Genomic DNA, 42,439 nt, shown 5'->3' with positions numbered 1-42,439 from the left:
GTTCCAGGGCCAGGCCGACCCGCCACTGGACGAGGTGGGGCGGGCCCAGGCCTACGAGGTGGCCTCGCTCATCGCCGCCCTGCGCCCCGAACTGCTCGTCAGTTCCGACGCGGCGCGGGCGCTGCAGACCGCCGAGATCGTCGGTGACGTCGTCGCGCTGCCGGTCGTGAAGGAGCCACGGCTGCGCGAACGCAACCTCGGCCACTGGGAGGGGCTCACCCGCGAGGAGGTCGCCGACCGTTACCCCGACGAGTACGCCGACTGGATGGCCGGCCTCGACGTCAGCCGGCGCGGTGGCGAGACGCGCAACGAGGTCGCCGAGCGAGCGAGTGCGGCATGGGCCGAACTGCCGGTGACGGGCACCGCTGTGCTCGTCACGCACAGCGCCACTGCGATGGCGCTGACCAACTCCTTGCTCGGGATCGCCCAAGCCGTCCACCCGCTCGGTCCGCTGGCCAACTGCCACTGGTCCGAGCTCTATGCCGAGCCGGTGGCCGGCGGGGCCATGGCGTGGCGCCTGCGCGGGCACAATCTGGGCGTACCGGGCACCGTCGTTCCCCTTCCGGCCCGGTCGGACGCCGACGACGCCTCCGACGCCGACGCGTGATCGGCCGGAGTGATCGACGCCATAGGCGGTTGAGCGTTCACCCTTCACCAGGAACGCTCTACAGTTGCCGTTAGGTGCCCCCGCGTCCGGCGGCGACGGACGGCGGACGCGGGGCGTGCACCTTGATCCCTGGGAATGCCTCCGGTGCCGTATTCTCGTGCTGTGACCAGCGGTCGACTGCTTCTTACCGAGCCGCGCTGAGCCAGCATCCGCTGCCAGCGCGGCCGAGCCTCTGCCAGCGGCAGGGGCTCTTCGTTTGTCCGCGGACGACCACTTCGGTATAGGAGCCCACGATGACCACCGGCGCAGACTCAGCGTCCGACGTACCCCCGTTCCGCTACACCGCCGCGATGGCCCAGGGCATCGAGACCGGTTGGCAGCAGCGCTGGGCGGACGAGGGCACCTACAACGCGCCCAATCCGTCCGGCCCCTTGGACGAGGAATTCGCGCGGGTCGCCATCCGACCGCACGCCTACGTCATGGACATGTTCCCGTACCCGTCCGGGGCCGGGCTGCACGTCGGGCACCCGCTGGGCTACATCGGCACCGATGTGTACGCGCGGTACCGGCGGATGCGCGGTGACAACGTCCTGCACACGATGGGCTTCGACGCGTTCGGGCTGCCCGCGGAGCAGTACGCGATCGAGACCGGCCAGCACCCGCGCACCACGACCTACGGCAACATCGAGATCTTCCTGACGCAGCTGCGCCGGCTCGGCCTGGGACACGACGAGCGGCGACGGGTGGCGACCACCGATCCCGAGTTCTACCGCTGGACGCAATGGATCTTCCTGCAGATCTTCAACGCCTGGTACGACCCGATCGCCGACAAGGCCCGTCCTGTCGACGAACTGATCAGCGAGTTGGACGCCGGGACGAGGCAGCCGGCGCCGGGAAGCAACCCCTTCGACCGGGGCTGGGGCGAACTGTCCGACATCGAGCGTCGGCAGGTGGTCGACAACCACCGCCTGGCCTACCGCACCGAGTCGATGGTCAACTGGGCGCCCGGTCTGGGCACGGTCCTGTCGAATGAAGAGGTGACGCCGGACGGGCGCAGCGAGCGCGGCAACGTCCCGGTGTTCAAGCGGCCGCTGCCGCAGTGGAACATGCGGATCACCGCCTACGCCGACCGGCTGGTGCGCGATCTCGACCAGATCGACTGGCCGGAAAAGGTGCGCACGATGCAGCGCAACTGGATCGGCCGCTCCACCGGAGCGCACATCGCCTTCGCCACATCGGTCGGTGACATCGAGGTATTCACCACTCGACCGGACACCCTGTTCGGCGCCACCTATGTCGTCGTGGCCCCGGAGCACCCGATGGTCGATGCGCTGACGACCGAGACGTGGCCCGACGGTGCGAAGCCGTCGTGGACCGCCGACGCCGCCACTCCGCACGACGCGGTCGCCGCTTACCGGGCCGCCGCCGCGGGCCGCTCCGAGCTGGACCGGCAGGCGGGTGACCGCGCGAAGACCGGCGTCTTCACCGGAACCTTCGCGCAGAACCCGGTCACCGGTACTGCGCTGCCCGTGTTCGTCGCCGACTACGTCCTCATGGGCTACGGCACCGGCGCGATCATGGCCGTGCCGGGCCAGGACGAGCGCGACTGGGAGTTCGCCGAGGTCTTCGACCTGCCGATCATCCGGACGGTGGCGCCCCCCGATGGATGGGAGGGCAAGGCCTTCACCGGCGAGGGACCGGCCGTCAACTCGTCCATCGAGGGTCTCTCGCTCGACGGCCTGGACGTTCCGACGGCCAAGGTTCGGATCATCGAGTGGCTGGAAGCGGCCGGTCGGGGCCGGGGCGCGGTCACCTACCGGCTGCGGGACTGGCTGTTCAGCCGCCAGCGGTACTGGGGCGAACCGTTTCCCATCGTCTACGACGAGACCGGCCTGCCGATCGCCGTGCCGGACTCGATGCTGCCGGTGGAACTGCCGGAGACCGACGACTTCTCACCCAAGTCCTTCCCGCCCGACGACGCCGAGTCCACGCCCGAGCCGCCGCTGGGCCGGTTGAGCGACTGGGTCGAGGTCGAGTTGGACCTCGGCGACGGGCCGAAGAAGTACCGGCGCGAGACGAACACCATGCCGAACTGGGCCGGCTCCTGCTGGTACGAGCTGCGCTACCTCGACCCGACGAACACCGAGCGGTTCGTCGACCCGGCCGTCGAGCACTACTGGATGGGGCCCAACGCCGACCGGCCACTGGGGGGCGTCGAACTGTACGTCGGCGGGGTCGAGCACGCGGTGCTGCACCTGCTCTACGCGCGGTTCTGGCACAAGGTGCTGTTCGACCTGGGCCACCTGTCGTCGTCCGAGCCGTTCCATCGCCTGGTCAACCAGGGAATGCTGCAGCTGCCGGCCTACACGAACGCGGACGGGTTCTACGTCCCAGCCGCTGAAGTGGTCGAGCACGAAGGCCGGTTCTTCCACAACGGCACCGAGGTGCACCAGGAGTTCGGCAAGATCGGGAAGTCGCTGAAGAACGTCGTCAATCCCGACGACTTCATCCGCGAGTACGGCGCCGACACCTTCCGCCTGTTCGAGATGTTCGGCGGCCCGCTGGAGCAGTCCCGGCCGTGGGACTCCAAGGCCATCGTCGGCCCGTACCGGTTGCTGCAGCGCGTGTGGCGCGTCGTGGTCGACGAGCAGACCGGCGAGACGCATGTGTCCGACGAGCCGGTGCCCGACGAGCTGAACCGGCTGCTGCACAAGGCGATCCACGCAGTGCGCGACGGTTACGAGACGCTGCGGTTCAACACGTCGATCGCGCGGGTCACCGAGCTGAACAACGCGATTACGCAGGCCTACCCGGACGGCGGAGCGCCGCGTGCGGTCGCGGAGGCGCTGGTGCTGATGCTGGCGCCGCTGGCTCCGCACATCGCCGAGGAGCTGTGGTCGCGCTTGGGACACACGTCCTCGCTGGCGTGGGAGGGCTTCCCGGTGGTGGACGAGTCGCTGCTGGTCGACGACACCGTCGAGGTGCCGGTGCAGGTGAACGGCAAGCTGCGCGCGGTGCTCACGATGCCGGCCGGCGCGGACGCCGCCGCGATGGAGGCGGCGGCACGGGGCGACGAACGGATCGCCGCTGCGCTGGAGGGCCGGGAGACGCGTCGGGTCGTCGCGGTGCCCGGACGCCTCGTCAACTTCGTCGTGTGATGGGTCTCGGCTGATGGCGGTTTCCGTCGTGACCGACTCGACGGCGTGCCTGCCTTCGGAGACGCTCGAGAGGCTGGGTATCGCGGTCGTGCCGCTGCGGGTCACGATGGGCAACCGGACGGCGGTCGACGGCGTCAACGTCTCGTCGGCCGCCGTCGCCCGGGCCCTGCGGTCGAAGGTGGGGGTGTCGACGTCGCGTCCGGCGCCGGCCGAGTTCGCCGCCAAGTACCAGGAGCTGCTGGACGCGGGCGCGTCGAATGTTGTCTCGGTGCATCTGTCGGCCGCCCTGTCGGGCACTTGGGAGTCGGCCGTCCTCGCCGCGCAGGACTTCCCGCACGGCGTGGTGCGCGTGGTCGACTCGCGCTCGACGGCGATGGGGCTCGGCTTCGCGGTGATCGCGGCAGCCACCCGAGCGGCCGAGGGCGGCTCGGCCGCGGAGGTACAGGGCGCGGCCACCGCGACGGTCGACGGAACCAGCACGCTGTTCTACGTCGACACGCTGGAGTACCTGCGCCGGGGCGGCCGCATCGGCACCGCCGCTGCGCTGTTCGGTACGACGTTGTCCGTCAAGCCGCTGCTGCAGCTGATCGAGGGGCAGATCGTCGGTCTGGAGAAGGTGCGGACGTCGACGAAGGCGCTGGCCCGGCTTGTCGAACTGACCGTCCGCGCGGCCGGCGGGCGCCCCGTCGACCTCGCCGTCCATCATGTCGTCGCCCTGGAGCGGGCGACCGCCGTCGAGGCGCAGCTGCGCGACCAACTGCCGAGGCTGGGCGACTCGCGCGTCTCGGAACTGGGACCGGTGATCGGTGCCCACCTCGGCCCGGGGGTTGTCGGCACCGTGATCTCGCGGCGCTGATTTCGCGACGGTGATCCGCGCCAACGAGGGCGTTCGCCGCGACGCAGCGCGAGCGGGCGTGGGCGGTAGCACGCGGGGCTGACATCCGGGTCCGTCCCGTGCACAAGCTCGCTGGCCGTCCACAGGCCGGCCCAGCCGGCGTCGGCACCCTGCTCGACTGCCTAGCGTCGTGGCGGTGCGAGGTGAGTCGACGCGGGTAGCGGCGCGCGTCCGGGATCTGCTGAGCGAGCACGGCGACCGGACCGGGGCTGTCGTTGCGGACGACGACGACCCGCCACTTCGGCCAGCATCGCATCGGCCGGGTTGGCGGCAGCGGCTGCAGGCGCGGATCCCGGTACGGCTGGATCCGGGGCGGCGGGCGGTCGTGGCGGTCGGTGCTGCCGTCCTCGTCGCCGCGGTCTTGACCGGGCTGTGGGTCGTGGCCGAACGCCCCCGCGCGCTCGCGGTCGGGCCGACCGGTGTCGCAGGCGCCTCCAGCCCGGTCCCCACCGGCCCGCTGTCGGCGAGCGCCGGGTCGAGCGGTCGGGTGCCGGCCGGCGCGTCCTCGGCGGCTCCCGCGACTCCGACCGCGCCGGCGATTGTGGTGGTCGATGTGGCCGGCAAGGTGCGCCGGCCCGGGCTGTACCGGCTGCCGGTCGGGGCCCGCGTGGACGACGCGGTGCGCGCCGCCGGGGGCGCCCTGGCCGGAGTGAACCTCAGCAGCCTCAACCTTGCCGCGAAGGTTGTCGACGGGCAGCAGATTCCGGTCGGGATCGCCGGCTCAGCCCGCGGAGCAGCGGCCGGAGCGGCCGTAGTGGCCGGGAGCGACGGCAGCCCGGGCGGTGGGGGAGGCATGGCCGGCAACGGTGCTCCAGGTCCAGGTGCTGGGGAGCCGGTCGACCTCAACACGGCGACGATCGAGCAACTCGAGACCTTGCCCGGCGTCGGCCCGGTGCTGGCCCAGCACGTCCTCGACTGGCGAACTGCGCATGGCCACTTCGCGACGGTTGATCAGCTCAACGACGTGCCGGGCATCGGTGAGGTCAAGTTCGCGGCGTTGAAGTCCCTGGTCACGGTATGACGCCCCCCGGGCCTGCCGGTCGCCGCGAGCCCGTCGATCTGCGATTGGCAGTCGGCGCCGGTGCGGCCTGGCTGGCGGTGCTGTGGGCCGGTGCCAGGGCGCCGACCCCGATCCTGAGTTGTGCGGCGGCAGCTGCCGGCGTGGCCGTCGCCTTGCTCGTGGTCGGCCGGCGCTGGCCCGGAGCGCACGCTGGCGCCCTGATGCTGTTCTGCGTCGCCCTTGCTCTCGGCCCCCTCGCCGGGCGCGTCGCTCATGCGCGGGCTTCCCCGCTCGTCACGCTGGCCCGCGACCACGCACCCGTCACCGCGATCCTGACCGTCACCTCCGACCCGCGCCTGCTCGCGGCCAAGGGCGTGGCCGGGTCGCCGCGCGTCGCCGTCGAGACCGCGGCCGACGAGGTGCTGGTCCGCGGCCGCGCGACAGCGGTCGACGGCCCGGTTCTGGTCCTCGCCGACGCGGCGCCGTGGCGCGACCTGCTGCCCGGGCAACGGGTCCGGCTTGACGGCGCTCTGCAACCCGACCTCGCCGGAAGCGACCTTTCGGTCACGCTGCTCGCTCACACGTCGCCGCTCCGGCTGGGCGTCCCACCGTGGTGGCAACGTGCGGCCGGCCGGATCCGCTCGGCGTTGCGGACGGCCGCAGCGGGGCTGCCCGACCAGGAGCGTGGCCTGCTGCCGGGGTTGGTAGACGGCGACACCACGAACCTCGACCCGGTGCTGGCCGACCGGTTCCGTTCCGCCGGCCTCACGCATCTGGTCGCGGTGAGCGGGACGAACTGCTCGATCGTGGTCGGCGCGGTGCTGCTGGTGCTCCGGCGGGCCCGGGCCCGGCCCTGGGTGTCCTCGGTGCTCGGCGGCGCGGTGCTGCTGATGTTCGTGGTCGTGGCGCGTCCGTCACCGAGCGTGCTTCGCGCGGCGCTGATGGGCGCGATCGCCCTCGTCTCCCTCGGCACCGGGCGGCCGCGGGCGGCGCTGCCGGCGCTGTCCGCCGCCGTGCTGGCGCTGCTGGTCTGGGATCCGACGCTCGCCGGGAGCCCGTCGTTCGCGATGTCGGTGCTGGCGACGGTGGCGCTGCTGCTCGTCGCGCCGGGGTGGGCCCGCGCGCTGCGCGAGCGGGGAGTGCCTGTCGGCATTGCCGAGGCGTTGGCAGTGGCGGCCGCGGCCCATCTCGTCACCGCACCGATCATCGCGGCGATCTCCGGACGGGTCAGCCTCGTCGCCATCCCGGCCAACGTCCTCGCCGAACCGGTCGTCGCGGTCGTCACGGTGGTGGGGTTCGCCGCTGCCGTCGTGGCGCCCGTCTGGGCCGGGGGCGGTGCGGCCCTGGTCTGGGTGGCGGGCTGGCCGTGCCGGTGGCTGGTCGGCGTGGCCGATTACTTCGGTGGCCTGTCGGGAGCGATGGTGCCGTGGCCCGGCGGGCAGGCCGGCGGACTGGTGCTGCTGCTGACCGTGGCCGGGATTGCGATCGCCGGCCGGCAGTCGGGTGTGCGCCGGGCCCTGGTCGCGGCTGCTGTGACAGCAGCGGTGATCTTCATCCCGGTCCGCGCGGTCACATCGGGTTGGCCTCCGCCGGGTTGGCTCTTCGCCGCCTGCGACGTCGGCCAGGGCGACGCCCTCGTCGTGGCCGCCGGTCCGGGCGCCGCCGTCATGATCGACGCCGGCCCGGACCCGATCGCGGTCGACCGGTGCCTCCGCGGGCTGGGTGTGCGGCAGATCCCGCTGTTGGTGCTCACCCACTTCCACCTCGACCACGTCGCCGGGCTGCCCGGCGTGGTCCGCGGCCGGTCGATCGGGCGCATCCTCACCGGTCCGCTCGACGGCCCCGAGTCCGGATCGGTCATCGTGCACCGCGTGGCGACGGCGCTCGGGCGGGCGGTGCTGTCGCCGCCGGAAGGGACGTCCCTCGACGTCGGCGACGTGCACCTCGATGTCCTCGGCCCGGCCGCGCCGTTCCACGGCACCCGCTCCGATCCGAACAACTCCTCCCTGGTGCTGCGCGCGCAGGTCAGCGGCGTGCGCATCCTGTTGCCCGGCGATGCCGAGGTCGAGGCCCAGCGAGCGCTGGTCGCAGCCGGCACGGACCTGCGCGCGGCCATCCTCAAGGTGCCGCACCACGGCTCCGCATATTCGGAGCCGGCGTTCTTGGCTGCGGTCCACGCGTCGCTGGCGGTGATCAGCGTCGGCGCGCACAACGACTACGGCCATCCGTCGCCGGTCCTGCTCGCCGAACTCGCGCGGCTCGGAGTACCGACGCTGCGGACCGATCGGCAAGGCGACGTCGCGGTCGCCGGCTCGGCCGGGCATCTCATCGCCGTCGCGCACGGAACCGCGGCGACCACGCTCGGTCGGTGGCGCCCGGCGCCCGCCGCCGGTGGGTCGGTCCGGGCACCGCGCCCGGCACCGTCGGCGGCCGGTGCGAGGATGTCGGTATGCCGTCGCGTCCCGTCGACATCGACGACCTTCCCGATCCGCTGCCCGGCCTGTTCCTGCTCGTCGGGGACGAGGGCCTGCTCGTCGACCGGGCCATCGGCGCGATCTCCGCCGCCGCCCGCCGGGCCGACGCGTCGGTCGCCGAGACCCGGCTCTCCGGGAGCGAGCTGGAGGGCGCCGAACTGCACGAGATGCTCGGTCCCTCGCTGTTCGGCGAGGCCAGGGTGCTGATCATCGAAAGCGGCCAGGACGTCCGCGCCGCCGCGGCGGCCGTGCTCGGTCCGTATCTCGAATCCCCCGCCGACGGCACCGTCATCGTGCTGCACCACGTGGGCGGCGCCAAGGGCAAGGCGCTGCTCGAGACCGCCCGGAAGGCCAAGGCGCTGGAGATCGGCTGCGCCAAGCTGACCCGGCCCGACGAACGGGCCGACTTCGTCCGCGCCGAGGTGCGGCGCAACGGCGGGCGGATCGGCCCGGACGCCGTGAGCGCGCTGCTCGACGCGGTGGGCAGCGACCTGCGGGAACTGGCTGCGGTCGCCGGCCAGCTCGTCAGCGACTCGGGCGGTGACATCGGCCTGGACGTCGTGCGGGCCTACCACCGCGGCCGGGCCGAGGTCACCGGGTTCGCCGTTTCCGACCTCGCCGTCGTCGGCCGCAGCGGTCTCGCGCTCGAGGCGCTGCGGTTCGCGCTCGCCGTCGGGGTGCCACATGTGGTGATCGCCGACGCGCTGGCCGACGGCGTCCGCTCGGTCGCCCGGGTGGCGTCGGCCGGTCGCGGCGACCAGTTCGCGCTCGCCAAGAAGCTGGGAATGCCGCCGTGGAAGGTCAAGCGCGCATCGAGCCAGGCCCGCGGTTGGAACGCGGCCGGCCTGCGTCAGGCGCTCGGCGTGGTGGCCACGCTGAACGCCGACGTGAAGGGCGCCGCCGCCGACCCGGCCTTCGCGCTGGAACTGGCGGTCCGGCGCATCGGAGCGGCCCGGGCGCTCGGGAGTTCCTGAGCCGACCAGCGGGGGCCCGGGAACGCAGTCGAGCCGTGCAGCTGGACAGCTGCACGGCTCGGGAGTGCGAAGCGGCGGAGTTAGAGCGAGTTCGCCCGCGCGGCCATCGCCGACTTCTTGTTGGCCGCCTGGTTGGGATGGATGACACCCTTGCTGGCCGCCTTGTCGAGCTGGCGCGACGCGGTCTGCAGCGCGGTCAGCGCGGCCGCCCGGTCGCCGGAGTCGGCCGCGGTGCGGAACTGCCGGATCGCCGTCTTCAGCGACGACTTGACGCTTTTGTTGCGCAGGCGCGCGACCTCGTTGGTGCGGATCCGCTTGATCTGGGACTTGATGTTCGCCACGAAAAGCCTCGACGTTCCTGTTGCAGATGAGTTGCAGATGGACTGGAGATGAAGGTACGTGCGCCGGGCCTCCGGCGAGCAGGCAACCTCACCAGACTACCAGCGGCGCGCCGAGCCCCCCAAATCCGGCGGGTCAGGAGGGCCGGTCAGCCCTGGGCCGCGCGGGCCGAAACCAGCTCGAACTTCGTGTACAGATAGGTCCGGATCCCGTCCTCGGTACTGATGACCTCGCTCACAGCCTGGTCCTCGTCCGCCTCGTCGCCGTAGATCATCGCGGCGCCGTCCGCGTCGAAGAAGATCCCCCCGTCGACCGGGGCCACGTCGGTGAGCTGGACCACGACATACCGGCCGCCGAGGGATTGGAGCAGGGTGCGCAGCTCGTCGCTCTTGGCGTCGCCCGGCTGGCGGTAAACACCGACGACCTCCTGCCAGTCGTCCTCGCCGGGGGAGGTGTTGACGAGATCGCCGGGGCGGAGGTCGATCGCGGGCAGGCGGTACTCGACGGCGGTGCGCGGGTCGCTCATGGCGCTCATCCTGCCCGATGACCGTTCGTCGCCCCGGTACGGGCGTCCACCGCACGCTCGACGAAGAGCATGGCGACCACGAGGGTGGCCGTGGCCAGCAGCTGTTGGGCGGCGCCGAACCCGGTGCCCACAGGAATCAAGGCGAGCGCCGCGAGGCCGGTGACGAGGCGCGGTCCCGGGTTGCCGAAGCGCAGTGCCGCGCGGAACAGCCCGAGTGCGATGAGGTACACCGCGACGCCGCCGGCGAGCAGCGCGGCCGCCGCCCGCCCGGTCGGTTCGGTCAGCTCGGGCAACGACAGCCGCGTTCCGGCCGCGACCGAGACGACTCCCGCCAGCATGAGCACGTGCGGGGCGTCGTAGTGCAACAACGCATGCGAGCCGCGCGTCGACGCATCCCAGCGCGCCAGCGCCCGGGTGGCCCGTTCGTCCTCGCCCGCGAAGTAGCACCACCACATGGCGGCCGAGGCCGCCAGCCCGCACAGGGTGCCGAACACGAGCCGCGCGGTCACCGGCAACTGCTCGGCGGCCAGGGCCACGCTGACCAGTGACTCGCCGAGCACGATGATGACCATGAGCCCGTGCCGCTCGGCGAAGTGGCCGACATCGATGGCGAACGCCTGGGTCGACCCGCTGAGCACGGCCGCGCCCCACTGCACGATCACGGCGGCGGCCCACAGCCACCACTGCCAGGGAGTTCCGGCGTAACCGGCGACCAGGATCAGCCCGGAGGCGAGCAGGTTCTGCGGACCGATGCGGCGCATCGCCGCGGCGGCCCGGGCAACGCCGCCGATCAGGAAACCGGCCAGATGGATGACGGTGAGCACCAGATAGGCCCAGCCGAACGCGACGCCGTCGCGGTCGAAGGCGTGGGGGACCGTCAACGAGACGACGAAGAACGCCGCCATGCCCAGCAGCAGCACGGCCCGCAGCCGAGGCGACCCCGTGCCCAGGGTGTTGGTCAGCCAGGCATAACCGCCGTACATCCAGAAGATGACGACGAGTTCGAGCAGGGCCTGCGCGACGGCACTCCACGACGGGTGGCGCTCGACGATGAATGCGAGCTGCGTGATCGTGAAGACGAAGACGAGGTCGAAGAACAGTTCCAGTGTCGAGACCCGCGTCCCGCCCGTGTCGCTCGAGTCCGACATCAGTCGAGTCAGGCGCCGAACGGCAGCTGCGGCTGGGGTGGTCCGTGCGTCGGGTCCACGCCGTCGAACAGGCTGCTGATCGACTCACCGCCGTGGATGCGGCTGATCGCCTCGGCGAACAGCGGAGCGACCGAGCGGACCGTCAGCTTGGGCCAGTCCTCCGCCGGCTGCGGCACCGTGTCGGTGGTGACGATCTCGGACACCATCGGGTGCTCGTGCAGCCGCGGCAGCGCTTTGCCGGCGAACAAGCCGTGCGTACAGGCCACGGCCACCTCCGTGCAGTCCTGCTCGGCCAGCCGTTCCAGCAACTCGAGGATGGAACCGCCCGTCGCGATCTCGTCGTCGAGCACGATCGCCTTCTTGCCGCGGACGTCGCCGACGATGGCGTCGATGACGACGCGGTCGTCGGCGAGGCGCTGCTTGGAGCCGGCGGCGACAGGCAGCCCGAGCAGCCGCGAGAACTGGGTGGCGGTCTTGGCGTTGCCCAGGTCGGGGGACACGACCACGGTGCCGTCGAGGTCGTGGGTGCGGAAGTGGTCGGCCAGCTCGCCGATGGCGGTGAGGTGGTCGACGGGGACGGAGAAGAAGCCGTGCACCTGCGGTGCGTGCAGCGTCATGGTCAGGACCCGGTCGGCGCCGGCCGTCGTCAGCATGTCGGCCACGAGCCGGCCGGCGATCGAGATCCGCGAGGCGTCCTTCTTGTCCGACCGCGCGTACGCGTAGTGCGGGATCACGGCGGTCACCTGTGCGGCCGAGGCGCCCCGCGCGGCGTCGAGCATCAGCAGCAGCTCCATGAGGTGCTCCTGCGTCGGCGCCACCAGCGGCTGGATGACGTAGACGTCGCGCTGGCGGCAGTTCTCCTGCAGCTGGACGTAGAGGCAGTCGTTGCTGAAGCGGCGGATCTCGACGCCGGACAACGGGACGCCGAGATGTTCGCAGATGCGGTCGGCCAGAGGTCGGTGGGCGCTCCCGGAGAGCACCACGATCTCGCGCATGCGTGCAGCGTAACTGCGTCGGCGTGAAACAATGACCGCGTGACATCCGCCGGCCGGACGGATCCGGGCCGGATCCGCAACTTCTCGATCATTGCGCACATCGACCACGGCAAATCGACCCTCGCCGACCAGATGCTGCGCCTGACCGGCGTGCTCGACCCCCGTCTGGCCAAGGCCCAGTACCTCGACCGCATGGACATCGAGCGCGAACGTGGCATCACGATCAAGGCCCAGAACGTGCGTATGCCGTGGACGAGCCGCGAGACCGGCGTCGAGCACGTACTGCACATGATCGACACGCCCGGCCACGTCGACTTCACCTACGAGGTCAGCCGTAGCCTCGCCGCCTGCGAGGGCGCGGTTCTGCTCGTCGACGCCGCCCAGGGGATCGAGGCCCAGACCCTCGCCAACCTCTACCTGGCCCTCGAGAACGACCTGCAGATCATCCCGGTCCTCAACAAGATCGACCTGCCGGCCGCGCAGCCCGACGTGTACGCCGCCGAGATCGCGCACATCATCGGCTGCGACGCCGACGATGTGCTGCGGGTGAGCGCCAAGACCGGCGAGGGCGTCGAGGCCCTGCTGGACGTGATCTGCCGCGACGTGCCGGCGCCGGTCGGCGAGGCCGCCGCGCCGCCGCGGGCGATGATCTTCGACTCCGTCTACGACATCTACCGCGGCGTGATCACCTACATCCGCGTGGTGGACGGTCATTTCACCCCGCGCGAGCGGATCAGGATGATGTCGACGGGCGCCACGCACGAGTTGCTCGAGATCGGCGTGATCTCACCGGAGCCGGTGCCGACGAAGGGGCTCAGCGTCGGCGAGGTGGGCTATCTGATCACCGGCGTGAAGGACGTGCGCCAGTCACGTGTCGGCGACACCGTCACGGACGCGGCCAAGCCAGCGGCCGAATCGCTCGGCGCCTACCGCGATCCGCGCCCGATGGTGTACTCCGGGCTGTATCCGATCGACGGCTCGGACTACCCGATCCTGCGCGACGCCCTGGACCGGTTGCGGCTGAACGACGCTGCCCTCGTCTACGAGCCGGAGTCCAGCGCCGCGCTCGGGTTCGGGTTCCGCTGCGGTTTCCTCGGTCTACTGCACCTGGAGATCACCCGCGACCGGCTCGAGCGTGAGTTCGGCCTCGACCTGATCAGCACTGCGCCGAACGTGGTGAACCGGGTCCTGCTCGAGGACGGCACCGAGCACGTCGTCACCAACCCGTCCGACTGGCCGAGCGGGCAGAAGATCGCGGCGATCTACGAGCCGATCGTCAAGGCGATGATCATCGCGCCGAGCGAGTACATCGGCGCGATCATGGAGTTGTGCCAGGACCGGCGCGGCAACCTCGGCGGCATGGACTACCTGTCCGAGACCCGCGTCGAGCTGCGTTACACGCTGCCGCTCGGCGAGATCATCTTCGACTTCTTCGACCAGCTGAAGTCCCGTACCCGCGGCTACGCGTCGCTCGACTACGAGCAGGCCGGCGAGCAGCTGGCCGACCTGGTCAAGGTCGACGTGCTGCTGCAGGGCGAGACGGTCGACGCCTTCTCGGCCATCGTCCACAAGGACAAGGCGTACGCCTATGGGACGTCGATGACCGGCAAACTGCGCAAGCTGATCCCCCGGCAGCAGTTCGAGGTCCCGATCCAGGCCGCGATCGGCGCGCGGGTCATCGCGCGCGAGAACATCAGCGCGATCCGCAAGGACGTCCTCGCGAAGTGCTACGGCGGTGACATCACGCGCAAGCGCAAGCTGCTCGAGAAGCAGAAAGAGGGCAAGAAGCGGATGAAGATGGTCGGCCGGGTCGAAGTGCCACAGGAGGCGTTCATCGCCGCGCTGTCCACCGGCGACGTCGAGGTCAAGAAGTAGCTTCCTCGGGGCGGTGGCAGACCGCTTCGACGTTGTTGCCGTCAGGATCGCGCACGAACGCGCCGTAGTAGCTCGCGTGGTACTCCGGCCACACCCGCGGCTCGTGCAACACCTCGGCCCCGAGCCCGACGGCCACGTCGAAGAAAGCGTCGACGGCGGCCCGGTCCGCTGCCCGAAAGGCCAGATGGGACTCGCGAAAGCCTTCGCCGGTCGCCCGAGCGCCGATCCAGAACTCCGGGAATTCGGTCCCGTAACCGATGGCGAAGTCGTGCTCGAGGACGCGACGGGCACCGAGCGGGGCGAGGACGGCGTCGTAGAACGTCGAGCTCTGTGCGAGGTCGGCGCATTGGACGGAGACGTGGTCGATCATCGACCGATCATCGCGGTTCGGGGGGCGGCCCGGCCAGCGGGAATCGGGCCAGGTCGCCCGTGCCGCTGACGGCGATGACGGTCAGCGCGTCCGCGGTGGCCGGGAACGGGTCGAACGGGGCATCGCGCAGCGCGCGCAGAGATGGGCGCGGCAGGCGGGTGGCCAGCGTGCAGTGGGCCACCCAGTCGCCCGGTGCGCTCTGCGCGCCGAAGGCCGGCAGCCACTTCCGCGCGAGTGTGTCGTAGACATCGTGCTGCAGCTCCCGCAGGGGCGGCGACTCGTCCGTCGCCACGTACAGGACCCCGCTGGGGAAGCCGCCGAACCCGCGCATCGTCAGCGGAACCGGCGCGTGCCGGGCGGCCACCTCGGCGACCACTGCCGCGAGATCATCGGCGTCATCGGTGCGGGCCGCCGTCAAGGTGAGATGCGGACGGTGTGCGCGCCGGACGCCGTGCCCGGCGGCGGCGACGCGTTCCCGCAGCGTCTCGACGGCAGCATCGGTGGCCGCGTCGAACGCCGCGCAGACGACGAGTGTCCGGCTCAGAGCTCGAGCACGATCTTGCCGACGAGGTCGCCGGACGCCATGGCCGTAAGACCGTCCGCGACCTGCTCGAGGGGGAGCGTCCGGTCGATGTGCGGACGCAGCCCGGTCGCGTGCAGGAACGCGATGAGGTCGCCGAGCTCGTCTCGCGTGCCCATCGTGGAGCCGACCAGCTCGAGCTGCAGGAAGAAGAACCGGTTCAGCTCGGCCGGCGGGTTCGGTCCCGAGGTGGCGCCGGAGATGACGATCCGGCCGCCCGGCTTCAACGACTTGGCCGAGTGGGAGTACGTTGCCTCGCCCACGGTCTCCATGACCGCGTCGACCCGCTCTGGCAACCGCGCGCCAGACGGGAACGCCGCGTGCGCGCCCAGCTCGAGCGCCGTGGCCTGCTTCGCCTCGGACCGGGCGGTCGCGTAGACGGTGAAGCCCGCGGCCCGCGCCATCGAGATGCAGGCCGTAGCGACGCCGCCGGTCGCGCCCTGGACGAGTACCGACTGGCCGGGACGCAGGCCGGACTTGGTGAACAGCATGCGGTAGGCCGTGAGCCAGGCGGTCGACAGGCAGGCCGCCTCGCCGAAGGACAGCTCGGCCGGCTTGGGCACGACGTTGCGCTTGGGCACGATGACGTACTCGGCCAGCGATCCCTGGTGCTTCTCCGACAACAATGTCCGGCCCGGGTCGACGGTGTCGTCGCCCGTCCACCCCGGCGTGTTGATCACCGCGTGGACGACGACCTCGTCGCCGGTGGACTCGTCGATCCCGGCCGCGTCGCAGCCGAGGATCATCGGCAGCTGCTCGGCCTTGATCCCCACGCCGCGCAGCGTCCACAGATCGTGGTGGTTGAGGCTCGCGGCGTTGACTTTCACCCGCGTCCAGCCCTCGGGCGGCTGGGGGTCGGGTCGCTCGCCGACGACCAGGCCCTTCAGCGGATCGTCGGGGTTGATCGACTCGGCGTAGGCGGCGCGCATGGTCTCGACCCTAGTGAAGACGCTACGACGGTCCGCTGGCCAGGGCGGCCTGAATCGCCGCGACCAGCTCACGCGCCGACGCTGCCGTGAGTTCCACCCCGACCCGGGCGGACGGGCCGCGCTCGGGGGCGGCGAAGTCGATGTTGAGCGTGTGGTCGGCCATGGCGTGCACCGGGTGGTCGAAGTACACCGTCGCGTCGGTGACGTGGAACCACGACCCGTTCGGGCCCTTGGCGCTGCCGTCGATCGCGGCCTGCATCGTGGCGTAGGTGCACATCGTCAGCTCCCCAGGTGGGCCGCGTAGAAGGCGGCGATCCGCTCCCACCCGTCGTTGGCCGCGGCGACGCGGTACGACGGGCGGTTCACCGCGAAGAACGCGTGGCCGGCGTCGTCGTAGCGGTGGATCTCGTAGGTTTTTCCGTTGGCTTGCAGCAGCTGTTCGAGCTCGTCGACCTGCTCCGGCGAGGGGTAGGAGTCCTCGTTGCCGAACAGGCCGAGCAGCGCGCAGTGCAGGTTCGGCAGCTGGTCGACCAGGTTGGTGACCTTGAGGGGATAGTCCGGCGACGGCGTGCCGGTGACGAAGGCGCCGTAACAGTCGACGGCGGCGTCGAGCTCGAGGCGGCACGCGGCGAGGACGCTCTGCCGCCCGCCGGAGCAGTGACCGATCACGCCGACCTTGCCGTTGGAGGTGGGCAGCGAACGCAAGTAAGCGGCCGCGCCGCCTACGTCGCCGACCAGTCGCTCGTCGGAAACCCCGCCCCGCGCCCGGACGACCGCGGCGGCGTCGTCGGGCGACGCGCCCGGCGCCTCGCGGGAGTAGAGATTCGGGCAGATGGCGTCGTAGCCGAGCTCGGCGAAGCGGCGAACCATCTCCTTCGTCGCCCGGTCGTAGCCCGGCAGGTGATGGATCACGACCACGCCGCCGCGCCGGTGGTCGCCGTCCGGCCGGGCGAGATACGCCTCGATGTCGTCGCCGTCCACGCCGCTGATCCGGACGGTGGTCGCGCTCAGCGAATCGCTCATGCCCTGATCGAAGCACCGTCGCCCACGATTGCGATGAGCGGGCTCCGGCAGGCGGTGCGGACGGGCCCGGCCTAGAGTTGCCTCTCGTGCGCAGCGTCCGACGGGCTCGGCGGCCGCTGGTCGCGCTGGTGATCCTGCTCGTTGCGCTTGCGGTCGGGTACGGCGTCCGCGCAGTGAATTCCGACGACGGTTCGAAGCCCGGGCCGTCCACTTCGCTGACCGCACCTGTGCCCGCCCCGTCGAGCAGCTGAGCGACGGACCGGCCGCCCTCGCCGACCGGCGCCGGGAGTAGCGCACACTGGATGCCGTGCCATCCGCCCTTCCGCACGGTGACCCGCCACCATCCGACGGCCGCCTGCCCAGCGCCGTCCTCGACCGCGCGGCGGAACTCCCGTTCGGCGTGTACGCGCACATCCCGTTCTGCCAGACGCGCTGCGGTTACTGCGATTTCAACACCTACACCGCGACCGAGCTCGGTCTGGGCGTGAGCCGCCTCGGTTACGTCGACACGTTGCTGCGCGAGCTGCGCCTGGCCGTCGACGTCCTGAGCGACGGTGACGTCATCGGGGACCGGTTCTCGCCGGTGACCACGATCTTCTTCGGCGGCGGCACGCCGACCCTGTTGCCGGCCGAGCACCTGGGCCTGGTCATCCGCGAGATCGGCGACCGTTTCGGGTTGGCCGCCGACGTCGAGATCACGACCGAGGCCAATCCCGAGACGGTGACCCCGGGCTACCTGACCAAGCTCCTCGAATGCGGGTTCAACCGCATCTCGATCGGCATGCAGTCGGCGGTTCCCCGCGTCCTCGCCGTGCTCGACCGCCAGCACCGGCCGACGCGGCCGGAGCAGGTCGTCGCCGAGGCGCGCGCGGCCGGCTTCGAGCACATCAACCTCGATCTGATCTACGGAGCGCCCTACGAGACCGACGCCGACTGGCAGGCCTCGCTGGACGCCGCGATTGCGGCCGGCCCGGACCACATCAGCGCCTATGCGCTGGTCGTCGAGCAGGGCACGGCGCTGGCCCGGCAGGTCGCGTCGGGTGTGGTCCCCGCGCCCGACGAGGACGCGCAGGCCGATCGCTACGTGATGGCCGACGAGTCGCTGCGCGCGGCCGGCTACGACTGGTATGAGATCTCGAACTGGGCGCGCAATGACGCCGCCCGTTGCCGGCACAACGAGCTGTACTGGACCGACTCGAACTGGTGGGGCCTCGGCCCGGGCGCCCACAGCCACATCAGCGGGGTGCGCTGGTGGAACGTCAAGCACCCGTCGCGCTACTCGTCCCTCGTCGACGAGGGGCGCAGCCCCGCGGCCGGCCGCGAGACGCTCGACGACGAGGCGCGGCTCACCGAGCGGATCATGCTCGGGGTACGCCGCCGCGAAGGGCTGAGCGTGGCCGAGCTTCCGCAGGGGGCCCGCGGGGTGTTGCCGCAGCTGGTGAGCTGGGGCCTGATCGAGCAGCTGCAGCCCGACGGCGACCGGCTGGTCCTGACCCAGCGGGGGCGGCTGATGGCCGATGCCGTGGTGAAGGAACTGCTCACCGCCGGCTGATCGTCACCCGCGCACCCGCAGCGTCCCGGCCTCGAATCGTGCACGGATGAGTTCGGCGGTCCGTTGCGGATCGTCGGGCGGATCGGTCAGCACGTGGCGGGCGTCGATCGGCGCGCGGGCGAACTGGCCGAACATGTCGCGCGTCGCCGGAACGTCGGTGAAGCCGTGGCCCGTCCGTGACAACACGCGGTTGACGCAGGTGGCCTCATCGGGGAACAGGATCGCGTAGTGCAGCACCGGTACCGCAGCCGCACGGGCGAAGGACGGCAGCAGCCAGGGGCCGACCATCCCGTCGTAGATGACGGTGTAGTCGCCCCGCGCGTAGCGACCGGCCGCCGCAGCGGCGGCTTCGGTCACGATCTCGTTCTGCACGTGCGCCTCCGACAGCCACGGTTCGATGAACCCCTGGCCGAGGAAGCGAAAGAAGTCGTCACCGGGCACCAGCGCGCTGTGCGGGAAACCGGCCGACAGGATGGCCGCCACGGTCGACTTCCCGGCTCCCGGGGGCCCGGTCACGACGAGCAGGTCGCCCACGGTCAGCCGATGGGACGGAAGGCGTCGAGGTCGAGGATCCGCACGTGCAGCGTCGTCCTCCCCTGCAGCGCCGCCCGCAGCGCCCGGTGCAGGCCGTCCTCGAGGTAGATCTCGCCGTGCCAATGGACGGCGTGAGGGAACAGGTCGCCGTAGAAGGTGGAATCCTCGTCCAGCAGGTGGTCGAGTTCGAGACGCCGCTTGGTCGTCGTGAGCTCGTCCAGCCGGATCGTGCGCGGCGCCACGTTGGCCCAGTCGCGGGCGGACAGGCCGTGATCCGGGTACGGGCGCCCGTCCCGCACGGCTTTGAAGATCACAGTTTTCCGCTCCGCAGTGGCCCGGTCCGCTTTTGTCGGCACCCTATCGCTCCCGTCCCGGGATTACGGGAACCCAACTAAGCTGGAGCTAGGACTTCAGCACCGGAAGGAGTGGCGGACCCCGTGGGCGTCGAAGACCGCAAGCTCGAGGTGCTGCGCGCGATCGTCGAGGACTTCATCGCCACCAATGAACCGGTCGGCAGCAAATCGCTGGTCGACCGCCACAATCTCGGCGTCTCGTCGGCCACGATCCGCAACGACATGGCCGCCCTCGAGGAGGACGGCCTCATCGCCCAGCCGCACACCAGCGCCGGCCGGGTGCCGACCGACGCCGGCTATCGGATGTTCGTCGACCGGCTCACCGAGATCAAGCCGCTGTCCGGCGCCGAGAAGCGGGCCATCTCGGCCTTCCTCGACGGCGCCGTCGACCTGGACGACGTGCTGCACCGCGCCGTGCGCGCGCTCGCCCAGCTGACCCGCAACGTGGCAGTAGTGCAGTACCCGACGCTGTCCCGCAGCCGGATCCGCCACCTCGAACTCGTGATGATCTCCACCACCCGGCTGATGCTCGTGGTGATCACCGATACCGGCCGGGTCGAGCAACGGGTCGTCGACCTGCCGTCCCCGGTCGCCGAGGACGACGTGCACGAGCTGCGTTCCACGCTGAACGCCAAGCTGCGCGACCGGCTGCTGTCGGAGGCGCCCGAGATCGTGAGCGACCTGCCGTCGCAGGTCGACACGGGCCTCCGCGGGATGCTGGCCACGCTGACCTCGGTCCTGCTCGAGGTGCTCGTCGAGCCGACCAGCGACCGCGTCGTCCTGGGCGGGACGGCGAACCTGAGCCAGCAGACTCTCGACTTCCCGGCGATCCGCCCGGTGCTCGAGGCGCTCGAGGAGCAGGTCGTGCTGTTGCGTCTGCTCGACCAGTCCGTGTCGTCCAGCAAGGTCCTCGTCATGATCGGCAACGAGACCCACCACGAGGGCTTGGCCGGGGCCTCGGTCGTCTCGACCGGCTACGGACTGCACGGATCCGCCGTCGGTGCGGTCGGCGTTCTCGGTCCCCGCCGGATGGACTACGCACCGACCATGGCGCGGGTCGCCGCGGTGGCGCGGTACGTGGGCACCCTGCTCGAGGACCGCTGACCTACACTGGATCTGGCACTCACTGAACTTGAGTGCCAACTGCTTTCGTGAGGACGGACGGGTTCGTGGCTGACGCTGTGCGCGACTACTACCGGCTGCTCGGGGTGCGCAAGGATGCGACGCCCGAGGAGCTCAAGCGCGCCTACCGCAAGCTGGCCCGCGAGCTGCACCCCGACGTCAACCCCGATCCGGCCGCGCAGGACCGGTTCAAGGAGGTCACGACCGCCTACGAGGTGCTGTCCGATCCGGAGAAGCGCCGCATTGTCGACCTTGGCGGCGATCCGCTCTCGCAGGGCGGCGGCGGTGCCGGCAGCCCGTTCGGTGGCTTCGGTGGCTTCGGTGATGTGTTCGAGGCGTTCTTCGGCGGCGGCGGCCCGATGGGCGGCGGGCGGGGCCGGCGCTCGCGCGTGCGCCCTGGCGCCGATGCGCTGTTGCAGCTGTCGCTGACGCTGGAGGAGACCGCCTTCGGCGTGCGCCGCGAGATCACGGTCGAGACCGCGGTCGTCTGCGAGACCTGCCACGGCGACGGTTGCGCTCCTGGCACCAAGCCGCGCACCTGCGCGACGTGCGGTGGCGCGGGTGAGATCCAGTCGGTGCAGCGGTCGTTCCTCGGCCAGGTGATGACGACGCGGGCCTGCTCGGCCTGCGGCGGCACCGGCGAGCAGATCCCGTCCCCGTGCCCGACCTGTGGAACGGACGGACGCGTGCGGGCCCGGCGCACCAAGACCGTCGACGTCCCGGCCGGCATCGAGGACGGGATGCGGATCCGGCTGGCCGGACAGGGTGAGGTCGGTCCCGGCGGCGGCCCGGCCGGCGATCTCTACATCGAGATCGCCGAGCAGCCGCACGAGACGTTCACCCGCGAGGGCGCCGACCTGCACTGCACGATCGGCGTCCCCATGACGTCCGCCGCACTCGGCAGCGAGCTGGTCCTGACCACGCTCGACAGCGAGGAGAAGATCGAGATCCGCCCGGGCACGCAGAGCGGCGCCGTGCTGCACCTGCGCGCCAAGGGCGTACCGAAGCTGCGCAGCTCCACCCGCGGGGACCTGTACGTGCATGTCGAGGTGCGGACACCGACCCGGCTCGACGAGGAGCAGGAGCAGTTGCTGCGGCAGTTCGCGGAGCTGCGGGCCGAGGACGTGTCGGTCACCACGAAGCCGTCCGGGCTGTTCGGCAAGGTGCGCGACGCCTTTCGGCAGTAAGGCATGACGCCGCCGCTGTTCCTGGTGGACGTCGTCTCGGACGCGCCGGAGCTGCATCTCCGTGGTGACGAGGGACGGCACGCCGCCCGGGTCAAGCGGCTCGGCATCGGCGAGGACGTGTTGGTGTCCGACGGCATGGGCACGCTGCTCGAGTGCGTCGTCGCCGCGGTCGTCGATGACGGGTTGCGGTTGACGGTGCGCGCGCGGCGGACGGTGCCGCCACCGGATCCCCGCATCGTGGCCGTCCAGGCGCTGCCCAAGGGGGACCGGGCCGATCTGGCGGTCGAGGTGCTGACCGAGCTCGGCGTGGACGAGATCGTGCCGTGGGCGGCGTCGCGGTCGATCGCCCAGTGGCACGGCTCGCGCGGTGACCGGGCCGTGGAGAAGTGGCGCCGCACCGCGCGAGAGGCGGCGAAGCAGAGCCGCCGCGCCCGGGTGCCGGCCGTGTCGACGTTGGCCTCGACCAGCGAGGTGACCGCGCGGCTCGCAGCGGCCACCGGGCTGGTGCTGCACGAGTCGGCGGACCAGCCGCTGACCGGGATTCCGCTGCCGGCCGCCGGGGAGATCTGCGTGGTGATCGGGCCCGAGGGCGGTATCTCCGCCGATGAGCTCGACGCGTTCGCTGCGGCCGGCGCGACGGCCGTGCGGCTGGGGCAGCCGGTGCTGCGTACGTCGACGGCGGGCGCGGCCGCGTTGGCTGCGCTGTCGCTGCGTCTGGCCCGCTGGTCCTGAGCGGGCCTTGCGCCGGTTCGCGCCGGGGCATCTGATGGGACCGCACACTTCCTCGGCGATACGGCGGAGTCTCGATGAATGATGACGCGTTCGATCAGATCATGACGTCGCTGGACGCCCGGTTGATCGTGGTCACCACGGCGGCCGGCAACGAACGCGGCGGCTGCCTCGTCGGCTTCCACGCCCAGTCGAGCATCGACCCGCAGCGCTACACGGTCTGGCTGTCGAAGGCCAACCACACCTACCGGGTGGCCCTGCGGGCGACGCACCTCGCGGTGCACTTCCTGTCGACCGACGACCTGCCGCTGGCCGAGCTGTTCGGCACCCGGACGGGTGACGACGCGGACAAGTTCGCTGATCTCGACGTGGAAGCCGGGCCCGGTGGGGTGCCGCTTCTCACCGACTGCCCGAACCGGCTCGTCCTACACCGCACCGCGCTGCTGGACGAGGGCGGTGATCATGTCTGCCTGGCCGCCGAGACCGTCGAGGCGCACAGCGGCGGACCGTTCGACCCGCTGCGCCTCTCGCACGCCACCCACCTCGAGCCCGGGCACGCCAACGAGGAACGTCCGACGCCACCGACCGAGCGGGCGCTGTCGGCGCCTTGAGCGACGGCGTTCAGGGCTGCAGCCAGAACTCGATCTGGATGCCGTCCGGGTCGTCGACCGTCAGGAACTGGGCCGGGCCGAACTGCCGGACCGGGGAGTGGGCCACGTCCAGCCGGTCGAGGTGCTCAATCCATTCGCGCAGCGCCGCCTCGTCGGCGACGGCGAGCGCCAAGTGGTCCAGCCCGACCCGGCGGTGGTCGAAGCGGTCCCCAGCGTCGGCCGCCGGCTCGCACACCGCGACCATGAACCGGCTCTGCGGGTCGAACAGGAGGATGCGCGGGCTGCCCGCCTCCTCGCCGGAGAGGCGGCGCACCGGCTGCCAACCGAACACGTCCTGGTACCACTTCGCGCTCGCCGCCATATCGCGCACGGTCAGCGCGACGTGGGAGGCACCGGTGATGCTCGGCATGTCGGCAACCTAGCAGCGGCCACCCGACCTGCTCGGTCCGCAGCGGGCTCTTGATCAACTGATCATTCCGGTCGTTATTCGACCGAAATCGTCTGTTGATCACGTGCCGCGCTAGGTTCGAGCCATGGCCGCTGACTGTGTCTTCTGCAAGATCGTCGCGGGGGAGATCCCGTCCACCAAGGTCTACGAGGACGAGGACTGCTATGCGTTCGCCGACAACAATCCGCAGGCACCGACGCACGTTCTGGTGGTAACGAAGAAGCACCTCACGGACATCGCCGACGCCGGCGGCGACCCCGAGGCGGCGGCGGGGCTGCTGGCGGGCATCCGCGGGTTGGCCGAGCAAGAGAACCTCCGGGACTTCCGGACCGTCTTCAACACCGGCGCGGGCGTCGGACAGACGGTCTTCCACGTCCACGCCCACGTGCTGGCCGGCCGGCCGATGGGCTGGCCGCCCGGCTGAGCGAGGGTGCCCGGGCGCGCAGACGCAAAGGACGGGCAATAGGTGGCAAACCGCCGGTACAGTGGAAGGGACCACAGCGGACGACCAGAAAGCTCACCTTGACCGGACAACCCGATCCCTCGGACAGCTCGGATCGCGTCTCCACCACGCTCGTTGTGCCCGGTGAGCAGGCCATGGTTGCCCTGCTCGGATCCCGCGATCAGTTGCTGCGGGTGATCGAGAGCCGCCTGGACTCCGACATCCACGTGCGCGGCAACGAGATCACGATCACCGGCCGCGCCGGTGACAACGCCGTCGCGGTGCGCCTGTTCGAAGAACTGCTCGAGCTCATCAAGTCCGGTCAGAACCTGACCGCGGACTCGGTGACGCGCGCCTACGGGATCCTCACCGCCGACTCCGGCGAGCGGCCGGCCGAGGTGCTGAGCCTCAACATCCTGTCCCGGCGCGGCAAGAACATCCGTCCGAAGACACTGAACCAGAAGCGTTACGTCGACGCGATCGACAAGAACACGATCACCTTCGGTATCGGCCCGGCCGGTACCGGCAAGACCTACCTGGCCGTCGCCAAGGCCGTGCAGTCGCTGCTGGCCAAGGACGTCAACCGCATCATCCTGACCCGGCCCGCCGTGGAGGCGGGGGAGCGGCTCGGCTTCCTGCCCGGCACGCTGTTCGAGAAGATCGACCCGTACCTGCGGCCGCTTTTCGACGCGCTGCACGACATGCTCGATCCCGACTCGCTACCTCGGCTGATGCAGGCCGGCACCATCGAGATCGCGCCTCTGGCCTACATGCGGGGCCGGACCCTGAACGACGCGTTCATCATCCTGGACGAGGCGCAGAACACGACGCCCGAGCAGATGAAGATGTTCCTCACCCGGCTCGGCTTCGGGTCGAGGGTCGTCGTGACGGGCGACGTCACCCAGGTCGACCTGCCCGGGGATCAGCGCAGCGGCCTGCGGGTGGTCCGGGACATCCTCGGCGACGTCGAGGACGTGGAGTTCGTCAACCTCACGTCACAGGACGTGGTCCGCCACCGACTGGTCGGCGAGATCGTCGACGCGTACGAGCGCTACGACCGCTCGGCCAGCGGCGACAGCACGCAAGCACACTCGCGTGCCAAACCGCGGCGGTAGACGTTGTCCGTAGAGGTCAACAACGAATCCGGCACGCCGGTCGACGAGAAGGCGCTGGCCGATCTCGGCCGCTTCGTCCTGGACGCGCTGCGCATCGATCCGCTCGCCGAGGTGTCGGTCCTTCTCGTCGACGCCGACACGATGGCCGCGCTGCACCAGCAGTGGATGGATCTCCCGGGTCCGACCGACGTCATGGCCTTTCCCATGGACGCCGCGGACGGTCCGGCCGAACGCCGCGATCCGTCGGCTCCGCCCGGTACCGACGACGGCGCGGAAGCGATGCTCGGCGACGTGGTCCTGTGCCCCAGCGTCGCGGCCGACCAGGCGGCCTCGGCCGGCCACTCGACCGAGGCCGAGCTGCACCTGCTCTGCACGCACGGCATCCTGCACCTGTTGGGGTATGACCACGGGGAACCCGACGAGGAGAGGCAGATGTTCGAGTTGCAGGCCCAGCTGGTGGGCGAATGGGCGCGCATCAGCAAGCGCGGCCCGATCCGCGCGCCGCTGCCCGGCACCGGTGGCGAGGTCCGCGACACCGCGGGCGGCCGGCGTGCCTGACGACAGACAGCGGCGGCGATGACCGGCTCCGAGGTCGTCGCGCTCCTGGTCGCCATCGTCCTGGTGCCGATCGGCGGCTTGATCGCGTGCGTCGACGCGGCGCTGGCACGTGTGTCGAAGGCGCGGGCCGAGGAGTTCCTGCGCGAGGACCGGCGCGGCGCCCAGGCGTTGTGGACGATCATGGCCGACCGCCCGCGCTACACGAACCTGCTGCTCCTGCTGCGCCTGTCGTGCGAGCTGACGGCGACCGTGCTGGTGGCCGGCGTCGCCCGCGCCGAACTCGGGTCCCACTGGTCCGTCCCGCTCCTCACGGTGCTGCTGATGATCGTCATCTGCTACGCGGTGATCGGCGTGGGCCCACGCACGCTGGGCCGTCAACACTTCAACCGGGTGGCCCTGGCCGGCGCCGGAGCGGTGCGCCTGCTCGGCCGGATCTTCAATCCGCTGGCCAATCTGCTCACCCTGTTCGGCAACGCCATCACGCCCGGCCGTGGCCTGCGCGACGGTCCTTTCGCCTCCGAGGTCGAGCTGCGCGAACTGGTCGACATGGCCGAGCAACGCGGCGTCGTCGAGCACGACGAACGCCAGATGATCCAGTCGGTGTTCGAGCTGGGCCGGACGATCGCCCGCGAGGTGATGGTTCCGCGGACCGAGGTGCTCTGGATCGAGCACGGCAAGACGGTCCGGCAAGGCTTGGCCCTGGCACTGCGCAGCGGTTTCTCTCGCATCCCGGTGACCGGCGAGAACCTCGACGACGTCGTCGGAGTCGTCTACCTCAAGGACATGGCGCGACGCGCCCAGGACGCCGAACGGGCCCGGACGACGACCGTCGACGAGGTGAAGCGCACGGTGGCCTACGTGCCGGAATCCAAGCCGGTGGACGAGCTCCTGCGCGAGATGCAGGCTGCCCGTTCGCACATCGCCATCGTCATCGACGAGTACGGCGGCACGGCCGGGCTGATCACCATCGAGGACATCCTCGAAGAGATCGTCGGCGAGATCACCGATGAGTACGACGTCGAGCGCGCGCCGATCGAGCGAATCGACGACGACACCGCCCGCGTCACGGCCCGGCTCGCCGTCGAGGATCTCGGCGAGCTGTTCAGCGTCGAGCTGCCCGATCGCGACGACGTCGAGACGGTCGGCGGCCTGCTGGCCGAGGCGCTCGGCCGGGTGCCGATCCCTGGCGCCAGAGCGGTCGTGCACGGTCTCGAACTCACCGCCGAACATGTCGGCGGCCGGCGCAACCGCATCGACACCGTGCTTGTGCGTCGGGTCTCCGAAATCGAGGACGAGCCCGACCGGGCTCGCGACAGCGAGGTGGCCGGAGCATGAGCGACGCTTGCGGAGCGAATCCGAGGCATGGCGGCTTTGCCGGCCCGAACGGAGTGAGGACGTGACCGAACTGGACGCCGAGGACCAGAAGCTCGTCACCCTGGCTCGCTCGGCCCGCGCCCGCACGCGGGCCGCGCAGGGCGCTGCTGTCCGCGACGGCGACGGGCGCACCTATGTCGCGGCCTCGGTCGCGCTGCCGTCGCTCGAGCTGTCCGCCCTGCAGGTCGCGGTAGCGATGGCCGTGTCGTCCGGCGCACCCGGGCTCGAGGCCGCGGTCGTACTCGGTGACGACCCGGCGGACGACGCCGGCACCGCCGCCGTCCGCGACGTCGCGCCGGACGCGCCGGTGCTGCGCGCCCGGGCCGACGGCACCTTGGCCTGATCAGGCCTCTTGCGGCTCGAAGCTCGCCAACATGAGCTCCAGCGCGGCCTGGTCGGGACCCATGAACCGGGTCGCGTCCGGCGTCCGGCTGATGTTGTCGAGGAGGCGCTCGCGCTCCGTCCCGGGAATCGGTGGCAGGTGCGTGCTGAACAACCACGACGACTGGTGCTCGCGCAGCGTGGTGAAAGACGCGGCGAACTTCGTCCGGTCCACGTCGTGCACCCAGGGGCTGTCGACCGACGCCCAGAGCAGCTGAGCGCCGAGGAGCTCGTCCGCACCCAGCCCGGCAACGTCATCGACGGCCGCGAGCTCGGTTGACGCCAATGGTGCGCCGAAGCAGTCGGAGCTGAAACACACCCCGGTGCGCGAGTCGAAGAACCCGACCGTCGCCGGGTTGTCCCACAGCGGAGGACGGAAGCCGGTCAACTGCCGGTCGCCGACGTCCAGGCTCTGGCCCGCGTTGAGCAGGTAGATGCGGTCCATGGGCAGCGGCGTTTCGCAGGACAGGATTCCGACGCCGATGAAGGTGGTCACCACCCGGGCGTTCGGCGCGGCTTCGAGAAGGTTGAACAGACCGCCGGTGTGATCCCGGTCGGGATGGGTAAGCCAGATCCAGCGGACGTCGGCCGGGTCCATGACCTGGGCCAGCTCGGCGACGAAGTCCCGATCAGGCAGACCGAGGCCAGTGTCGACCACGACCGGCTGTTCGGCGTGCAGCACGAAGGCGTTCACGGGCAGTACGCCGAGACCGGGGATCTCCGCTTGGTCGTGTAAGACGGTCACGTCAGCGTGCGGACGGAAGGTGCGGATCATGGCGGGTTCTCCTTGCCGGCGGGTTTAGAACGGAACTTCGGTGGTGAGCAGGCCAGCCGGGTCATCGGTCGGCAGGTCGGCGGCGCGGCCGGAGACGACACGGCAGAACTCGACCGCATCCAGCTCGAGACGGGATCCGTCGCTGCCGAACGCCCACTCGCCCCCCGCCGGCCCTGTCAGGTGCAGCCGGCACGGACGGCCGTGCCGGCCGGCCCACTCGCGTACGACGTCGTCCACCAGCACGCCGTCGTGATCGGCGGTCAGCGCCAGCGGCGTGCCGGTCGCACGGCAGATGTCCACTCGGTGCATCCACGGATCGCGGGTCATGATCACATCGATCAGGAAGCCGAGCCGCCACCGTTCCGTCCGGCCGTTGATCGGGAAGCTCAGATCACGCGGGCTGAGGTGACGGACGAAGCCCGGTGTCCGGGCGCGGCTGCGGACAGCTTTGGGAGCGATCTTCTCGAACCGGGCGACGAGCTCGGATGTAGTGAGATGCGCGTGCTCCTCGACCTGCAGCGACGTCATCGCGTCGATGAACGGTCCGCCACGCTTCTTGACCAACTTCAGTTGCCGCATGTTCTCTCGGACGGACGCGGACATCTCCGCCTCGCCGAGGGAGTGGCCGGCCACGGCCCGCACATCCCAGCCGGGGCACTCGGTCGGCGCCGCCCACTGCTGGGGCGTGAGCCCGCGCAGCACGTCGAGATAGCGGTGGAACTCGGTCTCGGCCAGGCGCATCGCGGTCGGCCGGTCAAGGGCGGCCGTGCGAGGCGTTGGGTCGGCGAGCGTTGCGGTCATCGTTTCCTCCTGAGTTTGGGGCCGGGCAGGCCGAGGTCGTCTGCGAGAGCGTCGATCGCCCTCGGTAGCAAGCGGATGTATCTGGTGCCGCCGGGATCGTTGGACCACTGGGCATCGACGAGGCCGCCGACGGCCGCGGCGAGGAGGTCGACGTCCTCGTCATTCGGTGCGCCCAGCGCGGCGGCGCGGCGGCGGAACAGCTCCATGACGCGCAGGGAAGGCGCGTACGCCTCCGGGCTCGGTGCGAATCCGGTGACCACCCGGAGGTTCATCAGCTGGAAGCGCGGCAGGTCGGCCGTGCAGAAGTCGACGAACGTCTGCAGCATGAACAGCAGCGCCTTGCGCGGTGCCGCCGGAAGCGAGGCGTCGAGGTCCTCGATCTGGTCCAGGTACTCCGACCAGGCCTGGCCGAACATGGCGTCGTAGATCGCGTTCTTGGACTCGAAGTGCGAATACAGCGACGGCGCGCGCATGCCTACTCGTTCAGCAACGGCGCGCAGCGTGACGTTTTCCAGGCCGTCTTGGCGCGCGACCGCCCAGGCGGCGTCGAGGATCTCACGGCGAGTGTCCTCACGACGTTCGGCGCGCCTATCGCGATTAGGTAAAGCGGTCATGGTTAGGCAGCCTGATCGCCATTAGGCAAAAAGTCAAGCAGGTGGGGGAAGAGTTCCGACCAAGAGAAGTGGCAGCGCCTTGCGCACGACGTTCCACGCCGGCGCCTTGACGTCGATCACCGCGAAGTGGTCGCCGGGCACTGCGTGCAACTCGGCCGCGCCGCCCGCCCGCTTGGCCGCCGCCACGTAGGCAGTGCTCTGGGCGAACGGCACGGTGTCGTCAGCGCGGGAGTGGACACAGAGGACGGGTGCCCGCAGCGGCACCTGCCCGATCGGGTCGGCGATCCGGTACCGGTCGGGAACCTGCTCGGGGGTCCCGCCCAGCAGGTCGGGCACGGCCGTCCCACCGACACCGGTCCGGGCGGCAACAGTCAGGTCGATGACGCCGGCCTGCGACACGACGCCGGTCACAGCGATCTTCGGGGTACCGCCCGGCGCATCGGCCGGGAGCGCGCCCCGCCCGGCCGCCCAGGTGGCCAGGTGCCCACCGGCCGAGTGGCCGATCGCCACGAGCGGCGCGCGGTCGACCTCGAGCTCGGCGAGATGATCGATCGCGGCCGCGACGTCGTCCAGGGTCGCGGGCCACCCGCCGCCGCTGCCGACACGGCGGTACTCGATGTTCCATCAGACGTAGCCACGTCCGGTCAGGTCGGCGGCCAGCGGACGTCCGAGGTCCAGTCCGTACTGGCCGCGCCAGAACCCGCCGTGGATGATCACGACGGTGCCGCGGTGCGCCGAACCGGACGGGCGCGACAACTCGCCGAACTGGGCGGCGTCCGCCCCGTACGCGATCCGTTCGGCTGTCACGGCGCCAGTCTGCCGAACCGGGGCCGAGTGCGTGCAGCCCCCGAGGACAGCCGTCCCAGTGGCCAGCAGCACCGCCCGGCGCGAGGGCGACAATCGTCCCTGCGCCGGGTGCGAAGATGCACCCATGACGTTCCGCTCCGGTTTCTGCTGCTTCGTCGGGCGGCCGAACGCGGGGAAGTCCACGCTGACGAATGCCCTCGTCGGCGCCAAGATTGTCATCACCAGCGACAAGCCGCAGACCACCCGGCACGCGGTGCGCGGAATCCTCACCCGCGACGATGCGCAGCTCGTCCTCGTCGACACCCCCGGACTGCACCGGCCGAGGACGCTGCTCGGGGAACGACTCAACGACGTCGTGCGGGCAACGCTGGGCGAAGTGGACGTCGTCGGCTTCTGCGTGCCGGCCGACCAGCGCATCGGGCCGGGGGACCGGTTCATCGCCGGCGAGCTGGCCGAGTTGAAGGCACCGGTCATCGGCATCGTCACCAAGACCGACGCGGTGTCGCGGCAACGGGTGGCCGAACAGCTGATCGCCCTGTCCGAGCTCGGCGAGTTCGCCGACATCGTGCCGGTCTCGGCCGTCGCGGGCGACCAGGTCGAGCTGCTCGCCGACCTGCTGGTCGGCTACCTGCCGGAAGGACCACAGCTGTATCCGGGTGACGTCACCACCGACAACGACGTCGAGACGCGCATCGCCGAGCTGGTTCGCGAGGCCGCGCTCGACGGCGTCCGCGACGAGCTGCCGCACTCGATCGCAGTGACCATTGACGAGATGCGCCGGCGGGATTCCGGCCTGCAGGAGATCTTCGCCACGGTGCACCTCGAGCGGGACAGCCAGAAGGGGATCGTCATCGGTCCGCAGGGCAGCCGGCTCATGCGGATCGGCACGACCGCCCGCGCCGGCATCGAGGCGCTGCTGGGCGAGCGGGTCCACCTCGCCCTGCACGTGGCCGTCGAGCGCGACTGGCAGCGGGATCCGAAGAAGCTCGACCGGCTCGGTTTCTGATGCTCGGCCGGTACCGGTCGATCTTCCGAAAGCCCGGAACGGCAGCATTCTGCGCGGCCGCGTTCATCATGCGGATGCCGATGGCCATCTACCCGCTCGGCATCGTTCTCATCATCTCCGCGCGGGAGGGGCGGTACGGGTTCGCCGGCGTCCTCAGCGCCTGTTACATCTTCGGCAACGCGCTCGGCAACCCGATCCTGTCGGTGGCGGTCGACCGGTACGGGCAACGGCGGCTGATCCTGCCGTGCGCGGCGGTCCACACCGCCGCTGTCGTGGCCCTCGCCCTGATGCTGCACACCGGATCGCCGAACTGGATGCTCGCCGTGCCCACCGTCGTGTTCGGCTTCACCTACCTGGCCGTCGGCTCGCTCGTGCGCGCCCGCTGGTCGCACCAGCTCGACGGCCGTCCCGAACTGACGACCGCGCTGTCGCTCGAGTCGGTGCTCGACGAGTTGCTGTTCGTGCTCGGGCCGCTGATCGCCACGCTTCTCGCGACGCAGGCCGAACCCGTGTTCGTGCTGTACGTCGCCCTGGCGCTGGTGGTCGGCGGGTCGCTGTGGCTGGCCGCGCTGCACGCCACCGAACCGCCGGCGCATCCGGCCGGGGACGCCGGGCACGGGTCGGCCCTGCGCGTCCGCGGCATGGTCGTGCTAACCCTCACGACGGTCGGCATGGGTGCGGTCTTCGCGAGCGCGGAGGTCGCGATGGTGGCCTACTGCGGCCAGCACGACAAGCGCTCGCTGAGCGGTCTGGTGCTCGCCGCCATGGCCGGCGGCAGCATGCTGTCCGGCCTGGTGTACGGCGGGATCCAATGGCGCTCGGACGTGTTGCGCCGCTTCCGCACACAGGCCGTGGTCTTCGCCGTCCTGCCCTGCGTCCTGCTGGCCGCGGTCAACGTGCCGGCGCTCGCCGCGTGCGCCTTCGTGCTGGGCCTCGGCATCGCACCGACCCTGATCACGGCCTTCGGCCTGGTGCAGCAGATCGTTGCGACCCGGGCGCTGACCGAGGGGCTCTCGTGGCTGAGTACCGGGCTCAACGTCGGCTACGGCGCCGGGGCGGCGCTGGTCGGCGGGATCGCCGACCAGCACGGGGCCCGCAACGCGTTCCTGCTCGTGATCGGCGCTGGAGTGGCGGTCGGTCTGGGCGGGGCCGTCCTGCGCGTCTCGACCGGCGATCGGGTCCTCAGTCCGACCTAGATGTCACGATGGACGGGTGCCGCTCTACCGCGATGAGGCGGTCGTCCTGCGCGTCCACAAGCTGGGCGAGGCCGACCGCATCGTCACCCTGCTCACCCGGCGCCACGGGCGGGTGCGCGCAGTGGGCAAAGGGGTGCGCCGCACGAACTCCCGCTTCGGTGCTCGTCTCGAACCGGGCAGCCACATCGACGTCCAGGTCTATTCACGGCTGCCCGAAGGACAGGCGGCGCCGGGTGGGCGCCGCGGCCTCGACGTCGTGCAGCAGACCGAATCGCTGGGGGCGTTCGGGGCGCAGCTGGCCGGCGACTACCCGCGCTGGACAGCGGCCTCGGTCATCTGCGAGACCGCCGAGCGGCTGACCGAAGAGGGCGAACCGGCGCTGCGGCTCTACCTGCTCGTGGTCGGGGCGCTGCGCGCCCTGGTGGCGCGCGAGCACGATCCGGGGCTGATCCTCGATGCCTTCCTGATCCGGGCCATGTCCAACGCCGGCTGGGAGCCGGCGCTGCTCGAGTGCGCGAAATGCTCACGGCCAGGGCCTCACGTGGCCTTCAACGTCGCTGCGGGCGGCTCGGTGTGCGACGACTGCCGCCCGGCCGGATCGGCCCGTCCGCAGGCCGCCACCATCGCTCTGATGGCCGCGCTGCTCGGCGGCGACTGGGGGATCGCGGACGTCAGCGAAGGCTCGATCCGCCGGGAGAGCACCGGACTCATCTCGGCACACCTGCAGTGGCACCTCGAGCGCGGCCTGCGTTCGCTGCCGCTCGTCGACCGGGCGTGAAACTGCACACGGCGACGGCGGCTAACCTGACGCGGTGACCGCCGCCGCCAATCCCCGGCCGCTGAGTGGTCGCTGGCCGGACCCGCCGCCGCATCCCTCGGGTGCCCGCCCACCGGCAATTCCGGCCGAGCTCGTCCCCGCGCACGTCGCGATCGTCATGGACGGCAACGGCCGCTGGGCCCACGCGCGCGGCCTGTCCCGGACCGACGGGCACCGGGCCGGGGAGGCCAGCCTGATGGACGTGCTGCACGGCGCGATCGAGCTCGGCGTCGGCACCGTCTCGGCGTATGCCTTCTCCACCGAGAACTGGCGCCGCTCGCCGGAGGAGGTGCGCTTCCTCATGGGGTTCAACAAGGACGTCATCCGCCGCCGGCGCGACGAGCTGGCCGCGCTGGGGGTCCGCATCCGCTGGGCCGGCCGCCGGCCCCGGCTGTGGCGCAGTGTCATCAACCAGCTCGAGGACGCCGAGCAGTACACCCGCGACAACGACCGGCTGACCCTGCAGTTCTGCGTCAACTACGGCGGCCGGGCCGAGCTGGTCGACGCCGCCAGGGCGATCGCCCGCGAGGTTGCCGCCGGCCGGCTCAATCCGGCCAAGATCGACGAGCGCACCATCGCGGCCCACCTGGACGAACCGGGGCTGCCCGACGTCGACCTGTTCATCCGCAGCTCCGGCGAGCAACGCACGTCGAACTTCCTGCTGTGGCAGTCGGCGTACGCCGAGCTCGCCTTCGTCGACACGCCGTGGCCCGACTTCGATCGGCGCCACCTGTGGCAGGCGTGTCTCGACTATGCCAAACGCGATCGACGGTTCGGTGCGGCCGGACCGGTAGAGGCGCCACAGCCATGATCGCCATCACGCACTTCGCCGACGACTCCGCCGACTTCGCCGAACGGGCGCAGACCGCGCTGACGGTTCTCGCGGCCCGGCCGGGCTACGTCCGGGGCACTCTAGGTCGCTCCACCGACGATCCGGGGGCCTGGCTGCTACTGACCGAGTGGGAGAACGTCGGGTCCTATCGGCGCGCGCTCGGCGGTTACGACGTGAAGCTGCACGCGAGCCCTCTGCTGGCGTCCGCCGTCGACGTGCCCGGCGGCTTCGAGGCACTGGTCGACGTCATGCCCGGCGGGTCGGCCGTCATCCGGCGCAGTGACCGCGAGCCGCGTGCATGAGCGACGCTGTCAACCCGGCCGCGGCGGGAACGAAACGCCGCTGGCGGTCGCCGGACTCCTGCCGCACGCGCACCGACTGGGTGCCGGTGGACACAGCGCTCGGTCAGGTCCTGCGCGGCCTGCGGTGGGGCGCCGTCGCGGTGTACATCGCCGCCGCTGGCTACTACGGCTACGAGGACGGGCTGCCCTTCGACCGCGAGGGCCTGCTCCTGTGGATCGCGATCGGACTGGCCGCCTTCTGCATCGGCCGGCATCCGGTCTGGCTGCTCTGGGTGGCCATCGACTTCCTGCCGTTCGCTCTGGTCCTGGTCGTCTACGACTACTTGCGCGGCATCTCCGACACGATCGGCATGCCGACCTGGTGGCGTCCCCAGATCGAAGTCGACAAGTTCCTCTTCTTCGGCCACGAACCGGTGGTGTGGCTGCAGGAACACCTCAAGCACGTCCATTCCACTGCGACCGGTCACCGGGTGGGGGTGCACTGGTGGGACCTGCTCACCTGCATCAGCTACTACTCGTTCTTCTTCCTGCCCTACGTCATGGCCGGCGTCATGTGGCTGCGCAGCCGCACCGACTTCTACCGTTGGTCGTTGCGCTTCGTCGGGCTCTCGTTCTTCGGCTTCACCCTCTTCATGGTGATTCCTGCCGCGCCGCCCTGGGCGGCGGCGCACTGCACGCCGGTCGACGTCGCGTTGCACCCGAACTATGCCCCGTGCATGTACGACAGGGGGATCCAGCCCGCCGGCGGGTTGCTCGGGCAGTTCACCACCACGCAGCCGGGAGCCAATCCGTGGGTTGAGCGCATCGCCGGCGACAGCTTCTACAAACTGCATCTCGGCGTCGCGCACGGCTTGTGGGCCAAGGGATTCAACTCCGCGGACGCCGTGGCCGCCGTGCCATCGCTGCATCTGGGCGGCACCGTGCTCTTCTGCATCTTCATGTGGTCGCGGCTCAACAAGTGGTGGCGCCCGCTGCTGATCGGCTATCCGCTGGTCATGATGTTCTCGCTCGCCTATGCCGGAGAGCACTATGTCGCCGACGGCATCGCCGGCGCGCTGGCCGCCTGGCTCATTCACTGGCTGGCCAACCGCATCGAGCGGTGGCGAGAGCGCCGCCGCAGCGCGGATACCCTTGACGACACAGCACCACCGCCCGATCCGATCCAGGAGTCTCCGTGCCCGCCGACCCATCCGCTGCCCGAAACGATGCCGTCGTCAACCTGAGCAAGCGGCGCGGATTCGTCTTCCCCTCGAGCGAGATCTACGGCGGCAGCCGATCGGCTTGGGACTACGGGCCACTCGGCGTGGAGCTGAAGGAGAACGTCCGCCGGCAGTGGTGGAAGACGATGGTCACCGGGCGCGACGACATCGTCGGCCTCGACTCGGCCGTCATCCTCGCCTCCGAGGTGTGGGAGGCGTCCGGGCACGTGGCGACGTTCTCCGACCCGCTGACCGAGTGCCAGCACTGCCATCGCCGGTTCCGCGCCGACCACCTCGAGGAGGAGTTCGAGGCCCGCAAGGGACGGGCGCCGGAGAACGGCCTGGCCGACATCACCTGCCCGCATTGCGGCACGCGTGGGCAGTGGACCGATCCCAAGCAGTTCAGCGGCATGCTGCGCACCTACCTCGGCCCGGTCGAGGACGAGTCAGCCCTGCACTACCTGCGCCCGGAGACCGCGCAGGGCATCTTCGTGAACTTCCTCAACGTGCTCAACACGTCGCGCAAGAAGCCGCCGTTCGGCATCGCCCAGACCGGCAAGAGTTTCCGCAACGAGATCACGCCGGGCAACTTCATCTTCCGCACCCGCGAGTTCGAGCAGATGGAGATGGAGTTCTTCGTCGAGCCCGGCACCGACGAGACGTGGCATGAGTACTGGCTCGAGCAGCGATGGAACTGGTATGTCGACCTCGGCATCGACCCGGAGAACCTGCGCTACTACGAGCACCCGAAGGAGAAGCTGTCGCACTACGCGAAGCGCACCGTCGACATCGAGTACCGCTTCCGTTTCGGCGGCTCGGAGTTCGCCGAGCTCGAGGGTGTCGCCAACCGCACGGACTTCGACCTGAGCACCCACTCCAAGCACTCCGGCGTCGACCTCACCTACTTCGACCAGGCGACCAACGAGCGGTACACGCCCTACGTGATCGAGCCGGCGGCCGGGCTGACCCGGGCCGTCCTGGCCTTCCTGCTCGACGCGTACAGCGAGGGCGAGGCGCCCAACGCCAAGGGCGTCATGGAGAAACGGACGGTGCTCAAGCTCGACACACGGCTCGCGCCGGTGAAAGCCGCCGTGCTGCCGCTCTCGCGCAACGCCGACCTGTCGCCCAAGGCCCGCGACCTGGCCGCGGCGCTGCGCCGCAACTGGAACGTCGACTACGACGAGACCCAGGCGATCGGGCGCCGGTACCGCCGGCAGGACGAGATCGGCACCCCGTTCTGCATCACCGTCGACTTCGACACCCTGGACGACGATGCCGTCACGATCCGGGATCGGGACTCGATGACCCAGGAGCGGGTCGGTCTCGACCAGGTCGAGCGGTATCTCGCCGCGGAGCTTCCCGGCTGCTGATGCCATGACCGATTCCGCGACAGCGCTCGCCAACTCACCGCTCCGGCTCTCCGGCCGGGTCGTCGCCGACCCGCCGGTCGTGCTCGCGCCGATGGCCGGCATCACCAACACCGCCTTCCGCCGGTTGTGCCGGGAGGCCATGGCGCCGGCCCTCGATGCCGGTCAGTCCGGCGGACTGTTCGTCGGCGAGATGATCACGACCCGGGCGCTCGTGGAGCGCAACGCGAAGACTCTGCAGCTGATCCGTTTCGAGGCCGACGAAGCGCCGCGTTCCATCCAGCTCTACGGCGTCGATCCCACGGTGGTCGGCCGGGCCGTACGCATGATCGTGGACGAGGACCTCGCCGACCACGTCGACCTGAACTTCGGCTGCCCGGTGCCCAAGGTGACCCGCAAGGGCGGCGGCTCAGCCTTGCCCTGGCGCATCGGCCTGTTCGACGAGATCGTCACGGCCGCCGTTCGCGAGGCCCGGGGCGCCGTGCCCGTCACCGTCAAGATGCGGGTCGGCATCGACGCCGACCACGTCACCTACCGCGAGGCGGGCCTGCGCGCGCAGGACGCGGGCGTGGCCCACGTGGCGCTGCACGGCCGGACTGCCGCCGATTTCTACAGCGGGCACGCCGACTGGGCGCCGATCGCCGATCTCGTCGAGACGCTGGACATCCCGGTGCTGGGCAACGGCGACATCTGGGAGGCCGACGACGCGCTGCGCATGGTGCGAGAGACCGGCTGCGCCGGCGTGGTCGTCGGGCGTGGCTGCCTGGGCCGCCCCTGGCTGTTCGCCGATCTGGCCGCGGCCTTCGCCGGACGACCGGAACGCATCCGGCCCGCCCTGGCGCAGGTGGCCACCACGATGCGCCGCCACGCGGAACTGCTGGCCGACTGGCTCGGCGAACAACACGGCGTCACGGACTTCCGCAAGCACGTCGCCTGGTACCTGAAAGGGTTCGCAGTCGGCGGCGAGCTGCGCCGAGCGATGGCCATGGCGTCCTCGCTCGCCGAACTCGACGACCTTCTCGGTGCGCTCGACCTCGACCAGCCGTTCCCGGAGTCCGTAGTCGGACAACCGCGCGGGCGCACCTCCGGCACCCGCGCCGTGGCCCTGCCCGAGGACTGGCTCAGCACCCGCGACTCGCGTGCCGTCCCGCAGGGCGCCGAGTTGGGCGACAGCGGCGGCTGAGCGGTCAGCCCTCTTCCTCCTCGCCCTCTTCTTCCTCGCCCTCTTCTTCCTCGCCCCCGGCGTCGCCCTTGTTCTCCCGCTCGGCCTCGGCCGCCTTGGCGACCGGTGACTTGGCCGCCGGCGTGTCCTCGGGATCGATACCGGCCTCCTCGGCCTCCTGCTTGGCCTCGTCGAGGTTGACCTCGCCGCTCTCGCTGTCCTGGTGCGGCCCGGGGATCTCGCTGGAGCCGTCGACCGCGGTGCCGGAATACAGACCGTCGTCCGGGTCGAAATCAATCTTCGACTGGTCGACGAAGCTCTGGTCCTCGTCGCTGCGGTCGAGGCCGATCTTGCCCTCGCCCTTCGACTCCTGCTGATCCTCGCGCTGCTGCTGCTCCTGCTCGGTCACGATGCCTCCGTAGGTCGCGGGTCTGACCTAAGGCATGCCCGGATACGCGTGAAGTACGCGTCAGATGTCGGCGGAGGTCAGCCGGAGACGACGTACGTGCCGGCGCGCGGGGCCACCAGCGTCGTCCAGCCCTGCCCGTCCGGGCGCAGTCCGGTGTCGATGCCGTGCGGCCCCTTGACCTGGAGGAACCGCGACCAGCGGATCCGCAGCGCCACGGCGCCGCTCTTGGGCACGGCGACCGTCAGCCCGGCCTGATCGGCCTCGGTCACCCTGGCCGGCGGGGCGGCGATGGGGCTCGGGTTCGTCACCCGGTACAGCGTCCAGTTGTGATCGGACCAGACCTGCGTGAGGTAGGGCAGCGTGCCCGAGCGGACCAGCCGGTACTCGGGTTGGCTCTTGATCGTCTTGCGGCCGATGGCGACGTAGCCGACCGCGTTGTTGTCGAGCCACACCTTGTACGTGACCGGGTCGAGGGTCGGCGCGTTGACGACGGCGTTGAGCTTGTTGTCGGTCTGCGTCTCGTAGCCGCGGGCCAGCAGGGCGTGCCCGAGCAACGCGTAGGCGGCGACGTAGGTGCCGTCGGGAACCACCTCGACGCGGTAGGCCGCCAATCCCGGCGTGTGGTCGAGCTGCCTGTTGAGCCCGATGTAGTAGGACGCGGCCGACATGGGCTGCGCGGCCACAGTGAGGTCGCGGATCGACCCGCCGACCCCGCAACCGAGCGCGAACGCGGTGACGAATGCGGTGAGGGGCCACCAGGTGCGCGCGGTGGCCAGGACCGCGACCGGCAGGCAGATGAAGGCGAACCGCTCGAAATTGGACCCCATGCCGTTGGGGATGATCGCGAGTAGTGGGCACGCGGCGAGCGAGATGACCAGGACGGTGCGCAGGTACGAGGGGGGCCGGGCGATCAGCATGGCGGCGATGGCCGACCCGGTCAGGATGGCCGACGACGGCCGGAAGGTCTGCGGGCCGGGCATGCCGAAGTAGATCGCCACGCCGATGAGGCAGGCCCCGCTCGCCGCCGCAGTGGCCAGCGTGGTCTTGCGCAGCGAGGGGACGTGCAGGTAAAGGCCGGTGAGCCCGAGGATCAGGAACGCGCCGGACACCGGCGACAGCAGGGTCGTGCCGATGCCGGCCAACGCGGCGGGGAGGCGGCGGTTGCCGCGGACGAACAGCAGGGCGACGAGCATCGCGGCCGAGCCGAGCGCGAAGGGCACCCGCCCGCTCCACAGGCTGAAGCTAGAGCCGATCGCGGCCGCCCAGGTGGCGAGCGCGGGATGCGCGCTGCCCTGCACCAAGCGGTAGCAGAGCGGCGTGATGGCGACGGTTCCGATTGCGCCGAGCACGACGACGCCGACCACTTTTGTCAGGTAGGGCGCCAGGACGGAGTAGTGACCGGGGACGGTGCCGCCGAACCACGAGAACCAGTAGTTCAGACCGACGCCGTGCGCGGCGGCGGACTCTCGCGCGCGGGCCGCCCACAGGTCCCCGACCGGCGGCCTGGCGATCAGGAAAGCGGTCGCGGCGAGCAGGGCGAAGGCGGGGGCGAGATGCGCGGGACGCCATCGATATACCTGCGTGCGCTGCAGCACTTCCAAAACCCGTCCGGTCGGTTCGCTGTTGATCCGAAGTCGCTCTGCTCAGCTCATACCATCGTCCCATGCCGCGCCCTTCCTTTGTCCGCGACGCGGAGGTATCCGACGCCGCCGCGTGTGCCGCCATCTACGCGCCGTACGTCGCCGAGACGGCGATCAGCTTCGAGACCGCACCGCCGTCGGCCGCCGAATTGGCCGGCCGCATCGATGCCGCCGTGCGCACTCACGCCTGGTTGGTGCTGGAAGAGCACCAAGCGGTGGTCGGCTATGCCTACGGCAGGCCGTACAAGGAACGCGCCGCCTACCGGTGGTCGTGCGAGGTCAGCGTGTACGTCGCCCGCGGCCGGCACCGCAGCGGTGCCGGCCGGACGCTCTACAAGGCCCTGTTCGCCCGGCTGGCCGAGCGGGGGTTCCGCACCGCGGTCGCCGGCATGACGCTGCCCAACGCGGGCAGCGTCGGGCTGCACACCGCCTTGGGTTTCGAGCCGATCGGTACGTATCGCCGGATCGGGTGGAAGAACGGCAGCTGGCACGACGTCGCGTGGATGCAGCGCGACCTCTCGCCCGGCGACGATCCGCCGGCCGAACCGCGCTGAGCTACGAAGTTGTCCGTGCGTCGCCACGTCAGAACGCGGCGACGCACGGACAACTCGGCGTAGTCGGGGAGCGGCGGTTTACGGGAAGGCGGGGACGCGCTCCTTCGCCGCCTTTTTGGCGGCCTTCTCCTCCGCTGGCACGTGGTACGGGCCGGGCTTCGGCCGGGGACCCCCGCCCGGGAGGGCGAGCCGCAGGATGGTGCGCTGCACCGTGCCCCACTGCTTGAGCAGCGGGCCGGTGTTGTACGGCAGTCCGTACCGCTCGCAGATCTCGCGCACGCGAGGCGCGATCTGCTGGTAGCGCGAGCTCGGCATGTCCGGGTAGAGGTGGTGCTCGACCTGGAAGGACAGGTTGCCGGCCATCACGTGGAACAGCGGTCCGCCGTCGATGTTGGCCGCGCCGATGAGCTGGCGCACGTACCAGCCGCCCCGGGTCTCGTTCTCGACCTCTTCCTCGGTGAACGTGAACGTCTGGTCGGGGAAGTGGCCGCAGAAGATGATCGCGTTGGACCAGACGTTGCGCACGATGTTGGCGACGGCGTTGGCCTTGGCCGTCCGCTTGAAGCCGCTGCGTCCCGACAGCGCGGGCCAGCCGATGTAGTCCTTGAGGATCTGCCGGCGCGCCTTCACGCCGATGGCCTTCAGCTCGTCCAACACCTGCTTCTTCGACTTCTCGCCCTTCTTGATCTTGTCGAAGTCGAGGTCGTGCAGGGCCACGCCCCACTCGAACAGGGCCATCAGCACGATGTTGCCGACCGGCTGGAGCAGATAGCCCGGGTTCCACTTCTGGCGCGGGTCGACCCGGAAGATCTCGTAGCCGACGTCCTTGTCCTTGCCGATGATGTTCGTGTACGTGTGGTGGACGTAGTTGTGCGAGTGCTTCCACGCCGCCGCCGGGGATGCGGTGTCCCAGTCCCAGGTGGACGAGTGGATCGTGGGGTCGTTCATCCAGTCCCACTGCCCGTGCATGACGTTGTGGCCGATCTCCATGTTCTCGAGGATCTTGGCCACCGACAGCCCGGCGGTTCCCAGCACCAGGGCCGGCTTGTAGCGGGAGAAGATCAGCAGCGCCCGCGACATCAACCCCAGCCGGCGATGGAAGGTGATCAGGCTGCGGATGTAGCGCGCGTCCACCTCGCCGAGATCACTGAAGATCTCGTCGTGCAGCGCGTCGAATTCCTTCCCGATCTCCTCGAGCTGTTCCTCGGTGAGCTTGTAGAGCGGGTTGTTCGGGTCGTACGGGGTCGCAGTGGGCTGCGGCATGAAGCAGGGTCCTTCCTAGAGATCGATCTCGACGTGACCTTCGGGTGCATTGATGCAGACGCGGACCATTTGCCCGCTGGCCTGCTCGATGGCGCCGGTGCGCAGATCGCGAACCGCACCGTCCTGCAGCCGCCCGACGCAGGTGTGGCAGATGCCCATCCGGCAGCCGAAGGGCAGCTTGGCGCCGGCTTCCTCACCGCCGACGAGGATGGACACGCCGGTGTCGCACTCCGCCTTGCAGTCGGAAACGCGGAAGTACACCGAGCCGCCCTCGCCGCTGCCACCCCCGTTGCCGATGACCGGCTGGAACCGTTCCGTGTGCAGGCGCTCGGAGCAGTTCTCCTGCTCGTAGCGCTCTTCGATGGCGTCGATGAGCTGGCGGGGCCCGGACACGAA

46 protein-coding genes and 1 pseudogene are annotated in these 42,439 nt (G+C 70.5%); 26 read left to right on the top strand and 21 right to left on the bottom strand.

The genetic code is table 11. From position 1 onward, the window contains the following. The 6 genes and pseudogenes from ABR571_RS15860 to holA all read left to right on the top strand — a co-directional run. A partial coding sequence (locus ABR571_RS15860; RefSeq protein WP_409454174.1) for a histidine phosphatase family protein occupies positions 1-607 on the top strand: 607 nt, incomplete at its 5' end. Positions 608-900: 293 nt separating this feature from the next. Then, complete coding sequence (leuS, locus tag ABR571_RS15855; protein WP_409454173.1) at positions 901-3,765, top strand: leucine--tRNA ligase; 2,865 nt, start codon at positions 901-903, stop codon at positions 3,763-3,765. Between the two features lie 13 nt (positions 3,766-3,778). Beyond that, positions 3,779-4,621 carry a DegV family protein gene (locus ABR571_RS15850; protein WP_409454172.1) on the top strand — a complete coding sequence of 281 codons (843 nt, stop codon included), beginning with the start codon at positions 3,779-3,781 and terminating at the stop codon, positions 4,619-4,621. A 175-nt stretch (positions 4,622-4,796) separates the two neighbouring features. Beyond that, positions 4,797-5,681 carry a helix-hairpin-helix domain-containing protein gene (locus ABR571_RS15845; RefSeq protein ID WP_409454171.1) on the top strand — a complete coding sequence of 295 codons (885 nt, stop codon included), beginning with the start codon at positions 4,797-4,799 and terminating at the stop codon, positions 5,679-5,681. After that, positions 5,678-7,795 (top strand): annotated as a pseudogene (locus ABR571_RS15840) (ComEC/Rec2 family competence protein); the annotation flags it as partial. The gene ABR571_RS15845 and the pseudogene ABR571_RS15840, both read left to right, overlap by 4 nt. Positions 7,796-8,109: 314 nt before the next feature. After that, positions 8,110-9,108: a DNA polymerase III subunit delta gene (holA, locus tag ABR571_RS15835; RefSeq protein ID WP_409454170.1), complete on the top strand. Its 999-nt coding sequence runs from the start codon at positions 8,110-8,112 to the stop codon at positions 9,106-9,108. Positions 9,109-9,188: 80 nt separating this feature from the next. Here the strand turns inward: holA and rpsT are convergent, their stop codons facing one another. From rpsT to ABR571_RS15815, 4 genes are all read right to left on the bottom strand, one after another. After that, positions 9,189-9,449, bottom strand: coding sequence for a 30S ribosomal protein S20 (gene rpsT, locus ABR571_RS15830; RefSeq protein ID WP_409454169.1), 261 nt, complete (start codon positions 9,447-9,449; stop codon positions 9,189-9,191). 146 nt (positions 9,450-9,595) lie between these two features. Then, positions 9,596-9,973, bottom strand: coding sequence for a hypothetical protein (locus tag ABR571_RS15825; RefSeq protein ID WP_409454168.1), 378 nt, complete (start codon positions 9,971-9,973; stop codon positions 9,596-9,598). A gap of 5 nt (positions 9,974-9,978) precedes the next feature. After that, positions 9,979-11,121 carry a low temperature requirement protein A gene (locus tag ABR571_RS15820; protein WP_409454167.1) on the bottom strand — a complete coding sequence of 381 codons (1,143 nt, stop codon included), beginning with the start codon at positions 11,119-11,121 and terminating at the stop codon, positions 9,979-9,981. Positions 11,122-11,129: 8 nt separating this feature from the next. Further along, positions 11,130-12,116, bottom strand: coding sequence for a ribose-phosphate diphosphokinase (locus tag ABR571_RS15815; RefSeq protein ID WP_409454166.1), 987 nt, complete (start codon positions 12,114-12,116; stop codon positions 11,130-11,132). A 39-nt stretch (positions 12,117-12,155) separates the two neighbouring features. On the opposite strand from ABR571_RS15815, the gene lepA reads away from it, so the two are divergent. Then, entirely contained in the window at positions 12,156-13,991 is a 1,836-nt protein-coding gene (gene lepA, locus ABR571_RS15810) for a translation elongation factor 4 (protein ID WP_409454165.1), read from the top strand. On the opposite strand, the gene ABR571_RS15805 is transcribed toward lepA, so the two are convergent. The 5 genes from ABR571_RS15805 to ABR571_RS15785 are packed head-to-tail and all read right to left on the bottom strand — an operon-like array spanning position 13,981 to position 16,893. Next, entirely contained in the window at positions 13,981-14,361 is a 381-nt protein-coding gene (locus tag ABR571_RS15805; protein WP_409454164.1) for a VOC family protein, read from the bottom strand. The two genes, lepA and ABR571_RS15805, sit on opposite strands and share 11 nt — an antisense overlap. A 7-nt stretch (positions 14,362-14,368) precedes the next feature. Continuing rightward, positions 14,369-14,905 carry a 2'-5' RNA ligase family protein gene (locus ABR571_RS15800; RefSeq protein ID WP_409454177.1) on the bottom strand — a complete coding sequence of 179 codons (537 nt, stop codon included), beginning with the start codon at positions 14,903-14,905 and terminating at the stop codon, positions 14,369-14,371. Next, positions 14,902-15,870, bottom strand: a complete 969-nt coding sequence (locus ABR571_RS15795) for a zinc-binding dehydrogenase (RefSeq protein WP_409454163.1) — start codon at positions 15,868-15,870, stop codon at positions 14,902-14,904. The genes ABR571_RS15800 and ABR571_RS15795 overlap by 4 nt, the downstream gene beginning before the upstream one ends. Positions 15,871-15,892: 22 nt before the next feature. Beyond that, positions 15,893-16,147 (bottom strand): DUF6295 family protein, encoded by a 255-nt coding sequence (locus ABR571_RS15790; RefSeq protein ID WP_409454162.1) that lies wholly within the window; start codon positions 16,145-16,147, stop codon positions 15,893-15,895. A gap of 2 nt (positions 16,148-16,149) precedes the next feature. Then, on the bottom strand, positions 16,150-16,893 hold the full coding sequence (locus ABR571_RS15785; RefSeq protein WP_409454161.1) for a dienelactone hydrolase family protein: 744 nt from the start codon (positions 16,891-16,893) through the stop codon (positions 16,150-16,152). Positions 16,894-17,200: 307 nt separating this feature from the next. Between ABR571_RS15785 and hemW the strand changes: the two genes are divergently transcribed. Beyond that, positions 17,201-18,445, top strand: a complete 1,245-nt coding sequence (gene hemW, locus ABR571_RS15780) for a radical SAM family heme chaperone HemW (protein WP_409454160.1) — start codon at positions 17,201-17,203, stop codon at positions 18,443-18,445. Between the two features lie 3 nt (positions 18,446-18,448). Here the strand turns inward: hemW and ABR571_RS15775 are convergent, their stop codons facing one another. Then, entirely contained in the window at positions 18,449-18,979 is a 531-nt protein-coding gene (locus ABR571_RS15775; protein WP_409454159.1) for an AAA family ATPase, read from the bottom strand. Between the two features lie 2 nt (positions 18,980-18,981). Beyond that, a complete protein-coding gene (locus tag ABR571_RS15770; protein ID WP_409454158.1) occupies positions 18,982-19,293 on the bottom strand; it encodes a type II toxin-antitoxin system VapB family antitoxin in 312 nt (103 codons plus the stop codon). 123 nt (positions 19,294-19,416) lie between these two features. Between ABR571_RS15770 and hrcA the strand changes: the two genes are divergently transcribed. The 4 genes from hrcA to ABR571_RS15750 all read left to right on the top strand — a co-directional run bounded on the left by hrcA (position 19,417) and on the right by ABR571_RS15750 (position 22,981). Beyond that, entirely contained in the window at positions 19,417-20,436 is a 1,020-nt protein-coding gene (gene hrcA, locus ABR571_RS15765; protein ID WP_409454157.1) for a heat-inducible transcriptional repressor HrcA, read from the top strand. 65 nt (positions 20,437-20,501) lie between these two features. After that, positions 20,502-21,641 carry a molecular chaperone DnaJ gene (dnaJ, locus tag ABR571_RS15760; protein WP_409454156.1) on the top strand — a complete coding sequence of 380 codons (1,140 nt, stop codon included), beginning with the start codon at positions 20,502-20,504 and terminating at the stop codon, positions 21,639-21,641. 3 nt (positions 21,642-21,644) lie between these two features. After that, a complete protein-coding gene (locus ABR571_RS15755) occupies positions 21,645-22,373 on the top strand; it encodes a 16S rRNA (uracil(1498)-N(3))-methyltransferase (RefSeq protein ID WP_409454155.1) in 729 nt (242 codons plus the stop codon). Between the two features lie 74 nt (positions 22,374-22,447). Continuing rightward, entirely contained in the window at positions 22,448-22,981 is a 534-nt protein-coding gene (locus ABR571_RS15750; RefSeq protein WP_409454154.1) for a flavin reductase family protein, read from the top strand. Between the two features lie 10 nt (positions 22,982-22,991). On the opposite strand, the gene ABR571_RS15745 is transcribed toward ABR571_RS15750, so the two are convergent. Further along, a complete protein-coding gene (locus ABR571_RS15745; protein WP_409454153.1) occupies positions 22,992-23,390 on the bottom strand; it encodes a VOC family protein in 399 nt (132 codons plus the stop codon). 124 nt (positions 23,391-23,514) lie between these two features. On the opposite strand from ABR571_RS15745, the gene ABR571_RS15740 reads away from it, so the two are divergent. The 5 genes from ABR571_RS15740 to ABR571_RS15720 all read left to right on the top strand — a co-directional run bounded on the left by ABR571_RS15740 (position 23,515) and on the right by ABR571_RS15720 (position 27,261). Then, positions 23,515-23,853, top strand: coding sequence for a histidine triad nucleotide-binding protein (locus ABR571_RS15740; protein WP_409454152.1), 339 nt, complete (start codon positions 23,515-23,517; stop codon positions 23,851-23,853). Positions 23,854-23,951: 98 nt separating this feature from the next. Then, positions 23,952-24,986, top strand: a complete 1,035-nt coding sequence (locus tag ABR571_RS15735) for a PhoH family protein (protein ID WP_409454151.1) — start codon at positions 23,952-23,954, stop codon at positions 24,984-24,986. A gap of 3 nt (positions 24,987-24,989) precedes the next feature. After that, entirely contained in the window at positions 24,990-25,544 is a 555-nt protein-coding gene (gene ybeY / locus ABR571_RS15730; RefSeq protein WP_409454150.1) for an rRNA maturation RNase YbeY, read from the top strand. 18 nt (positions 25,545-25,562) lie between these two features. After that, positions 25,563-26,879, top strand: a complete 1,317-nt coding sequence (locus tag ABR571_RS15725) for a hemolysin family protein (protein ID WP_409454149.1) — start codon at positions 25,563-25,565, stop codon at positions 26,877-26,879. A gap of 61 nt (positions 26,880-26,940) precedes the next feature. Further along, positions 26,941-27,261: a cytidine deaminase gene (locus ABR571_RS15720; RefSeq protein WP_409454148.1), complete on the top strand. Its 321-nt coding sequence runs from the start codon at positions 26,941-26,943 to the stop codon at positions 27,259-27,261. Here ABR571_RS15720 and ABR571_RS15715 read toward each other — a convergent pair whose 3' ends face one another. Genes ABR571_RS15715 through ABR571_RS15695 form a run of 5 tightly spaced genes read right to left on the bottom strand, consistent with a single transcriptional unit; the run spans position 27,262 to position 30,296 of the window. Further along, positions 27,262-28,071 carry an MBL fold metallo-hydrolase gene (locus tag ABR571_RS15715; protein WP_409454176.1) on the bottom strand — a complete coding sequence of 270 codons (810 nt, stop codon included), beginning with the start codon at positions 28,069-28,071 and terminating at the stop codon, positions 27,262-27,264. A 27-nt stretch (positions 28,072-28,098) separates the two neighbouring features. After that, a complete protein-coding gene (locus ABR571_RS15710; protein WP_409454147.1) occupies positions 28,099-28,875 on the bottom strand; it encodes a maleylpyruvate isomerase family mycothiol-dependent enzyme in 777 nt (258 codons plus the stop codon). After that, a complete protein-coding gene (locus ABR571_RS15705) occupies positions 28,872-29,489 on the bottom strand; it encodes a TetR/AcrR family transcriptional regulator (RefSeq protein ID WP_409454146.1) in 618 nt (205 codons plus the stop codon). Before ABR571_RS15705 ends, ABR571_RS15710 begins: the two co-directional genes overlap by 4 nt. 33 nt (positions 29,490-29,522) lie before the next feature. Further along, on the bottom strand, positions 29,523-30,107 hold the full coding sequence (locus tag ABR571_RS15700) for an alpha/beta hydrolase family protein (RefSeq protein WP_409454175.1): 585 nt from the start codon (positions 30,105-30,107) through the stop codon (positions 29,523-29,525). A gap of 6 nt (positions 30,108-30,113) precedes the next feature. After that, complete coding sequence (locus ABR571_RS15695) at positions 30,114-30,296, bottom strand: hypothetical protein (protein ID WP_409454145.1); 183 nt, start codon at positions 30,294-30,296, stop codon at positions 30,114-30,116. A gap of 124 nt (positions 30,297-30,420) precedes the next feature. Here ABR571_RS15695 and era point away from each other — a divergent pair, with 124 nt between their 5' ends. From era to dusB, 8 genes are read left to right on the top strand one after another with little or no spacing between them, the layout of a single operon-like run. Continuing rightward, complete coding sequence (gene era, locus ABR571_RS15690; RefSeq protein WP_409454144.1) at positions 30,421-31,302, top strand: GTPase Era; 882 nt, start codon at positions 30,421-30,423, stop codon at positions 31,300-31,302. Further along, complete coding sequence (locus ABR571_RS15685) at positions 31,302-32,498, top strand: MFS transporter (RefSeq protein WP_409454143.1); 1,197 nt, start codon at positions 31,302-31,304, stop codon at positions 32,496-32,498. Before era ends, ABR571_RS15685 begins: the two co-directional genes overlap by 1 nt. Positions 32,499-32,514: 16 nt before the next feature. Continuing rightward, positions 32,515-33,276 carry a DNA repair protein RecO gene (gene recO / locus ABR571_RS15680; RefSeq protein WP_409454142.1) on the top strand — a complete coding sequence of 254 codons (762 nt, stop codon included), beginning with the start codon at positions 32,515-32,517 and terminating at the stop codon, positions 33,274-33,276. 34 nt (positions 33,277-33,310) lie between these two features. Further along, positions 33,311-34,126, top strand: a complete 816-nt coding sequence (locus ABR571_RS15675; protein WP_409454141.1) for an isoprenyl transferase — start codon at positions 33,311-33,313, stop codon at positions 34,124-34,126. Further along, complete coding sequence (locus tag ABR571_RS15670; protein WP_409454140.1) at positions 34,123-34,449, top strand: antibiotic biosynthesis monooxygenase family protein; 327 nt, start codon at positions 34,123-34,125, stop codon at positions 34,447-34,449. Before ABR571_RS15675 ends, ABR571_RS15670 begins: the two co-directional genes overlap by 4 nt. After that, entirely contained in the window at positions 34,446-35,672 is a 1,227-nt protein-coding gene (locus ABR571_RS15665) for a phosphatase PAP2 family protein (protein ID WP_409454139.1), read from the top strand. Before ABR571_RS15670 ends, ABR571_RS15665 begins: the two co-directional genes overlap by 4 nt. Next, positions 35,624-37,018, top strand: coding sequence for a glycine--tRNA ligase (locus ABR571_RS15660; RefSeq protein WP_409454138.1), 1,395 nt, complete (start codon positions 35,624-35,626; stop codon positions 37,016-37,018). The genes ABR571_RS15665 and ABR571_RS15660 overlap by 49 nt, the downstream gene beginning before the upstream one ends. A 4-nt stretch (positions 37,019-37,022) precedes the next feature. Beyond that, positions 37,023-38,198 carry a tRNA dihydrouridine synthase DusB gene (gene dusB, locus ABR571_RS15655; protein ID WP_409454137.1) on the top strand — a complete coding sequence of 392 codons (1,176 nt, stop codon included), beginning with the start codon at positions 37,023-37,025 and terminating at the stop codon, positions 38,196-38,198. 4 nt (positions 38,199-38,202) lie between these two features. On the opposite strand, the gene ABR571_RS15650 is transcribed toward dusB, so the two are convergent. Together ABR571_RS15650 and ABR571_RS15645 are read right to left on the bottom strand one after the other, a co-directional pair. After that, complete coding sequence (locus ABR571_RS15650; RefSeq protein WP_409454136.1) at positions 38,203-38,586, bottom strand: hypothetical protein; 384 nt, start codon at positions 38,584-38,586, stop codon at positions 38,203-38,205. 77 nt (positions 38,587-38,663) lie between these two features. After that, entirely contained in the window at positions 38,664-40,181 is a 1,518-nt protein-coding gene (locus ABR571_RS15645; protein ID WP_409454135.1) for a hypothetical protein, read from the bottom strand. 68 nt (positions 40,182-40,249) lie between these two features. On the opposite strand from ABR571_RS15645, the gene ABR571_RS15640 reads away from it, so the two are divergent. Next, the gene (locus ABR571_RS15640; protein WP_409454134.1) at positions 40,250-40,780 is read left to right on the top strand and encodes an N-acetyltransferase family protein; all 531 of its coding nucleotides are present in this window, start codon (positions 40,250-40,252) and stop codon (positions 40,778-40,780) included. A gap of 78 nt (positions 40,781-40,858) precedes the next feature. Here ABR571_RS15640 and ABR571_RS15635 read toward each other — a convergent pair whose 3' ends face one another. Together ABR571_RS15635 and ABR571_RS15630 are read right to left on the bottom strand one after the other, a co-directional pair. Beyond that, the gene (locus ABR571_RS15635; RefSeq protein WP_409454133.1) at positions 40,859-42,043 is read right to left on the bottom strand and encodes a fatty acid desaturase family protein; all 1,185 of its coding nucleotides are present in this window, start codon (positions 42,041-42,043) and stop codon (positions 40,859-40,861) included. 15 nt (positions 42,044-42,058) lie between these two features. Further along, positions 42,059-42,439: flavin reductase family protein (locus ABR571_RS15630; RefSeq protein WP_409454132.1), on the bottom strand; the 381-nt coding region annotated here is incomplete at its 5' end.

It is taken from the genome of Jatrophihabitans sp., from assembly GCF_046262535.1.
In the GTDB taxonomy this organism is placed as follows: Bacteria; Actinomycetota; Actinomycetes; order Mycobacteriales; family Jatrophihabitantaceae; genus Jatrophihabitans.
This window is presented reverse-complemented; position numbering and strand designations above follow the sequence as displayed.

Bases quoted from the DNA above. Each gene is read 5' to 3' on its own strand.
- ABR571_RS15740 (WP_409454152.1), top strand. From the start codon at position 23,515: ATGGCCGCTGACTGTGTCTTCTGCAAGATCGTCGCGGGGGAGATCCCG.
- leuS (WP_409454173.1), top strand. From the start codon at position 901: ATGACCACCGGCGCAGACTCAGCGTCCGACGTACCCCCGTTCCGCTAC.
- ABR571_RS15635 (WP_409454133.1), bottom strand. From the start codon at position 42,043: ATGCCGCAGCCCACTGCGACCCCGTACGACCCGAACAACCCGCTCTAC.
- dusB (WP_409454137.1), top strand. From the start codon at position 37,023: ATGACCGATTCCGCGACAGCGCTCGCCAACTCACCGCTCCGGCTCTCC.
- ABR571_RS15640 (WP_409454134.1), top strand. From the start codon at position 40,250: ATGCCGCGCCCTTCCTTTGTCCGCGACGCGGAGGTATCCGACGCCGCC.
- ABR571_RS15705 (WP_409454146.1), bottom strand. From the start codon at position 29,489: ATGACCGCTTTACCTAATCGCGATAGGCGCGCCGAACGTCGTGAGGAC.
- ABR571_RS15670 (WP_409454140.1), top strand. From the start codon at position 34,123: ATGATCGCCATCACGCACTTCGCCGACGACTCCGCCGACTTCGCCGAA.
- ABR571_RS15825 (WP_409454168.1), bottom strand. From the start codon at position 9,973: ATGAGCGACCCGCGCACCGCCGTCGAGTACCGCCTGCCCGCGATCGAC.
- ABR571_RS15795 (WP_409454163.1), bottom strand. From the start codon at position 15,870: ATGCGCGCCGCCTACGCCGAGTCGATCAACCCCGACGATCCGCTGAAG.
- holA (WP_409454170.1), top strand. From the start codon at position 8,110: ATGCCGTCGCGTCCCGTCGACATCGACGACCTTCCCGATCCGCTGCCC.
- ABR571_RS15820 (WP_409454167.1), bottom strand. From the start codon at position 11,121: ATGTCGGACTCGAGCGACACGGGCGGGACGCGGGTCTCGACACTGGAA.
- ABR571_RS15725 (WP_409454149.1), top strand. From the start codon at position 25,563: ATGACCGGCTCCGAGGTCGTCGCGCTCCTGGTCGCCATCGTCCTGGTG.
- era (WP_409454144.1), top strand. From the start codon at position 30,421: ATGACGTTCCGCTCCGGTTTCTGCTGCTTCGTCGGGCGGCCGAACGCG.
- ABR571_RS15805 (WP_409454164.1), bottom strand. From the start codon at position 14,361: ATGATCGACCACGTCTCCGTCCAATGCGCCGACCTCGCACAGAGCTCG.
- ABR571_RS15850 (WP_409454172.1), top strand. From the start codon at position 3,779: ATGGCGGTTTCCGTCGTGACCGACTCGACGGCGTGCCTGCCTTCGGAG.
- ABR571_RS15750 (WP_409454154.1), top strand. From the start codon at position 22,448: ATGAATGATGACGCGTTCGATCAGATCATGACGTCGCTGGACGCCCGG.
- ABR571_RS15755 (WP_409454155.1), top strand. From the start codon at position 21,645: ATGACGCCGCCGCTGTTCCTGGTGGACGTCGTCTCGGACGCGCCGGAG.
- ABR571_RS15665 (WP_409454139.1), top strand. From the start codon at position 34,446: ATGAGCGACGCTGTCAACCCGGCCGCGGCGGGAACGAAACGCCGCTGG.
- ABR571_RS15815 (WP_409454166.1), bottom strand. From the start codon at position 12,116: ATGCGCGAGATCGTGGTGCTCTCCGGGAGCGCCCACCGACCTCTGGCC.
- ABR571_RS15790 (WP_409454162.1), bottom strand. From the start codon at position 16,147: ATGTGCACCTACGCCACGATGCAGGCCGCGATCGACGGCAGCGCCAAG.
- ABR571_RS15745 (WP_409454153.1), bottom strand. From the start codon at position 23,390: ATGCCGAGCATCACCGGTGCCTCCCACGTCGCGCTGACCGTGCGCGAT.
- ABR571_RS15685 (WP_409454143.1), top strand. From the start codon at position 31,302: ATGCTCGGCCGGTACCGGTCGATCTTCCGAAAGCCCGGAACGGCAGCA.
- ABR571_RS15710 (WP_409454147.1), bottom strand. From the start codon at position 28,875: ATGACCGCAACGCTCGCCGACCCAACGCCTCGCACGGCCGCCCTTGAC.
- ABR571_RS15785 (WP_409454161.1), bottom strand. From the start codon at position 16,893: ATGAGCGATTCGCTGAGCGCGACCACCGTCCGGATCAGCGGCGTGGAC.